The following is a 57,671-nucleotide window of genomic DNA, read 5'->3' as shown; positions in this document are numbered from 1 at the left end:
TTGTTCAGCTAGGATGAGACGGATTTGTTCTGCTGCACGAATGCCACCGCCAGAACCATAACTAACAATTGCTGCAGCCTTATTAAACCATTCAGGACGAGCACTATCTAAGGCGTTTTTTAAAGAAGCGGACAAACCGTGGTTATATTCTTGAGCAACAAAGATATAGCCGTCTAATTCATCGATTTTTTTATTCCAATTTTCGTTAGGTGTTCCAGTTCCCATGAAAGGTAAGTTAAACTCTTTCACATCGACAATTTCAAATTCATGGCCTTCTCTTTTATCAGCCATTTCTTTAATATAAGCTCCAACTTGTGGGCTTACTCGGCCTTCTCTAGTGCTTCCTAAAATAATTCCAAATTTCATGTGATTTCCTCCAGTATTTAATGATGATATTAATAAACAAAGTCTTTTGCTTTAAGTTTATAATTGTATTTTACCTCCTTACTTTAAGTAAGTAAAATGATATGCTCAAAAAATAAATTATTTTGAGTGTGCTTAGCTGCAAAACGTGTTAAACTTGGAAAGCTGAAAATATACGTAAATAGAAATAGAAGGATGTTATAAAGTGAGTATGAATAAATTTTTATATTTTGGTTTAGACGATTCAATCATTCGATCATTAGATGTATTAAATTATCTTGAACCAACAGAAGTTCAAAAAGTAGTCGTTCCCTCATTATTAGAAGGAAAAGATCTAATTGTTAAATCACAAACTGGAAGTGGAAAAACGGCTTCTTTCGGGATTCCCCTTTGTGAGCGAGTAGAGTGGGAAGAAAGAGCACCACAAGCTTTAGTTTTAACTCCAACACGTGAGTTAGCGTTACAAATTAAAGAAGAAATTTTTAATATTGGTCGCTATAAAAGAATTAAAGTGGAATGTTTGTTTGGTAAAAGTTCATATCAGTCACAGGTTAAAAATTTAAAACAACGGACACATATTGTCGTGGCAACACCGGGGCGTTTGTTGGACCATATTTCTAGAGGGACAATAGATTTGAGTAAAATAAAAACGGTAATTATTGATGAAGCAGATGAAATGTTTGCGATGGGCTTTGTTGAACAAATTGAACAAGTTTTAAAAGCTTTACCAAAACATCGGACGATGGCGCTTTTCTCAGCAACAATGCCGGAAGCGATTAAAAAATTAAGTAAACGCTTTTTAAAAAATCCGGAATTAATTGAAATAAAATCGGCAAATACAACCGAGAAACGTATTTTACAACAATATATTAGGATAGAAAGAGAACAGTCGAAAGAAAAAATCTTGAAAAAAGTGATGATTGCAGAAAATCCAGATAGTAGTTTGATTTTTTGTAATACAAAAATTATGGTTGAAACAGTGACGAAAGAGCTAAAACATTTAGGTATGGCGATTGAGATGCTTCATGGTGGTCTGGAACAAAAAGACCGGACACAGATTATTCAAGATTTTAAACGAGGGTATTTTAATTACCTAGTGGCTACTGATGTGGCTGCCAGAGGGATTGATGTGGCTGATATTAGTTTAGTTGTGAATTATGATGTTCCTGATAATCCAGAAACATACGTTCATCGAATTGGAAGAACAGCTCGATTTGAAAATAGCGGGAAAGCGATTTCGTTAGTTAACTACCATGATAAACGTTCTTTTGATGCTATTCTAACAGCACAAAATCATTTGATTGAAGAAGTGTCTGTTCCAACAGAGGCTAAGATAGAAAAAAATAAGCTTTCCTTTGGTAAAAAGCAAACTCAAAAGCCTAAATTAAGAAAAGAAAAAGGGTTTGATTTTAATCAAGAAATAATGAAAATTCATATCAATGCTGGTAAAAAAACTAAAATGAGACCAGGAGATGTTGTCGGAGCCCTATGTCAAATTGATGGAATGACAGCTGAAGATATAGGTGTCATTGATTTAATGGATATTTCAACTTTTGTCGAAATTTTAAATGGTAAAGGGCCAATGGTTTTGAAAACATTACAGACAATGCCAATCAAAGGGCGAATGCGAAGAGTGAGTCGTTCTAATGAGACAAATTATGAACGCGATTTAAAAGAAAATTAAAAAACAACAGCTACAAATTGAGAAAAGTTGTGAGTTATTACTTAAGCTTGATTATTTTTAAGAAAGACGAATGAAATCTAGGACGATTACTAGATTTCATTCGTCTTTCTTTGTTATATTATTTGAAACAATAGAAAAAAAACAAAAAATCAAAACTAAAAAGATACTAGATGATAATAATCTCAACTAAATAATAAAAAAACAAGATGGAAAAGAAGGACTAAGGAGCAGGAAAAAAGATGTGTGAAATTATTTAAGGTTCGATTAAAATAAACAAGTTAATAAACGTTGATCCCATGCTTTTTTATTAAACGTACCTCAAAAAAGATTTTAAACCTCACGAACTTTAAAAAGTGTTTTTTTAATGATATTAATTATAAATAAGTAGTTAATATTGAAAAAAGAGTACAATTATGCTATCTTTTAATTAAGTCAAAGTTTTATTTAAATGGAGTAATACTGTCTAACATCTATATTAAAATAGTTGTAGATGTTTTTTTATGATGTTTATGCTTATAAAAATAAATAAATATAACTAGTGTTTGTTAATGTGATGTCTAAAAAATTAACACTCATTAAGTTTGAATGGAGAGATTGTTTTTATGTCAATAAGCCTTAAGTTAAAAAAGGAAAATAATTTTTATTTAGTGAAATCTTGCTTTTCACAGATTTTGATAGCGTTCTCAATGTTGCTTCTCATCGGTAGTTGGTCGACGGATAAAGCTTTAGCGGCACCTGACCACACGCCAAGTCCAATTAATCCCGTTGAAGCAGAATGGGAACGTTTAGATCCAAAGAATCAAGCAGATAATAGTTATGAAGTTACTTTAGAAGATTTTAAAAAATTATATCCAAATGAAGAATGGAAAAAACGTTATGTTGAGGTTGATTCTTGGGATACTGTAGGTGACAAAGTTGGTTTTATAGATGCTTTAAAGAATATCAAATATGAATATATAAAAGTCATTGAGGATATTGATTCTACGGGATCACCTACGGCAACGGAAGGAAAATGGGCCTATGGTGTTCAGATGACAGGGACACCAGATGAAAAGCGTTATAAAATAATTGATGGAAAAATAAATTCAACACGAAATGCTAAAATAAACTTTAGAGGACTTAATACTTATCCTTATGTAAAAAACTCTCCACATCGAATGGTTTTTCAAAATTTTCATCAATATTCTGTGAGTAACTACGGTCCAGTATCTCAATGGAACGTAGATTTTCCTAATATTACTTATGCCTATCACAATATCGAACATACTGGCGATCAAATGCTACACTCTTTGAAAACAGATGTTTATGTTTCAGGTTATTTGAAAGCAAATGGCGTACATAAATTTAAATTTGAAACAGAAAAGGGTGTCACCGAGTTTACTTCGAATAATAAAGATGAAAACATGTTAGTGTCTAATTTAACTATTGCTCCTGGATCTGAGGTTAACTTGTATAGCGAATCGGATGGTAATATTGCTGTCGGGGGCGATGGAGAGCTTAGAGTTGGAGAAGGTGCGGTTATTAATCTAAGTACACGTATAATGGTAAGTCCGGAACTAAAAATTCATCAGGTTCTTTATCTCAGCCTAACAATATCATTATTAAAGCAGGTTCATCAAAAGGTGGATCTGTCCGTCTAGAAAAAAAAGCAAAAGTTAATATTCTATCAGGAACAACAAAAGATCATCCTTATGAAAACACAACGTATCAGTGGCGATCCTATTCAGCAATATTTTTTGAGGGCGATAATTCAAAAATAGAGTTAGGAGATGATGCTGAATTAAATATAGATGTTCTTAATAGCCGAATGCAGTATAATGATTTAAAACCTTATGATTCGACGCCAATCGTTTTAGCTGGAAGTGGTTCACAGCTTAAAGTTGGTAAAAACGCTATTTTAAATGTAAATGTTAAGCAGGATCGTACAACTTACGTTTATAATGGTAGAGAATATTCATTTGAAGTCAAGGATGCACCGATTATTAGGACGGCCGCCGGAACGGAATTCATTGTTGAACCGAAAGGCAATTTTATAGTTAATGTTGATATTCCTGGTAAAAGAGACATTCTTCAAATGGAGAAAGGGGCACTTTTCCGTTTTAATGATGCTAACAAAATCGATTTACGTTTTACAAAAAATAATGTTGATCTAAACTCGAATTTAATTAATATGGCTGATGGTCATTTTGATGTGGATGTTCAAGGAGTTAAAATATGGAAGCATAGTCAACTGAATGAGGACGAACCGACGTACTCTTGGTCACCCATGTTTGGGATGAACATTCCTTATAAAAATGAGAAGGTAGTTGCAAGTAGTAAAAATCCTTTCATCGCGGCATCGGTAAGTGATGAGATGGTCAAGAATTTTAAAGATAACTTTCAGACTAATCAAGGAACGCAACGGTTGCTCTTTGAACATATTCCAGATACGTATGCGGCTTTAGAAGATAAAAACGGAAAAATTGTCGGCTTGGATGAAAATAATGCCACCCCAACGCCACTAAGTATTGTTACCAATAAAAAACCTACAGGAGAAACAGTAATCAAAGGATTAACAGTTCCTGGCTCTTATGTTCGTTTGACCGCAAAGCATCCTGCTGAAGAGATTGTTCCAAGTTATGTAAATGAGTTAGCTTCAATAAAACACGAAGTGAAGTCACCTGTTACTTCTGAAGGGGAATCTGATTTATTAACTGAAATGAAAGGTAATTATACGTTCAGTCCGGAACAAACAGAAGCTTCTGGTGGTAAGTTTGAAGTGGTACTACCCAAAGAAATCGTTTTTAACCCAGCAACAATTATACACGCTTATGCTTTTAAAGCGGGTAAAACAGCCATTGCTGAAAAACAAGTTCAGGATGTCTTACCACCTGAGGCTCAAAAAAAGGCGATTTATCTGATTAAGGGCAGTTCAACAGAATTAAAAGCTCAAGATTTTGTTGAAAAAGTAAAGGATTCAAACCCAATTAACCTTGGATTTGATTATCGTTTTAAAGATGAAAGTCAATTGAAAAAGAATGAATTAGGGGTTCATCCCGTTGATATTATGATAAAAGATCAACCGCAGAATTTATTTATAAAAGATAAAAAAGTATTTTACCCAGAACAAAATGAAGCGACGATCCCGTCAGAATTACGTGTTTATGATACTGCGAATGTCATCGAAGCTCAAGATGTTGAGTGGAAAGTGAACGATATCCTTTCTTTAAGTGCTTCCGAAAGGAAAAATAAATTAAAAATAGATAGTCAGTTAAAAGGCTTTACGATTAATTCAGCAACGAATGGTGTCACTGATAAAACGAATAGTATCACATATGAAATGCCAACGATACCTAACAAAGGTGGGACATTTGAAGTAGAATTTAAATTAAACGAAACAAAGAAAAAAATCATACTAAAAGTGGTTCCGAGTGATGTGACGATGACTAAAAAGTATGTTTATAAAGATCAACCGGAATTAAGTATTTACACTGATTTAATGAATGAAGACAGTAACTCTATTGAAAAGACAGTAAAAACAGAAAAAGTAAATATTGGTAGTGATTTAAACATAAATGAGCCCTTTTATACAGGTTATACGTTGGTCGAAACATCAGTAGCAATAGGAACGGAAGTCGGATCAACTGTTCCAACAAAAGTTCCAGATAAAGATTTTACGATTACTTACTTATTTGATGGTAAAATTGGCATTACAGAACCTACTGATATTGATTTTAATCAAATCGCGGTTAATAAAACAGGGGTTACTGAGCATCAGCCCAAAGACAGTCCAGTTGTTAAGGTTGAAAATACGTTACGACCTAAAGAGCCGACCAAAAATTATTATTTAACGGTGAAGTTACGAGATAAGATTAAAAATAAAAAAACGAATACTGCTTATTTAGGTAATTTAGTTTATCGTTCAGATTTATTAACAGGGGTAAAAAACATTTCTGAAACTGAAGCGTCATCCATTACGAACGTGAATCAGTTAATTCAAGAAGTACCGTTAAAATCAAGTCAACCGGATGAAGGGTTAGTTTTACAACAATTTAGTGGTAATTTAGCGGGTGAATATGTTGGAACGTTAGAATGGGATTTTTCAAATACGCTTTAAAAGAGTTGACAAATAAAAAAAGGTTAACTATACTTATAACAAATAAAAATTTAGATTGTGAGGGATTGCTATGATTAAGAGCAATTTACAAAAAACAACACAACTGAATAGTTTCTTCTTTAGCTTCTTTAGATAGTGTTTGTGTACATGAACAAATCATGGATACAGACCGTAACGTTTGTATCTATGGGGCTAAAGGATTTCGATATGCAAAGCTTGCCACATAGATTATTGTAAAATTAATCTAAGTGGCTTTTTATTATTCTATTGATAGGTATCTACTATTAATGAAAGCATTGACTTAGATGATTACTTCTAAGTCAATGCTTTTTTTGTTGAATTTTTCCTTTAGTTATTTAAAGAAGTTGAAAGAAGGGCGATGAATTCATGAAAAAGGAGGTCACTTACTAGCTTTTTAATAAAAAATTAAAAAATATAAATTATTAGGAGGAAAAAAAGATGAAAAAAATGAAGATAAAAAAAGCAATGGTAATTAGTTTAATTAGTAGTTTAGGACTACTTGGATTGGTGGGATGTACCTCAAAAGCGGAAACTGGAGCAGACAATCAAGCAACTGTTAAAGTGGGGATTCTACAATATATGGAGCATAAATCTTTAGATGCAGCAAGAGAAGGCTTCCTTGAAGAACTTGCAGATGCGGGTTATGAGGAAGGGAAAAACTTAAAAATAGATTCATTAAATGCCCAAGGAGACCAAGCCAATCTTAAAAGTATTAGTGAACGTTTGGTAAAAGATAAAAATGATTTGATTTTGACCATTGCCACACCAGCCACCATTTCAGTTGCTAATGAGACAAGTGAGATTCCAATTTTATTTACAGCAGTTACAGATGCTGTTGCAGCTGGGATAGTTAAGAATAATGAAAAACCAGATAAAAACATTACTGGAACAAGTGATATGGTTCCAGTAGAAAAACAAACGGATCTATTATTATCAATTGTTCCCGATGCTGAAAAAATAGGTGTGATTTATAATTCAAGTGAAGAAAATTCAGTGATTCAAGCAAAAGCTGCTAAAAAAGCATTGGAACGTGATGGGGTAGAGGTAAAAGAAGCGACTGTTACGTCAACAAATGATGTTCAACAAGTTATGGCCTCATTAGCAAAAGAAGTCGATGGTATTTATATTCCTACCGATAACACATTAGCAAATACAATGGAAACTGTTGGTGAGATTGCAAAGGATAAAAAAATTCCAGTAGTAGCAGGTGCAACGGAACAAGTCAAAGTAGGAGGACTTGCTACTTATGGTATTGATTATAATAAATTAGGCCATCAGACAGGGAAATTAGCAGTAAAAATTTTAAAAGGGGAAGCAACGCCAGCAGACTTAGCCATTGAACCATCGACTGACTTAGAATTAGTAGTTAATGACGACATGGCGAAAGCTCTAGGCATTGATCCTAAAAGTATCAAGATGGATAGATAAGTAACGTATAGGAAGGAAGAAAACATTATGGGAATAATCATATCAAGTATTTCACAAGGATTGTTGTGGTCAATCATGGCGATTGGAGTGTATTTAACTTTTCGGATTTTAGACATTCCAGATTTAACTGCAGAAGCTAGTTTTCCACTGGGAGCTGCTATTTGCTCTAGTCAAATAGTAGCAGGAACGGCACCACTTTTAGCGACTTTTTTAGGCTTGATTGGTGGTTTATTTGCAGGGCTAATCTCAGGATTACTACACACAAAATTAAAAATTCCCGCTTTATTGACGGGGATTCTAACAATGACCGGGCTTTATTCAATTAATTTAAGAATCATGGGGCAAGCCAATGTTTCTTTATTGGGCAAAGCAACAATTATGAGCTTTTTTAATTCGTTGGGGTTGACAAATCAAATGGCTGTATTGGTGGTCGGCCTTCTATTTGTGAGTAGTGTCATTTTATTTCTCTATTTTTTCTTTCGAACGACGCTTGGTTTGGCGATTCATGCCACAGGTGATAATCATGAGATGAGTCAAGCGAATGGGATTAATACAGATGCGATGAAGATGATAGGATATATGATTTCTAATGGTTTAATTGCGTTATCAGGAGCTTTAATGGCTCAAAGTAATGGGTATGCGGATATTAGTATGGGCATCGGGACGATTGTCATTGGTCTAGCCTCCGTTATTATTAGTGAGGTTATTTTTAGAAATGTTAGTTTTGTAAAACGATTACTCTTAATTGTATGTGGAGCGATTATCTACCGATTAATCATTGCTGCTGTTTTAGAGTTAGGGGTAGCACCTACGGATTTGAAGTTGTTTTCAGCTTTAATCTTAACGCTATGTTTAGCCTCACCATTATTAAGCAGTAGGTTTTTTAGAGGGAAAAGAAAACAGAGGTTGATAGAAATAGAGAAAGAAGGTTAAATAAAATGACAACAGTTTTAGAGTTAGAAAATATCCATAAAAGTTTTGAAGTCGGAACAGTGAATGAACATCATGTTTTAAAAGGAATTAATTTAAAACTTGAAGAAGGTGAATTTGTAACCATCATTGGGGGAAACGGCGCCGGTAAATCAACACTACTAAACAGCATTGCAGGTAGTTTTCGAATCGATGAGGGTCATATTTTTTTAGAGGGTGAAAAGATAACCAATTTAAGTACAGCTAAAAGAGCGAAAGGTATCGGGCGAGTCTTTCAAGATCCACGAATGGGAACCGCGACTAAATTATCAATTGAAGAAAATTTGTCGATTGCCTATAAACGTGGAGAAAGTCGAGGATTGGACAGAGGAGTAAAGAAAAATCAACGTGTTTTTTTTAAAGAACAACTCGAACAGTTAAACTTGGATTTGCAAAATCGTTTGAAGTTGGAGGTAGGATTACTTTCTGGTGGGCAACGTCAAGCCCTAACGCTATTGATGGCTACGTTAGTTACTCCCAAATTATTATTACTTGATGAACATACAGCGGCATTAGATCCTAAAACAAGTCAGTTAGTTTTAGAGATGACTGAAAAAATTGTTCGAGAAAAAAAAATAACAACTCTGATGATTACTCATAATATGAAAGATGCCCTGCGTTATGGGAATCGTTTGATTATGTTAAATAACGGGAAAATTGTGGTTGATTTAAAAGAAAAACAAAATTTATCCGTTTCTGATTTATTAGCTCTTTTCCAAAAAAATAGTGGTCAAGCCATCACAGACGATTCACTTATTTTAGTCTAATTTGAGGGAGTGCTCTACTTTAAACTTTTTAATGAATGAAGTCGCTTATTATAAAAATGAGCGTCTTTTTTTTATGTTTTGTGTTTATTTTATGAAGTTAAACCCGATGTAATCCGCTTTACTAAGCTTTTTATCTCTTTAATTGACGTATTTGTGCCTATTTATTGGTAAAATAACTAACTTTCATGCTACAATAGAATTAAAATACGATATAGTTTACAAATACTTCACAAAAAGTCTTTAAAAACGTTTTTTATTAGTATTTAATTAGTGTAGGGGGAATATCAGAATGAAAGAAGAAAAAATGAGGAAAACTTCTAATCGTAAAAAAGTTAAGAAGAAGAGTCATTCTTCTAAAAGAAATAATCAATCATCACTAAAAGGATCCCAACTAGACTCAAAAAAAAGAGTGAAAAAAGGGAACACTAAAAGAAGATCGAGTTCTCGAAAAAGTGGACGACCACAAAAGGTTGCATTAAAAAATCTACCCATGACGAAAGATAAAAAAATATTAAATGCTGTTGGTAACCTCCTCTTTTACGCTGTTTTAATCTTAATTTTGGTGAGTGCGGTCTTAATGAACGTTAGCGATAAGGATACAACAATTTTTGGCTACAAAGTCATGACTGTTTTGACGGATTCAATGAATAGTAAGGATAAAGAAAAATTTAAAGATGGTTTTAGTAGTGGTTCATTGGTAGTTCTCAAAAACGTGGATCCTTATACCTTACAAAAAGGTGACATTATCACATTTAATCCTGTAAGAAATAATAATAAAGTTTATTTAACACATAGGGTTAAAGAAATTGATCAAAAGAAAAAAGAAGAACGACTAGAGTTTATTACCACTCAAGGTGATGCCAATGATGGCTCGGATGTTCCAATTGCAGCGAGCCAAGTTAACGGAAAAGTTGTAAGGTCTTTCAATAACGCTGGTTTCTTCTTGTCGTTTATCAAGAAACATATCGTCGTTGTCGCGATTTTAGTTTCTACACTCGTTTAACTTAGGAATTAATAGTAAAGTTTATCTAAATGGTCGTGGCGGAGGAAAGTATCAAACTATGAAATTACAAGAATTCGGCACGCAAATCAATATGGATAAAAGCTCAGAGCTTTATATTGATGGTAATAGTGAACGTGGTGTAGTAGAAAGTATTTATGAATATGCTAGCTTTAACTTGTATAATTCTAAAAACTTATCGATTGCGAACCACATGCCAAATCAAGGCTTATTCCGTGGAGATCGTACCTTTATTAGAGGAACTGGTTTGAGAAATGTCTTTACGTGGGATCAAATAGGTGGCGATTACCCAATCGAAGAAAGTACAAATAAATTCCCTGTCACTGAAACATTTAGTACGTATGTGGGCTTAGGTGGAAATTCGAAAGACAATAATACGACAGCAGAAGTTTTTGGTCGTGACAATTTTACGCGTGATAATTTCCAAATTAATCAGTATGGTAAAATTCAATTTACCTCAGAAAAAAAACCAATAGAAAACCAAAACTAATAATATTCTTTATTTAAAGCAATCTCATTGAGGTTGCTTTAAATTTTAAGTTAGTAAAGGAGCTAACATGAAAAAAATAATAACACATTGTTTTTTATTATTGAGTTTATTTGTTTTATCAAGTTGTGGGACTGATGGTAAGTCATCAACTGAAAAAAAATTTCTAAAAATGGTTATTCTTATTCTCCACAAAAAAAACAATTTAAAGGACCTGGTTTTGAAGTTACTTTTTTAAAATCAGAAGGACATGAAGATATTTATGAACGTGAAGGATTATTTGTTCATTCTGAAATTAAAAATACGAGCAAAAAAGCAATAACCCCTGAAAGTATTTATAATCAGCATATTCTTTTTATGGCTTTAACTAATGACTTAGAAGAACCACTCTATCCAACAGTATTAACTAAAAAAGATTTAAATGATTCAACCTTTAAAAAAGAAATTGACCGGATGAGTAAAGAAGTAAAACCAAATGAAACTGTGAAAGTTGGGCAATTTTTTACTGTACCTAATGATAAAATAAAAATTCAATTGTTAGATGATCATTTTGAAAAATTATATGAAGGAAAATGGGAAGTGAAATAAATGATTGAAAAATATAAAGATGCTAAAATTTTTGCTTTCTTAGAGAAGAGTCCTAAATTTCTTTTTTTTGTTGGGTTAATTTTAATAATTGGGCTCATAAACTGGAAATTGACTAATATTATCGCAGCAAAACGTTTCGTTCTCTTTTTACTATATCAACTCACCACGACTTACGTTGTCAGTTTTTTTAAAATAAAAATTAATTATTTTATTCCTGTTTGTTTTATTATCACATTACTCATTAACTTTATTTTGTTTTCAATTTTCTACACTCATTTAAATCTTTACTATCTTCTGGCTATTTCAATCATGACTCTTTTTCAAAATATCATCATGTTAGGTTTTATTATGATTTTTAAAGCTAATCAGTTAGTTAAGTTATCGTCAAGTAACCAAAAAACAAAGCGCAGAATAAAAACAAGAGTAAAATCACGAAAATAAGAAGCACGGCACCCATAAACTCGTTAATGATAAAAAACGAACGAGTTTATGGGGTATTTTATTCTAAGGGGATTAAAATGAGTAATTAAAGCTTAGAAAATCAATTTTTTAAAAAAATTTAAAGTAGTCAGGTAATCCACACCTATTAATAGGAAGAAAGTTAATATATAAGCATTCTAAAACGTACGTTAGTTGGAAAAGCAAGGAGAGACATTTACGATTTTCTGTTTTTTCACCATGAATCTGTGGTAGAATTAAAGATAGAACGCTTATTTTTTAATAAGTGAACTTAGTGATTTGACAAAGAGGTGACGAATAATTGGAAGTATTTTTGAAGATAAGAGATGCTGAAGAAGCGGTAGCGCAAGAAAAAATACAATTGACGCAAGAACTTGAGGATTTGAAAAAAAACTTAAATTCAAAGTTAAGTGAGATGGAAACCTCTTTTGCGGAAGAAATATCTTCGTATCAACAACAAACAACGATTGATGACGAGGAAAAGTTAGCCGTTCAGGTAGCAAAGAATCAAAAAGAAATAAAGAACTATAAAGAACGTTTAAGTCAACATTATGTTCTGGAAAAAGAACAATTGAAGACAGAAATAAAAGCGGAGGTGGGACGTATTTATGGCTGTTTCTGAGATGACGAAAGTGACAGTTATTGCACACCGAACCCAAAAAGATGAATTATTAAGAGAAATTCAAGTTTTACAAAACTTAGAGATTATGGATGGACTTGAAAACTTAAGAGAGAATGAACAAGAAATATTAAATCAACTTTCTCATGATTTTGAGGGAGCTGATGATCTAGTTAATGTGACGGAAGAAGAAAAACAGCTAACAGAAACTAGAAAATTATTATTGTTTTTAGAGGATCACAATGTTAAACCGATTAAACCGGTCTATCATGAAAAACAAACACTAGACGAGTTTGAAAAAATGTTATCTAAAGTTCAAGTAACAACAATGAAGGCCAAAGTCGCTCAGTTAAGAAATGAAGAGTTAGTTTTGAAGGATGAGCGTGAACGTTTACTGACAGACGAAACATTTTTAACTCACTGGCAAGGACTTAAACATCATCCAAGAGAACTTAGTAGGATGCGTTACACTCGCTTTTTGATGGGGAGTTTTTCAACGAGTGTAAAAGGTCCGATGCTCAAAGCTTTAGAAACATTGGATAAGGTGGTCTATGAAATTGCCTTTGAAACTGAAAAGACAGTTTATCTCTCTTTTATTTTTTCAAAAGAAGTGACAGAAGCGCTTGAAGCACAACTTTCTTATTATAGTTTTCAAAAGAAAGAGTATCCTTATGCTGAGCTTCCAGTAAAAGAATTAAAAATGGTGAAGCAACAACTTTCAAAAAACCAAAAATTATCGGATCAACTTTTAAAAAGGATCCAAGATTTAAGAGAAGAAAGCCTTCATTTAAAATATTATGAAGAATATTTATTAGCTAAGATTGAACGTGAACGTGTTGTTTTCAAGGTTAAAAAATACCGTCAATTTTTAGTTTTTAGAGGGTGGATTGAAAAAGATCGTCAAGCCTATTTTGAGCAAAAAATCGCACAGTTATCAGTAGATGATCAACCGATATCCATTGCTTTTTCAGAACCAGAACAGGCAGATGATGTGCCAACGAAATTAAAAAATAATAAACTCATCGCTCCCTTTGAATCGTTAACGGAAATGTATAGTCTACCTAAATACGGTGAGCTTGATCCAACTCCTTACTTGATGCCTTTCTATATGGTGTTTTTCGGAATGATGGTAGCGGATTTAGGGTATGGTTTATTGATGTTGATTGGAACAATAGTAGCAGGGAAAGTGTTAATGTTACGTAAATCAACGAAAAAGTTTTTGGATTTCTTTAAAATTCTATCCATTCCTGTAATGATTTGGGGCTTGATTTACGGCTCATTCTTCGGAATAGCATTGCCTTTTCATTTGTTATCGACATCAGAAGATATGAATACGATATTGCTTTTATCTGTTGTCTTTGGGTTTATTCAAATGTTGGTTGGTTTACTAATCAACGGTGTTCAATTAGTCAAGAAAAAACAAGTATTAAAAAGTATTAGTAACGGTTTTGCTTGGCAAGGAGTTTTGATTGCAGGAGCTTTAATGGCCGTTAGCAAATTGGTTTGGCAAAACGAACTTTTATTTAAGATTGCGATAGGTCTTCTTATTCTAAGTGCGGTAATGATTGTGATTGTACCAATGATTGAATCCCAATCTAAGGGGAAAGGTTTAGCTTCTGGACTTTATGATTTTTACGGAATTACAGGATATGTAGGTGACTTAGTTAGTTATACTCGTCTGATGGCGTTGGGAATTTCAGGTGGGAGTATCGCGGCAGCGTTTAATATGTTAGTCGGTTTTATGCCACCACTCGCACGCTACAGTATCGGGATTGTTTTGATTATTGCATTACAAGCACTCAATATCTTTTTGAGTTTACTAAGTGCTTATGTTCATAGTGCAAGGCTACAATACGTCGAGTATTTTGGTAAGTTTTTTGAAGGTGGCGGTCGTGCTTTTACACCGTTGAAACCGAAAGAAAAATATATTGATTTTGAAATAAGAGATAAAGAATAGAAGTTAATTTTAGGAGGAAATAAAGATGTTTAATTATTTAGTTGAGAATAACGGTGGCGTGTTTTTTGCTGTTTTAGGAATGGCGATTGCGACGATTTTTTCAGGAATTGGTTCAGCCAAAGGAGTAGGGATGACTGGGGAAGCTGCGGCAGCGTTAACGACAGAACAACCTGAAAAATTTGGTCGTGCCTTAATTCTACAATTATTACCAGGTACACAAGGGTTATATGGTTTCGTTATTGCCTTTTTAATTTTAGGTAAAATGTCAGGAGATGTCACAATTGTTCAAGGTTTAGGTTTACTTGGCGCGTCATTACCAATTGCATTTACAGGACTTTCTTCAGGAATTGCTCAAGGTCGTGTGGCATCAGCAGGGATTCAAATTTTAGCTAAGAAACCAGAACACGCAACAAAAGGGATTATTTATGCGGCAATGGTTGAAACGTATGCAATTTTAGGCTTTGTTATTTCATTGATGTTAGTTTTACAAAATTAATTATGACAAAGGGAGTGGCATCTAAATGACCAACGATAAAAATCTTGCCGCTGAACAAATTGTCAAAAGCATCTTAGCGCAAGGGAAAATAGACAATCAAAAAATGTTTGAAGAAGAAAAGAATAAAATTGAAGCAGCTTATGAACAAGAAAAAGCTTTCTTAATGAAAGAAAAACAAGATAAATTAAAACAGGTCATCTTTCAGTTTAAAAATAACTTTGAAAAAGAAATTCAAAGAGAACATGTTAACCGAACGCGTCAAGTTGTCGCCGAGGAACAACGTTATTTGACTAAGTTATTTAAAGAAGTAACAGAAGAGTTAGATGACTTAACGATAGAAGAACAGCTTGCATTATTTATACCTGTTTTTAAAAAGAATACTCTGGAAGGTCAGATTGAAGTTATTGTCGGAGAGGCTTCTAAAAAAGCATTGACTCAGGAAAAATTAACAGAATTCAATGCATTTAATCCTAAAGTGACGTATCAACTTTCAAAGAAAGAGCTCCCTTCTGAAAATGGCTTTATCTTATCTCAAGATGGGATTGAGTACAATTATACGCTATCTAGTATTTTAGCTGATGTGAAGGAACAAGCAGGTGTCCGTTATCTAGAAAAAATCAGACCAGAGGAGGGATAAATTTCATGTCAGATTTAATTTACAATCAGGTGAATCCACTTGTACGTATTGAAGAAAGCAATTTATTACCGATGGCTTTTTTTGAGGACATGTTAAATCAACCTAACTTTGAAAAAGGGAAAGAATGTTTACGCCAAACGGTTTATGGTGACTTTATTGATCGCGAAGACTTTTCTTTACGCTTTGAAACGTATCTAAGAAATGAAGAAGAACGATTATTCAAAAAAATGTATGGGATTGCTCCAGAAAAAGAAGTGATTGATATCTTTAGTTTAAGATATAGTTATCATAATTTGAAATTACTTACGAAAGCTTATCATACCAATCAAAACCTAGATGAGTATTTTTTATATGATGGTTATTTGACAAAAGAATCAATCAAAAATGCAATTGCCACTCAAACATCTAATAGTTTAACTGGGTATTTTTTAGAGAGCATTCAAGATGTTCATCGAGAGATTATGAATTATAAAGAATTACGAGTGATTGATATTGTTTATGATCGTTACTTTTTCATGCACTTAAAGCAATCGGCAGAGACTGTTCGTTATCCTGAAGTATTAGCTGTAGTTAATACTTTTATTGATTTAACAAATATTTCGACTGTTATTCGTGGAATACGTGAAAAACAGACAGCTAATTTTCTTGAAACTGTACTATCGGATCAAGGAACATTGGAACAAAAAAAATTAGCTTCTTTTGCGTCGGAAAAATTAGCTGTTTTTACTGAGTATTTATTAACAACAGACTATAAAGAAATGATTCGCCAGTTGCTTAATAAAGAAACGGGTGAAATTGATATTAGTTACTTACATCGTGAACGAGATAATCAAATGACGGCTAAATACCAAACAGCAAAACTACAAGCCTTTGGTCCTTTACCTATCCTTGCACTTTTAAATGCGAAAGATACAGAAGTCAAAAATATTAGTTTAATTTTAGTTGGTTTGAAGAATAATTTTCCAAAAGAAGTTATTAAAGAAAGGATTCGAAAAACATATGCAGACTAAAATAGGTGTGGTTGGTTTTAAAGAATCAATCATGGTTTTTAAATTGATGGGTTTCGATGTCCGGTACGTGGAAGATGAAAAAAAAGCACGAATTGAAATTGATCAAATGGCGAAAGAAAAATATGGTGTCATTTATGTCAATGATGTTCTGCTAGAGAAAATGAACGATGTGGTGGAACATTATGAAGGGCAGTTAATACCAGCCTTAATTAGTATTCCGACACATGAAGGTAGTACAGGTTATCCTAATCAAAAATTACAAGAATACGTTGAAAAAGCGATTGGGCAAAATATTTTATAATAACATTTTAAAGCGAAAGGGTGAACAGGTTGCAGTATGGTGAAATTGTAAAAGTTTCAGGTCCGTTAGTCTTAGCAAAAAACATGGAAAATGCCAATATACAAGACATTTGTCATGTTGGAGACCTTGAACTAATAGGAGAAATTATAGAAATGCGTGGCGATGTTGCATCCATTCAAGTATATGAAGAAACATCTGGAGTTGGGCCTGGTGAAAAGGTGAAGATGACAGGGAACCCGTTGGTGGTTGAATTAGCACCAGGGATCATGTCTCAAATGTTTGACGGAATCCAACGTCCACTTGATACTTTCCAAAAAGTGACACAAAGTAATTATTTAAAAAGGGGCGTGCATATTCCATCATTAGATCGCGAAAAAAAATGGCTCTTTCAACCGACTGTTGTTGTAGGTGAGGTTTTAGAAGCGGGTGATGTGATAGGGATAGTTGAGGAAACAACGTCTGTTTTACATAAAGTCATGGTTCCTTATCAAGTTTCAGGAACGGTCATTTCGATTGAAACAGGTGAGTTTAATATCGAAGAAACGATTTGTACCTTAGAAACGGAAAGTGGTGCCTTGAAAAAATTATCCATGTTACAAAAATGGCCCGTTCGTCGTGCTCGTCCATTTGCACGGAAAGAAAAGCCAACACATCCTCTAATTACGGGACAACGTGTCATTGATACATTCTTTCCAGTTGCGAAAGGTGGGGCTGCTGCTGTGCCAGGTCCATTTGGCGCTGGAAAAACAGTGGTTCAACATCAAATTGCTAAATGGAGTGATGTTGACATCGTTGTTTATGTAGGCTGTGGTGAACGTGGTAACGAAATGACCGATGTAATGAATGAGTTTCCAGAATTGATTGATCCAACAACAGGAGAATCAATTATGGCACGAACGATATTGATAGCGAATACGTCTAATATGCCCGTAGCTGCCCGTGAAGCTTCAATTTATACTGGGATAACGATTGCGGAATATTTCCGTGATATGGGCTATTCAGTGGCTATTATGGCTGATTCAACGTCACGTTGGGCAGAAGCTTTGCGTGAAATGAGTGGTCGTTTAGAAGAAATGCCTGGAGATGAAGGCTATCCAGCTTATCTAGGCAGTCGTTTGGCTGAGTATTATGAAAGAGCTGGTAAAGTAGTAGCTTTAGGTCAAGAAGGACGTGAAGGTAGTATTACAGCGATTGGAGCAGTATCGCCTCCAGGAGGAGATACATCTGAGCCAGTCACACAAAATACCCTTCGAATTGTTAAAGTTTTCTGGGGATTAGATGCTCTCTTGGCTCAAAAACGTCATTTTCCTTCAATCAATTGGCTATCTTCATATTCACTTTATTTAAATGATATGAGCAAGCAACTTGATCAAGAGATGAATGCGCCATGGTCAAAAATGGTGACAGAAGCAATGACTATCCTTCAAGAAGAGTCAAAATTAGAAGAAATTGTTCGATTGGTTGGGATTGACACTTTATCTGATACGGATCGTTTGACTTTAGATGTGGCTCGTTCAATTCGCGAAGATTACCTTCAACAAAATGCTTTTGATGAAGTTGATACATTTACGTCACGAGATAAACAATACAAAATGTTACATTTGATTTTGAGTTTCAATGCTGAAGGTCGTCGAGCCTTAAGTTTAGGTGCTTATTATCAGGAATTAATTGATGGAACGGTAATAGTTAGAGATCGGATTGCCCGAATGAAATATATCCCTGAAGATAAGATTGCTCAAATAGATAAATATGAAATACTATTAAAAGAAACAATTCAAAAAATACTAGAAGATGGGGGAGCAAGTATTAATGCGTAAAGAATATCGTACAATTAAAGAAGCGGTTGGCCCATTGATGCTAGTTGAAAAAGTTACAGATGTTAAGTTTGACGAGCTCGTTCATATTCAATTACAAGATGGTCAGATTAGGCAAGGACAGGTTTTAGAAATCGAAGAAGATAAAGCACTCGTTCAATTATTTGAAGGAACTAGTGGGATTAACTTGCGTGACTCAAAAGCGAAGTTTTTAGGACACCCATTAACGTTGGGTGTTTCAGAAGATATGATTGGTCGGGTTTTTGACGGGTTGGGCCGTCCGAAAGATCAAAATGGCCCAATTTTAGCAGATAAACAGCTAGATATTAATGGTGAGCCGATTAATCCAATGGCCCGTGATTATCCAGATGAATTTATTCAAACTGGAATTTCTAGTATTGATCACTTAAATACTTTAGTTCGAGGACAAAAATTACCCATCTTTTCAGCTTCAGGATTACCACATAAAGAGTTAGCTTCACAGATTGCTCGTCAGGCAACAGTGCTAAATGACGATGAAAAATTTGCGGTTGTATTTGCGGCAATTGGGATTACTTTTGAAGAAGCAGAGTATTTTATGGATGATTTTAAAGAAACGGGAGCAATCAATCGTTCTGTAATGTTTGTCAACTTAGCCAACGATCCTGCGATTGAACGGATTGCGACGCCAAAAATGGCGCTGACAACCGCTGAATATTTGGCCTATGAAAAAGGAATGCACGTTCTTGTGATTATGACTGATTTGACAAATTATTGTGAGGCTTTACGAGAAGTATCGGCAGCACGTCGTGAAGTTCCAGGCCGTCGTGGCTATCCAGGCTATCTGTATACAAACCTTGCGACTCTATATGAGCGTGCAGGGCGTATTCGTGGCTTACCGGGTTCAGTGACTCAGTTACCGATCCTAACGATGCCAGAAGAAGATAAAACCCACCCAATCCCAGATTTAACGGGCTACATCACAGAAGGACAAATTATTTTGTCGCGTGAATTATATAATAGTGGGATTCAACCACCGATTGATGTTTTACCATCTCTTTCTCGTTTGAAAGATAAAGGAACGGGTGAAGGAAAAACAAGGAAAGACCATGCAGCAACAATGAATCAGCTATTTTCTGCCTATGCTCAAGGAAAACAAGCAAAAGAATTAGCTGTTGTTTTAGGTGATTCTGCCTTAAGTGAAGTCGATCGTATTTATGCTAAGTTTTCAGATGCTTTTGAAAAAGAGTATGTTAATCAAGGTTTTGATACAAATCGCTCGATTGAAGAAACTTTGGATCTTGGCTGGAAACTATTGAAGATTTTACCAAGAACTGAATTAAAACGAATCAAAGATGAAATGTTAGATGAATATTTAGTAGAAAGGGGTTAATTAAAGATGGTACGTCTCAATGTCAACCCCACTCGAATGGAGCTTACCAAATTAAACAATCGTTTAGGAGTAGCGACACGAGGACATAAGCTATTAAAAAGTAAACAAGATGAGTTAATTCGCCAATTTGTATTACTTACTCGTGAAACAAAAGGGCTTAGAGAAAAAGTAGATGAAAAACTGACGACTTCAATGCGTAATTTTGCGTTAGCCATCAGTACGATAAATGAGGCCTTTATCGAAGAGCTATTTGCTATTCCTGCTGATACAGTAACATTGAATTTAGTTAAAAAAAATATTATGAGTGTTGATGTTCCCAAATTCAATTTTTCATACGATGAATCATTGGCAGGCTCACCATTAGATTATGGCTATCTTAATTCAAATGCTGAGTTGGATGTAGCCGTTTCTAAAATGTTAGAAATTTTCCCAGAATTATTAAAGCTCACCGAGTTGGAAAAGACCTGTCAATTATTATCTAGTGAGATTGAAAAAACACGTCGTCGTGTGAATGCTTTGGAACATTTAACAATCCCTCAATTAGAAGAAACGATTTATTTTATCAAGATGAAATTAGAAGAAAACGAAAGATCGAATGTAATTCGCATCATTAAAGTTAAGAGCATGACAAAAGAGAAGTAAAAGAGAAAATGAATGAAGAAGTTATCGTTACTTCAGTAAATCGTAGGACTAAAAAGATAAACTTAAATCAAAAGTAGAGTGTAAAAACTCTGCTTTTTTTTATGCTAAAAGTCAGGTTTATCTTTCATTCATATTTTCGAGTTGTAACTATTTTCATCAAAAAGTCAAGATTTTATCTTTTAATTCTAATCATATTTTAGTATTATTGAGATAGAACAGTTAGTTTATGGACGGTTTTTGGGGTATACTGTCATTAGTGAGATAAATAATTGTTTATGAATTCATCATAATATCAATATGTATAGTAAAAGGGGAGAAATGACGATGAAACGACATGTGAATAATTTTTTAATTCGACTTATTTTAATTGTATTATTTTTTACTGTGGGAAGCTTGTCTGTTAATGCAGAAAAAAAAGACATATTGCAAGAGGTAGATCCAATGGTGAAACTTTTAGGTGATAGCTTGAGTAATCGAGCGAATGTTGCGCCTGATCCGGATGAAGGCCGCCTAGATTTTAATCAGACGATTGATAATCCAGAGACACAGGAAACGCCAACAACCGTCACGGTTAAGCCAGCGGATCAAATTACGAATTTAGCAACTTATAAAAAAGAGGCAAAAGCAAATGGTACGTATGTTGCAGTTGATAAATGGGAAGAACTTAAGTCAGTCTATAGCGACAATACAAAAACCTATATTGAAGTGACGAGTGATATTACCGCAGCAATAAATGTGGCGACACGCGATTTAGGGTGGCGAGAAACGAGTATTATTATTGACGGCGGAGGTCATACGATTAACATGGCAGGTGCCGCTTTTAATGTTGGGACAAATTCAACGGTAAGGGGAGCTGTTTTTACTCTAACTAATGTAGACTTAATTCACTGGGAATCTGGAACAAGCTCTGGGAATAGTACTCAGGCTGATGGTGTCATTGATAGTCGAAATCTACAAGGAGGGTATGGATATTGGCACTATAATCTTGATAACATCACATTAGAAGGACGTGATGGGAAAACTGGAACAGTTGCTAACTCACATCCTCGTCGTCTTCTAGATGCTGAAGATAGTCAAGTTAGATTGTCTGGGAATATCGTCGTTGCAGCGAAGCAAGAGTTGATGCAAATCGGCCAAGTGGATATTGTAAACAAAGCCCATGTTGAGTTACAGCGAACAGTCGGTACAACGGGATATTCAATGTTTTATTACATGGGAATTAGCGCGAATAATAGTGCGGATACTGGGTATGCTCACTCCTTTACTGTTGGAGATGGTGCAACGATAGATGCAAAAGAGTTGAGCACTTATCACTCAAATGGTTATCCGCTCGTTTATTATGGGTATAATTCGATAACCGTTGGAGATAACGTCACTTGGTCTCAAGATGGCTTTCAAATGTTACTCGATTTGTCTCGATATGTGGGTACGAATGCGAACAATCGTTTAGTCACTTTTGGACAAAATTTGAGTATGAAAGCAACACGAACCGTTGGAAAGCAAGCTTTGTATGCGTCAAGAAGTGCAGTTGTCACCTTTAATGCAGGGACGGTGTTAGATTTACAACAATGGAATAATGATCCTGTCGTTCGGACGGATGCGGGTTCAACGATGACGTTTATCTCACCGAAATCATTAAATATTTCTAGAAACAATGCATCAGGTGAGGCTGCTACAGGGGCATTATTTACTGGTCCAGGAACTTTTTCGATGAATAATTCTCAAATCAGTACATGGCAAGGTAGTGACAGTAAAGAAAGTACACCAGAAGGCAATCGTAACCTAAAGTTTGCTAAAATGACGGTGTCTGGAAGTAAAGCCACGGTCACAGATACGGCGGGAAATACCTCTTCTTCAGATATCGTCGATGATAGAACGCGCGAGTTAAGCACGAATTCGATTGAACCTGGAACAGTTAAATTAAACTACTTAGATCAATATGGCAACAAGTTAACTACTGTTAATTATCCCGTTAGTTCAGATGAGAATTATATTGGACAATATCTTTCAATAAAAACCAAAGAGTATGCAACGACACAGATGCCTCCTCATTATATGTGGGCTCTAGCAGGTCAAGTGCCAAAATCAGCGGTATCTGATGCGCAAAGTGGTGGGGACACAACGACAAATGCAGATGATGGCGACAAGTATGGACAAGCAAACGTAGCAATAGTGCCAATGGAAGGAAGCGAGTATGTTTACAATATTTACGTTTATGGGGTGCCAAATAGCCAAACGCAATATGCCTATAAAGACCTCAAATCTGGAAAGGTTCTAACCAGTGAATTTTTAAATACAGAAAAAGAAAAGGCTGGAACGAGTCTCACACCAGCTAACTATAAAAATAAAATTAATTGGGCAGACCCTTATTATACAGTGACAAATCTACCTTTAGGATTTCACTATGCTACTTCAAAAGAGCTGGAGAGTCATGTTCAGCCTCAAGAATCGATTGTTGGTTTAGCACCAGAACTAACCACTTTATTTGCTTATCCTGATAAGCAGACTGTAATTGTTACTTTTGAAAATTTGGATGGTAGTCCATTAGAGAATCAAATTTCTCCGATTTCAATTGACGGTTATTCTGGAAAAGAAGTGAGTTATAATGATTTAGTTTCTGGAAAAATTACGCAGGAAGGGTCAGAAGCTGAAGAAGGAACTTTTATTTTTGATTATACGGATAATAAAGGGAGTGAAGTTGATAAAACGCCTCAACAATTAACGATTAAATTAAAATACAATCGATCAAATATGACACTTAAACAAGTCTATCAAGGGACGGATGATCCTATTTATAGTGATTTGATACAAAAAACACCTGTTGATAATAGTCCTACTTATGAAGAAACAAGTAAGAATAATTTAGAGGCAGCAATCAAACAACTCATCACGGACAAAAAATTTACATTGAACTATGACGGTTATGACACCGTTTCATTATCCGCCTATAAAGTCTATAAAGATGGTGTAGAAATTACGCCTACACCAGTAACGATTCCAGTGGGTGATTTTACGGTTGTCTATGAATACGTTGGACAACTTAGATTTAAAGAAGTGGCAAAGAATTTAGATTTTGGTTCCATTAGGGTTTCTAAAGATAGTTCAACCACACCATTGACAGAGGCAAGTGATAAGTCTTTATCAATCATTAATACTGTTCAGAATAGCACTTGGAAATTAAAAGCGGCTATCCCAGCGGGAATTACCAAAATAGGTAGCAAAAAACAAGCCTTCTTGGGTGACATTATCTATAAAAATGCTACAGGGGTTCCACAAATAATTGGTCAGTCTGTAACTGAAATTGAAACCCAAACGGATCATGAGCTACTTAGTCAGTTAGAATTAAAGCAAGCGGATCGTGGCTTGTTGTTGAAACAATATTCAGGAAATTTACAGGGGAACTATGATGGAACACTTGTCTGGACATTAGAGGATAGTCCAGAGATCAATCATGAATAACAGACTATAAAATGAAATGGCTAAAGGTTAGGTCCAATTTCTTCTTTAATCAACTAGCTATAAGTGATATTTTTTCTATTCAAAATAAAAATAGGACCAATGAAAATTTAAAATTTTCATTGGTCCTATTTATTATGGTGTTAAAAAATTAGGTTTTTTATATGTTTTTATTATCTATTGTTATGATTTATTCTAACGATATTTAACGAAATGAGCGTGATAATTAGCTGGATTAAACGTAATACTAACATAATCAAGAGGTTTTCCAGTATCTAGGTATGTTATTAAATTTATTTTAACCAGCGGACTACCTTCACGAACATCTAAATAATCAACTTCTTTTTTTGAAGCAAGAATAGCGTCAACATTTTGATGACTATAATCGATTACCTCTTTTTTTATATTTTCAATATAGTTAAACTTAGACAAATTTAGATGTTCAATTGAAAAATCTGGGTAGGGTTTTAAAGGCAGATAGCCTGTTTCAAATGAACAGGGAAACGAATCACCAAGCAGGATACGCTCGTAATAAAAAACGAGTTCTTCTTCTTCAATTTGCAAGAGAGAAGCTATTCTTTTGTCAGCTTCTCTAAGTTCAAATTTTTTGACTTTGGAAGAAGGGATTTTGCCAAGTTCAATCATATCATCATGAAAAGATTTAATTTTTAGTGATTTATTTATTGTTTCAGTTTTTTCTGAATATATGATACGAGTTCCACTTCCTTGTTTTTTTTCAACAATTCTTTTTTCAACAAGAATAGCTAAGGCTTGTCTAATAGTGACTCTAGAAACATTGAAATTTTTACATAATTTTTCTTCTGTGGGTAATTTATCATTGGCTTTAAATGTACCTTCAATTATTTGTTTAGTGAGTGTATTTGCAATAGTTTGATATAAAGGTAAATTTTGTTTCATTATTAAAACCTCCATAATAAAATTATAACAAATATAATTAGTATTTAATACTTTTATTTAAAAATACTATTAAACCAATAGATATGTATTAATATGTTTTAAATTGTATTAATACAATTTTTTTTGTTATGCTAAAATACGTTTTTTTATTGAAAGCGGTTTAATAGTAAGTATAATAAAAATTATAAAAGGGAAAGAAAGGAGCTATAAAAATGAAAGGTTTTATTTTTGCAGGACATGGTAATTTACCAGAGGCATTGGTAACATCCGTTGAAATGATGATTGGAAAAACGAGTAATCTTCATACCATTTGTTTATATCCAGAAGAAGGAGTAGCTGATTTATTAGTTAAATTGGATGAACTGAAAGAAACAATAGAAAAATATGAAGAAATTTTAGTGTTTTCTGATTTGTTAGGTGGAACACCAGCTAATACATTATTAAAAGAATATCAAGAGGATAGTCGTTATTCATTTATATCAGGTATGAATTTTCCAATGGTTTTAACAGCTATTTTAACACCAACGTTAGGAAATCAAGAAGTGATTGAGGTTGGAAGAGATGGAATAAAAAATTTATTAGAAAAAGAAGAAGCTGATGATCACATGACGATTAAAAAAAATGTTATGAAAGAAAAGAATGAAATTTCAAAACCAATGAATCTGAAGCATGTTCGAGTGGATGCACGAGGGATACATGGTCAAGTTGCAACAGCATGGATACCTCATTTGAACATCACTCGAATTATTGTAATAGATGATATTGCTGTAGAAGATATAACGCAAAAAATTGCATTAAAAATGGCACGTCCTAATAATACGAAACTATCAATTTTATCTACAAAAACAGCTATCGATCGTTTAAATAATCAAGATAGTTATTTTGGAGAAACTGTATTAGTTATTATTCAACGTCTAGAAACCTTAGAAATTTTAGCGAATGGGGGATTTTACTTTGATGAAATTAATTTAGGAAATGTACCTGCGCGTGCTGAAACTACTAAATATCGAAGAACCATTCATTTAACAAACGATGAAGAATTAATAATAAAAAAACTTTTTAGTGGCGGTACTCATATAACTGCACAAATGGTTCCAAACGATCCAATAGTAGATTTTAAAGAATTAATGAAATAAGGAGGAGAAAAAATGGCGATTTGGCAAGCAATATTAATTGGTTTTTTTGCTTATCTAGGACGTAATCAGGTTCCGTGGTTATTTGGTACAACTGGTGGATGGTATGGAATTGGCAGGCCACTTGTTGCAGGTTTGATATGTGGAGTTATTTTAGGGGATATAAAAACTGGAGTTTTATGCGGAGTTGCAGTTCAAGCAATTTTTATCGGACAGATAACACCTGGTGGAGCAGTTCCGTCAGATTTAAATTTAGCTGCATTTATTGGTATTCCTTTAGCTATTGTTTCGGGAGGAAATGCAGAGACAGCAGTTGCGTTAGCCGTTCCATTAGGCGCGTTAGGAGTTGCACTTCACAATTTTACAATGACAGTTCAATCAGGTTTTTCTCACCGAGCAGATCGTTGTGCTGAAAATGCAGATGCCAGAGGAGTTAGATTAGCTAATATCAGTGGTACTTCAGTTTCTTTTGTCGAACGTTTCTTTATTGTTACATTAACTTGTTATTTTGGTGCTCCATTTGCAGAAAAATTGTTAAACTCTTTACCAGAATTGGTGCTTCATTTTTTACAAATAGGAGGAAAAATGTTGCCAGCACTAGGATTTGCTATTTTATTAAAACAAATTGTTCCTGAAAAATGGATGCTTTCTTTATTTATTTTAGGATGGGTTATTAATTCATCTTTTGAATTAACAACAACCTCTTTGGTTTTCATTGCAATTGCGATTTCACTAGTTTATGTTATGGCTCGTTTTACTAAAAATAATAATGAAGGTTCAGTAGAATCAAATCAAGTGTTCATGAATTCAGATGATATTGAAGGAGTTGGCGATTATGAAGAAAGATGAAATAAAATTAAGTAAAGGTGATGTGGCAAAAGCATCATGGCGTTGGCTATTTTTTCATCAAAGTGCTCATAATTACGAGCGAATGATGGGAACTGGATTTGCACATAGTATGTCCGGTGCTTTAGAAAAGCTTTATAAAAATGATAAAAAAGGACTATCTAAAGCGTTGCAACGTAACTTATCATTTTTTAATACAGAACCACAATTAGGTGCTATAATTCCGGGAATTACATTGGCATTAGAAGAAACATATGCTAATAATAAGGAAGAATTTGATACTGAAATTATTTCAAGTACTAAGAATGCATTAATGGGTCCATTAGCAGGTATTGGAGATTCTATATTAGTTGGAACAATTAACCCGATTTTACTTAGTATTGGAATTGGTTTGTCAGCTGGAGGTTCTGCTTTAGGACCATTAACATTTTTAACAATGTGGTTAGCTTTAATGGTACCTATGAAATATTTTTTATTTGTCAAAGGTTATTCATTAGGTTTAGATGCAGTGAAGATACTAATGAATGAAGAAATTAAAACAAAGGTAACAACAAGTTTAACGATTATAGGGTTAATTGTTATTGGAGGTGTTGCTTCTAGTACAATTCAAGCACCAATAGCACTAAGCTTTACCTCTGGAGAAATGAAAATTAGCCTTCAAGAAATACTAGATAAAATTATGCCAAACTTATTTCCATTAGTTATAGCCCTAGTTAGTTATTTTTTAGTAGATAAGAAAAAATGGAGTACTAATAAATTACTGTTCGGTATTCTTATTTTTGCAGCTATTATGGTTACCTTAAGAATTATGTAAGAATGAGGAGGAAGAGAAAGTGAAATATAAAAATTATATAACAGATTTGCATTTAAATTTACATCCCTATCAGATTAATGATTTAGAAAAATGGTATGAACATTGTAAAAAAGTAACAGATTTTTTTACTATCGCTTATTATCCATATCAAATGATTGAATTAGAAAATAAATATAAAACTGAAGAAGAAATAGACAAAAAAAAGATGTTAGAACAATGGAATATAATAACTGAATTTTTAAAAACAAAAAATAAAAAAGATGATTTTATTAGTTTTATAGGTTATGAGTGGCAAGGATCAGGTGTGGATGGAGATCATAATATTTACTTTAAAGAAGATTATGGTGAAATATCTTTGGCACCTCGTTACCAAGACTTAGTTAAGTTTTATAAAAATCAAGAAGTAATTGGTATTCCACATCATCTAGCATATTCTGTTGGGAATAGAGGGAAAAATTGGGAAACTCATGATGAAGACTTTTCACCATTTGTTGAAACTTATTCGCATCACGGTAGCTCAGAACGTGATCAAACAAATATAAAGATGGAACGTCATATTCATATGGGACCAAGAGTAGATGGTAGTACTGTTGTAGATGGGTTAAAAAAAGGTTATCATTTTGGGTTAATCGCATCAGGTGATAATCATGAAGTACCAGCATTAGTAAAAAATGGTCGTGCAGGTGTGTGGGCCCAAAGTTATACTAAAGAATCAATATGGGAAGCATTAAGAGCACGTCGTACGTTTGGTTTTACTGATTCTAAAATATCGGTTTGGTCTGAGCTAGAAGGGCAACCAATGGGCTCGATAGTACCGACAATTGGTAAGAACCGTGAAATAAAAACTGAAATTATCGCAAACAGTAAAATTGAAAGAATAGAACTATTTAAGAATACAGAGTTAGAAGAAATAAAAGTGATTAAAACTAAGATTGGTTCAGAATTAAATAAAGAATTTGTTAGATTTAAATTTAAACTTGAGTGTGGTTGGGGACCTAATGTAAGATACTTTCCAAACATATTTGAAAAGAATTGGCAAGGGATTTTAAAAACAGAAGGAAAAATTATTTCTGTTGAATCTGTTTTTAATTCATTTGATAATGACTATTGTATTTCCGATGAAAAAAAGGATGTTAAATTTAAATGCCTATCACAGAAAGCAACAGATGATGATCATTGGATGAGAGATAATTCAATGAAGAATGAGGGATTTATATTCGAAATAGAAGCACCCGTTGAGAGTGAGCTAAGACTGAGGTTAGAGAATGAAGAGTATGTGTACTCAGTTAAAGAAATTTTAGAAAAAAGTCATTTAATTGTTTTTGAAAAAGAAGCTAAAAAGCTAGTAGAGGAGCTCTCTGGCCTTACGAATTTTGAAAGAAGTGATGGTTGGTATCATAATGCCTATAAGATAAAAATATATCAAGGTTTTACAAATGAAGATTATGAAGTAATTACGAAATTTACGGTAAAAGAACCTATCATTGGAGAAGAAGATTCCTATTTTATTAAAGTTATTCAAAGTGATGGACAAGTAGCTTGGGGTTCTCCTATTTGGCTAAACAATAAGAATTAAAAATAGACAAGGAATCTAGTTGATTCCTTGTTTTTCATTGCCTAAAGGAAGGAGTTTTTTTATGAAAATCGGTTTGTTATATTCACTAATTATCATTATCGCAAATTCAGTGGGAGCAATTTCAGGTATGGGTGGGGGAGTTATTATTAAACCAATGATGGATTTCGCTTCATATCATACAATTTCAGAAATATCTTTTTTTTCTACAGTAGCTGTTTTTACAATGTCAATTGTCTCAACCCAACGTCAAATAAAAAAAAGAGTAACAATTGATTGGCTTTTTGGTTTACAGTTATCTTTAGGAGCAATTTTAGGGGGTGTTTTAGGTAACGTAGCATTGAAACAACTTTTAATATTTTTTAGCGATGAAAGACATGTTAAAAGTATTCAAATAATTATTACAATTTTAACTTTATTTTTTTCATATTTGTATAGTTTAAAAAATAGATGGAAATTTGAGTTTAAACATCCACTATTTCATGTTTCAGTTGGTTTTTTTCTTGGCTTTTTAGCAAGTTTATTAGGTATTGGAGGAGGTCCAATTAATGTAGCAGTTTTAATACTCTTTTTTGGTTTAGAGATAAAAAAAGCGACAGTTTATTCAATCATTATTATCTTTTTTTCTCAAGGTGCAAAAATAATTAACATTCTATTAACAACTAATTTGATTGAGTATGATCTGTTAATTTTATTATTTATCATACCAGCAGCTATTTGTGGAGGTTATTTGGGAGCAATTCTAAGTAGAAAAATGTCAAATGAAAATGTGATAAATGTTTATCGTATCGTTATTATCTTGGTTCTTTTAATTAATATATATAATTTATATCAAATTTTAGTATCATACTATTAACTTGAAATTTTTTTAATCGTACTTTTATTAGATGAATTAATGAAAACGCATTTTTGTTTTTGCTTTTAATTCTTAGATTATAGTAGAATGAAAGATGTAAAAAAATTATAAGGAGATGAAACATCATGGAATTAGAATGGATTAAACTAATTGGCATTGTCATCATTGTTGTAGGATTTGTTCTTAAGCTTGATACAATTGCAGTTGTCATCATTGCAGGACTTGCAACGGCATTAGTTTCGGATATTTCAATGGGGAAATTTTTAGAAGAATTAGGGAAAGCCTTTGTTGATCAACGAATTGTAACTATTTTCTTTTTAACGTTACCTTTGATTGGATTAGCTGAATCACACGGATTAAAAGAGCAAGCCGTCAACTTAATTAAGAAGGTAAAAGGCTTAACCACTGGTTCGTTTTTATCAATTTATTTGATTATACGTGAACTAGCAGGGGCACTTTCGATTCGTTTGGGAGGACATCCACAATTTGTTCGTCCTTTAGTGCAACCAATGGCTGAAGCCTCAGCTGAAGCAAAATATGGAGAAATAGACGACGAAGATAAAGAAAAAATTAAAGCTAAAGCAGCTGCAATGGAAAATTATGGTAATTTTTATGGTCAAAATACATTTATGGCAGCGGGTGGTGTTTTACTTATCGTAGGAACGTTAGATAATCTAGGGTATCAAATCACTGGTTTAGATGTAGCCAAAGCTTCAATGCCAGTAGCGTTGATTATGATTGTTTTAGGTGTTGTTTTGAACTTTATTTTTGATCAACGTTTAAATCGAAAATATAAAAAATAAGGAGGGGGATTTTTATGAAAAGTTTCGAAAATATATCTCGAGGATTAGCGATGTTAAACGGAGAAGCATCACAACGTTTTTTTGATCATTTATTAGAATTTTTCTTCATTTTAATCGGTATTCAACTTTGTTATACGGCTTTTAAAGTCTTTACCAATAAAGAAAATAGCAAGAGAATAGGTTCAGGTCTCTTTTGGTTAGATTTAGGTCTTTTATTTGCATTTGGTAAGATGTTACCCAATCAAGTGAATGGAATTTTAGTAGTCTTATTAGGGGTTATTACTTTATTCAAACAATTTGAAATTTCTAAATTTCTTCCGTTTGATCAAGAAACTTTAGAAGCAAATGCAAAACGTTTTGGGAATAAAATATTTATCCCTGTTTTATCATTAGCATTATTCTCAGTACTTTTTGCAACAATGATTAAGCCATCGAGTAAAGCAGCGATTGGAATTGCTGCCATTATTGGTATTCTTTTAGCCTTGGGTGTTTTTAAAGCACCAGCTAAACAAGTTATGTCTGAAAGTGATCGGATGTTACAGGCAATGGGGACATCGGGTGTTCTACCTCAATTATTAGCCGCTTTAGGAATTATATTTTCACTTGCTGGTGTGGGGGATGTCATTGCTCAGATGATTGGTGGTTTGGTTCCAGAAGGGCACCGATTGGCAGGAACAATCGCCTACGTTCTAGGAATGGTAATTTTTACAATGATTATGGGAAATGGCTTTGCCGCATTTACAGTAATTACAGCTGGTGTGGGAATTCCTTTTGTTATTATGCAAGGAGCAGATCCTGCCATCGCGGGAGCTTTAGCTTTAACCGCTGGTTATTGTGGAACGTTACTTACACCTATGGCTGCAAACTTTAATATTTTACCCGCAAGTCTATTGGAAATGAAAAATGAATATGGTGTCATGAAGGAACAGGTTTTTGTAGCAAGTTTTATGATAATTGTGCATATTGTGTTAATGTATGTATGGGCATTTTAAATTAGAAATGAAGGAGTGACAGAATGAAAATATTAGTCACAGGTTTTGATCCATTTGGTAATGATAAAATGAATCCTGCTATTGAGGCAGTGAAACGTTTATCAGATACAATCAATGGAGCAGAAATTATTAAATTAGAAATACCAACTGTTTTTGGAAAGAGTGCCGAAGTAGTTAAAGAAGCACTATTAAAAGAAGAAAATGTTGATTATATTTTAAATATCGGACAAGCAGGGGGCCGTTTTGATTTAACCCCTGAACGAGTGGCGATTAATTTAGATGATGCTCGTATTCCAGATAATGAAAAAAATCAGCCAATTGATGTTCCAATACAGAAAGAAGGAGCACCTGCATACTTCTCACAACATCCTGTCAAAGCAATGGTAACAGCCATGAAAGAATCTGGAGTTCCAGCCTCTGTTTCAAATACAGCCGGAACTTTTGTCTGTAACCATATTATGTATCAATGTTTATATTTGGCGCATACTGAATTTCCAAATGTCAAAGCTGGGTTCATGCATGTTCCATTTTTACCTGAACAAGTTTTAGAGCGTCCAAATACAGCATCAATGTCACTAGACAATATTGTTAAGGGAATTGAGGCTGCGATTGCTGCGATTGTTGAATTTGATGGTCAAGAAGATTTAAAAGTAATTGGTGGTCAGACACACTAATTTAGAATAAAAAACTAGAGAAGAAATCCTTATTTAGGATTTCTTCTCTAGTTTTTTTTCGACTAAATTTCCATCAGTAATGACAAAAAGACGATCACACTCATTAATTAGACGAGTATCATGAGTCACCATTAAAGTGGCTTTGTTTTTTTCTTTGGTTTCTTTAGCTAAAAGTCTAACGACATCACGCGCTCGCTCTGTGTCCAAACTTGCGGTAGGTTCGTCTGCCAAGATAATCGCAGGATCATTGTAAAGGGCTCGTGCAATTGCCACTCGTTGCCGTTCTCCTCCTGAAAGAGCTTCGGGATATTTAGTGGCTAAGTGCCCAACACCAAATTGGTCTAATAAATCTTTGATCTGAGAGCTTCTTTTTTCTTTGTTAACTTTATCAACCAGTTCAAATTGCTTTTCAACAGTTAAAAAGGGAACCAAATTTGAAGCTTGTAAGATAAAACCAATTTGTTTGAAACGTAATTGCGCTCTTTTTACTTCCGATTCATCACTAAAGGAAGTGTCATTGATAATGATTTGTCCTCTGGAAGGGGTTTGTAAACCACCAGCTAGGGTTAGAAAAGTACTCTTACCAGAGCCAGAGGGGCCAATAATACCAATGAATTCTCCTCGTTTGACAGTTAAAGTGGTCGGTTTTAAGGCAATAATAACATCATCGCCATCTTTAAATTCTTTTGTTACCTCAATAAATTCAATCGCATTCATATTTAATTCCTCCTTACCCAATCATTTTTAATGGGTCAATTTTAATAATGGTTTTTACGGAAAAGAAGGCGCCGATGACAGCAGTTAATATCATAAGTAGACAAATCCCGCTGAAAAAGAGCAAGTTAATTTGAAAGGGCACAGCTTTAGGAAGGAGTGAACCAGTTAATAGACTCGCTAAAAGCCCAACCATAACACCAGTAAATGCAAGTAAAAAGGTCTGATTGATGATTGAAGTTGAGATATACCGATTCGAAATACCTTGTGCTTTTAATACACCAAAAACTTCTATTTTTTGCATCGTTAAGACATAAATAAAAATACCAATGATAATCGCAGCAATCGCAATTAAGAAACCGATCATCAATCCAAAGGTTAAAATTTGAGCATTATAGCCAGGTATTTTTTTGATAAAATTGGCAATTGTCGTCTTTTTTAAAGTTTTTGGAATTTTTGAGGTGTTGCCACGTGTGACAATCGCATTAATTTGATTATTTTGACGCTCAGAACCAAAACGGATATCTTGAAAATCATTAATAGAGAGATAAAGAATAGGAGCTGTATTATATTTAGCATGATCTGTAAAACCTACAATCGTAAGTTCATCAGTCTGTCCCGTTAAAAGGACTTTATCGCCGAGTTTAAAGCCATATTGATTCTTTAAACTTTCGTCAACAACGGTCTCATGATGCGCAGAAAACAAACGTCCTTCCTTGATATTAGGAGTAATAAACTGTTGTGAATCAATCCCGAATAAGCTGATATTCACTTTTGTTTGACTCTTTTCGTTTGTTATGACACCGGGAGATTGAGAGAGTAAGGCTTTATCCTTAGCCTTGACTTCTTTGATAAGGGTATCTGGAAAAAGCGAAAGATTTAAATTATCATTGGCTTCTTTAGTAATGAGTAGATAATCAGCTTCCCACTTGTCAACACCCGAGCGGTTGTCTTGCGCTAAACCATATGCAAGCCCAGTTAGGAAGAAAACCAAGTAAGCGATTAAAAAGATGACGCTGGTAACTAATAAATACTTTAGTTTAGAGTAACGGATTTCATTAAATGCTAAAAACATAGTCATTCCTCCTTTATTAATTAATTCATTTTACAACAAATGTACTTAAAAGGGAAATTAAACAGCATATTCTTTGTTTTTAGCGTATAAGATACACATAAAAAGATTAAGTTGTTTAAGTTTGCTTTTTTAGAGTAAAAAGAGTTAAATAACATTAATCATTAAATAGAGAAAGGAGCGGAGTAAAACTCTTTGAAAAAATCATCTCTTTTTCAAAAGTATCAGAAAAATAGTGAAAAGAACAAGAAAGATTGTGAATAAAATAACTAATAATAGGAATAAAGTGATGTATTAGATAAATTTTTCACAAGGTTAGTTGTTAAATTCGTTAGAATATGATGAGTGTATCGTTGCAAGTAAATGAGCGTTATGAAAACGCTATTTTGAAACGTTGATATATCAACGAAATATCGAGGTATAAATTAATTTAATAGATAGATTAATTTAAACAATTTGTTTCCGCTTACATCTAAGGTTACAGTAAGTATGTAAGCAGGACTAATAAATGAGGTGAAATAAATGATAACCATTTCTGTAGCGGGAGGATCGCAACCAGAAATATTAGCATTAGTAAAAAAAGCTAAAGCTCAGTTTTCTCAACCAGTAAAGTTTGTTGTTTTTGACTCAAATGAAAATATTGGAAATGATGAATTATGGGAATACAAACAGTGTCATGATGAACAAGATGTAGTGCAACAAGCTGTCTCTTATGTGGCTGAAGGCAAGGCACAAATTCTTTTAAAAGGAATTATTCAAACACACACTTTATTAAAAGAGTTATTGAAGAAAGAACATGGATTGAAAACACAATCCGTTCTATCACATGTTGCCATGGTTGATTTACCAAATGATCAAGGTTCATTTTTATTAACGGACTGCGCCATGAATATTGCACCAACTAAGGAAAGCATGATTGAGATTGTTAAGAATGTTAGAACAGTCGCTCATAAAATCGGCATAACTCATCCAAAAATTGCTTTGCTAAGTGCAGCAGAAAACTTTAATCCGAAGATGCCATCATCAGTATTGGCAACAGAAGTGACTGAAGAATTAGCAAACTTAGAAGAGAGTACTATCTTTGGGCCAATTTCATTGGACTTAGCATTATCTAAAGAATCGGTTGAGCATAAACGTTATGAAGGACCTATTCAAGGAGATGCAGATGTGATTGTGGTTCCAGCCATTGATGCTGGAAATAGTCTTTATAAATCACTGACATTATTTGGAGGAGCAAAGGTAGGCGGTACAATTGTTGGAACAAAAGTTCCAGTTGTCCTAACGTCAAGAAGTGACTCTACCGATAGTAAACTTCATTCTTTAGAATTTGCAATGAAACAAGTATAACCGATTAGTGGAGGGAGTCATAAAAGATGAAACCGATTTTAGTCATTAACCCAGGTTCAACATCAACGAAACTAGCTATTTTTGATAATCATCAAATCGTAGCCGAAGAAACAATTCGTCACACTGCTGAAGAAATCAGTTCTTTTGAAAACGTCATCAGTCAAACTGATTTTAGAGCAGAACTGATTGAAGCTTTTGTTAATCAACACGAGATGATGGATAAGTTAGCAGCAGTTGTTGGCCGTGGCGGTTTATTAAAACCAATACCGGGTGGAACGTATGAAGTAGACGAAGCAATGTTAGAGGATTTGTTGACTGAGAAATACAACACACATGCTTCCAACTTAGGTGGTATTCTAGCGAATACATTTTCTAAACGTTTAAACATTCCAGCTTATATTGTTGATCCTGTCGTAGTCGATGAGATGAATGCTTTAGCAAAAATTTCAGGACTTAAAGGAATTAATCGTCGAAGTGTCAGTCACGTACTCAACCAAAAAGCAGTAGCACGTGAAATAATTGAAACCGAAAGTCAAAAAACATATGAAACAAGTTCAGTGATCGTAGCTCACTTAGGTGGGGGTATTAGTATCGGTGCTCACGAAAACGGTAAAATTGTTGATGTGATTAATGGCTTAGATGGTGAAGGTCCTTACTCACCAGAGCGTAGTGGAACACTACCTTTAATTGATTTTGCCAATTTAATTTTAACAGAAAAATTAAATTTAACAGATATAAAGAAATTAATCGCTGGTAACAGTGGTTTGAAATCATACCTTAACGAGACAGATTTACGTGAAGTAGAGAAACGAATGAACGATGGCGACGACGAAGCAAAATACTATTTAGATGGTATGTGCTATCAAGTGGCGAAAAGCATCGGCGAAATGGCGACTGTATTAAAAGGAAAAGTAGACTTCATCGTTTTAACTGGTGGTGCGATTTATTCAGACTACAACTTTAGCAAAATTGCTGAATACGTAGAGTGGATTGCTCCAGTTAAAGCTTATCCAGGTGAAATGGAAATGGAAGCTCTTTATAATGGAGCGTTACGCGTTTTAACTGGTGAAGAAGCAGCTTTAAGTTATGGCACAATAAACTTAACAGAAGTAGGAGTGAAATAAAGATGGCAGAACAAACAGATTTATTGATCCTAGGTGGAGGTACGGGCGGCTATGTAGCAGCTATACGTGCTGCACAAAAAGGTTTGGATGTTACGATTGTTGAAAAACATAAACTAGGTGGAACTTGTCTTCACAAAGGATGTATTCCAACAAAAGCATTATTAAGAAGTGCAGAAGTTTTTGACACAATCAAAGATGCAGCAACTTTTGGAATTGATGACGTGACAAACATGACAGTGAATTTTGGTAAAATTCAAGAACGTAAACAGTCAATCATCGATCAATTACATACCGGTGTTCAAGGGTTATGTAAGAAAAACAAAATCCGCGTTTTAGAAGGAGAAGGTGCTATTCTTGGACCATCTATCTTCTCACCAGTTTCTGGAGCGGTTGCTGTTACATTTACAGATAAGAGTAAAGAAGAAGAAATCATTGTTCCTAAGAACGTGATTATCGCAACGGGATCAACACCTCGTAGTTTACCTAACTTACCATTAGATGAGAAAAACATTTTATCTTCAGATGGCATGTTAGAACTTGAAGAACTACCAAAATCAATTGCAATTGTTGGTGGTGGTGTCATTGGTGTTGAGTGGGCTTCATTATTAAATAGCCTGGGTGTTGAAGTAACCATTATTGAATTCCTAGACCGCTTACTAATCAATGAAAGTGCAACAATTTCAAGAGAATTGAAAAAAAGTCTTGAAAAACGTGGTATTAAAGTTCTTGTGAAAAGTAAAGTCGAAAAAGCAACGATTAACAAAAAAGACATTACGGTTGAAATCGAAGGACAAGATGCTTTAAATGTTGAAAAAGTAATGGTAGCGATTGGTCGTACACCAAATGTTGATGGTTTTGGCTTACAAAATACATCAGTAAAATATGACCAAAAAGGAATTGAAGTTAACGAATTCTATCAAACAACAGAAAGCCATATTTATGCCATTGGTGACTGTATTGATACATTACAATTAGCACACGTTGCGATGAAAGAAGGCGAATTAGCAGTTAGCCATATTTTAGAGGAAACTGTTGAGCCGCTTAATTATGTAAACGTTCCACGTGGTGTTTATACTAACCCAGAAGTTGCAAGTGTCGGTTATGTTAAAGAAAATGTCCCAGCTGATAAAAAAGTCAAAGTTGGAACCTTTAATTTTGCGGGTAACGGAAAAGCTTTAGTATATGGTGGAGACGGTGGTGTTGTTGAAGTTATCAGAGATGTAGATACAGACGACTTATTAGGAGTGTCAATCATTGGACCACATGCCACTGATTTAATCTCAGAAGCAAGTACAGCTATCTATCTAGATGCTTCACCAATTGAAATTGGCGAAGCCATCCATCCACATCCAACATTGTCAGAAGCAATTCAAGAAGCCGCTTTAGATACATATGGCAAAGCCATTCATAAATAAAAGGAAGGTTGATGAATAATGAAAGCTCTTAAAAAATCAGGTTTAACTAAGAAAGAAATCGTCCAAGCTTATCGTGAGGTAGTGAGAGGTCGTCGTTTAGATGAACGTTTATGGCAATTAACAAGAATTGGTAAAACATCATTTAATATTTCAGGTCAAGGTGCTGAGGTTGCTCAAGTAGCAATGGCAATGGCTTTTGACCACGAGAAAGATTATTTCTTACCCTATTACCGTGATATGACAGCATGTTTAGTTTGGGGTATGTCAACTAAAGATATTTTACTAGGATCATTTGGTAAAGATGCTGACCCATCATCACATGGTCGTCAAATGCCAAACCACTATGGTTCTAAAGAACATAACATCGTTTCATTTGCATCAACAGTAAGTACACAAATGCCTTTAGCAACAGGTGTTGCTTATGCCGCTCAATTAGAAGGTTCAGACGATGTTACTTTAACAACAACAGGTGAAGGATCAGCTAACCAAGGTGAAGTTCAAGAAGCAATGAACTTTGCAGGTGTTAAAAAATTACCAGTTATCTTTGTTGTTGAAAATAATGCGTATGCTATTTCAACGCCAATCGATGAGCAATATGCAAACGAAAAAATGTCAGACCGCGCACATGGTTACGGATTTGAAGGAATCAGAGTAGATGGTAATGACTTTACAGAAGTTTACTTAGCTTTCAAAAAAGCTGTAAAAGATGCACGCGACAAAAAAGGACCAAAATTAATTGAATTAATGGTTTCTCGTTTAACCTCTCACTCAGCGGATGATGATCAAACAATCTACCGTTCTAAAGAAGAAATTGAAGACATGAAGAACAGAGATCCATTGAACTTCATGGAAAAACAATTACTTGATGAAGGTTACTTAACTCAAGCTGAAATGGATAAAATTGACGAAGAAATTCGTGCAGAAGTGGATGCAGCAACAGATGAAGCAGAAGCAATGCCAGATCCAGCACCAGAATCATTATTAGAAGAAGTTTACGCTAAATAAATAAAAGAGAATGAGAGGATTGAGACATTATGGCTGAAATGACATATTTAGAAGCAATAAATTTAGGGATTTCTGAAGAAATGGCAAGAGACGAAAAAGTTGTGATCTTTGGTGAAGACGTTGGTGGAGACAAAGGTGGCGTTTTCGGAGTAACAAAAGGTTTAGCAGCAAAATACGGTGATGACCGTTGTTTCAATACACCATTAACAGAAGGTTTAATTGGTGGTTTAGCAATTGGTTTAGGCTTAAGAGGTTACCGTGCAATTGGTGAATTCCAATTTGCGGACTACATTTTACCAGCAACTAACCAAATTTTATCAGAAGCTCGTACAATGCGTTACCGTACGAAAGGTGACTGGACTGCTCCAATCGTTTACCGTACGCCTTATGGTGGTGGAGTTCGTGGTGGACTATATCACTCACAATCAACAGAAAAACTTTTCATTGGACAACCTGGTTTACGTGTTGTTACACCATCAAATCCATATGATGCTAAAGGGATGATTAAAGCGGCAATTCGTTCAGACGATCCTGTTATCTTCTACGAACACAAACGTTTGTATCGTTTACTAAAAGCAGATGTGCCAACTGATGATTATATTGTACCAATTGATAAAGCTAATGTTGTTCGTGAAGGTAGCGACATCACAGTTATTGCTTATGGAATGATGTTACAATATGCGATTGCTGCAGCTGAAAAATTAGCTGAAGAAGGAATCGATGCAGAAGTAGTGGATGTACGTTCATTATATCCATTAGACCGTGAAACATTAGTTAATGCTGCTAAGAAAACTGGTAAAGTTTTATTAGTAACAGAAGATAATAAAGAAAGTACAGTAATGAGTGAAATCGCAGCAATGATTTCAGAAGATGCATTATTTGATTTAGATGCTCCTATTCAACGTCTAGCTGGACCGGATGCTCCAAGTATGGGGTATGCATTAACACTTGAGCGTGAATTCTTAGTAAATCAAGAACAAGTGACAGAAGCAATGAGAGAATTAGCAGAATTCTAAAGTTAAGTAATAATAGGAGGAATAAATAATCATGGCAATAAAAGAAATTAAAATGCCTAACTTAGGCGAGAGTGTAACAGAAGCTTCAGTTGTTCAATGGTTAGTTCAACCAGGAGACACTGTTAAACGTTATGACCCATTAGTAGAAGTGGTTTCTGATAAAGTAACAACAGAAGTACCATCAGATTTTAATGGTGTCGTTAAAGAGTTATTAATTGAATTAGATACTGATGTTCCAATTGGTACGACATTCATGACATTAGAAGTTGAAGGGGCAGAAGAAACAGTTACAGCAACACCAGAACCAGTTGTTGAAGCACCAGCAGCGCCAGTCGCAGCAACTCCAGCTCCAGCAGCACCTGTTGCTGCACCAACTCAAAACGCTAATCCTGCAGGTGCTCGTTTTTCTCCAGCAGTGATGCGTATTGCACAAGAAAAAAATATTGATTTAGCACAAGTTGTTGGAACTGGTAAAGGTGGACGTATTACTCGTAAAGACGTTCTTAACTTTACTCCAGGTACAGTCGCACCAACACCGGTTGAAGAAGTGAATGTTGTCGCAGCAGCGCCAGTCGCAGCAACACCAACAGCCGCTCCAAAAGCAGCACCACAACCAACAGTTGTAAGTTCAGATAGAACAACGGTAGTACCAGCTGACGGTGTAAGAAAAGCAATTGCTAAGAAAATGACACAAAGTGTGAATGAAATTCCACACGCTTGGATTATGATTGAAGTTGATGTAACAAACATCGTTAAACTACGTAATGCAGCTAAAAATGACTTTAAGAAACAAGAAGGTATGTCTCTAAGTTTCTTCCCATTCTTTGCAAAAGCAGTAGTTCAAGCATTGAAGAAAAATCCAAAGATGAACACATCATGGGATAATGGCAACATTGTTTATCATAAAGATGTTAACTTATCAATCGCAGTAACAACAGATGAAAACCTTTTTGTCCCAGTTATTCATCAAGCAGATAACTATTCATTAACAGGATTAGTTAAAGAAATCAACCGTCTTGCTGGAGATGTTCGTAAGGGCGCTCTACAAAGTAAAGACATGCAAGGTGGTACGTTTACATTGAATAACACTGGTTCATTAGGATCAGTTCAATCAATGGGAATTATCAACCACCCACAAGCAGCTATTTTACAAGTGGAATCAATCAACAAACGTATTGTTCCAACAAGTGATGGCGGGTTCAAGACTGCAGACATGGTTAACTTATGTCTATCAATTGACCACCGTATTTTAGATGGTCAACAAGCAAGTCAATTCTTGAAAGATGTTAAAGCGAATTTAGCTAACTTCTCAAGTGAAGCAGATATTTATTAATTAAAAATTATGAAAGACAATTAGAAAAAGAAAGGAATTCTCGCTAAATGCGAGAATTCCTCTCCTCTAATTGTTTTATGCAATAATAACAAGTGCAATTATTCTCAAACTAAAATCTTTTGATGAAAAAAAACGAATAATAGGGGTATTTAAAATGACAACAGAAAATCCAAAGTTAACACCAAAGATTTTTTTAAACAAAGTTTTAGCTGGAACGGCTCAAGGAACAATTATTGCTTTAATTCCTAATGCTGTTTTAGGAGCTATTTTAAAATATTTTGCTGAATATAAATTGATTGCGATGATTATTGATGCTGCTTTAATCTTCCAACTAGCAACACCGTTGATTATTGGGGGACTTATTGCTCACCAATTTGGTTTAACGCCAGCTAAGATGATGATGGCTGGAGGAGCTGCTTTTGCAGGTTCCGGAGTCGTTAAGTTCAATGCTGAAGCAGGTGCTTTTCTAGGTAAAGGGACCGGAGATATTATCAATATTATGATTACTGCCTCTCTTGCTGTTTTGATGTTAATTTGGTTAGAAGGTAAATTTGGTTCCGTTGAAATTATTGCATTGCCAATCGTTATTGGGGTCGGTGCTGGATTAATTGGTATGTTAACTTATCCGTATGTGACACAAATTACCGTAGCTATTGGTAAATTAATCAATAACTTTACTGATTTCCAACCGATTGTGATGACGATTTTAATTGCATGTTCTTTTGCAGCTTTAATTATTTCACCGATTACGACAGTGGCTATTGGTTTAGCGATTCAATTGAATGGTATCTCGGCTGGGGCTGCAGCAATGGGAATTGCAGCAACAACAGTAGTATTAGTTATCAACTCTTGGAAAGTGAATGAGTCAGGCGTAACATTAGCAATCGCACTTGGTGGTATGAAAATGATGATGCCTAACTTATTCAAATATCCAATTATCTTAGTTCCATGTTTATTTACAGCAGCTATTTCTGCTATTCCAGTTTCAATCTTTACAATCTCAGGAGTACCACAATCAGCTGGATTTGGTTTAGTTGGTTTAGTTGGACCATTAGCGTCACTAGATGCAGGACTAAACATTGGTTTACTAATCCTTTCATGGTTTGTTATCCCAATTATTGCTGGTTTATTCTCTAAATTCTTATTTGAAAAAGTATTAAAATTATATGATAGTAAAGTAGTCTTTGCTTACCAAGGATAATCTTAAGTTTAGTTTTTCTTGATGATATCAATGAAATCTTCAGTTAATTTAAAATCTTTTCTTAGTGCGATCCCAATGGGGAAGTAGTCATACTTATCTCTCAGTGGGATCCATTTTGAGTTTTCGCTCTTGCCAACTTGACTATATTCTATTGGTAAAAGAGTAATGGAATCATTTTTATGTAGACTGTGTAACAAGACTTGAAGGTCATCATTTTGTAAAACGATATTAGGTTCGTAACCAAAAAAGCGACCTCTATCAATTAACGCTCTACCAATCATAAAGTTGGTAGAAAGTGAAGAGAAACGTTGTCCTTTCAAATCTTTAAATGTTAATTCCTCTGCTTGTGAAAGTGGATTGCTATTGGGAACAACGACATGAACATGATAGCCTTTAGTTGAGGTTTCTAAGACTTCCATATTGATGGTTTCTGGAAAAAGATTAGGATATGAAATTAATCCAATATCAATTTCTTTATTATTTAACATTGTTTGTAAGTAAGGTGAACCATCTTGTTTGATAATTAATTCGACATGAGGATGTGTTGAAAGAAATTGAGAAATTTCTTTCATAAACTGAACAGAAAATAAAGTGGTAATCCCAAGCTTAATTTTCTTTTTACCCGATTTTTCGTTCATGTTATAAATGTTATCGATTAATTGATCAAATTGTTGAACGACTTCTTGACCATGTTCATACAAATAGGCACCCGTATCGGTTAATTGATAGGGTGTATCACTGTGATTAAAAAGAACAGTCCCTAACTCACTCTCCATTTTTTTCAAGGCAAGTGATAGGGTTGGTTGGGTAACAAAAAGATTACGAGCCGCAGCTGATAGATTTTCAGTGTCGGCTATTTCGATAAAATATTTTAGTTGTTGAATATTCATGAAATCACCTTTTCAATAATTTTTTTTAAAAAGTTGTAAGCAGTTTTAATAAAAAAATAAAGAAATGTAAACATAAAATATGTCAATTTAAAAAGACATTTAGTAAAAGTATCTTACACTATATTTTAACATAATATCGTTAGAAATGTTTTAAAATAAACGTTTGTTTCAATAATTTTATCATGTAAAAATAAACAAAAATGTTTTAGGAGATGGAAAAATGAAGATAATTATTGCAGGTGCAGGAGCCATGGGAAGTCGTTTTGGTTTGATGTTAAATCAAGCTAAAAATGACGTGATTTTGATTGATGGATGGCAAGAACATGTTGATGAAATAAATAAAAATGGATTACGTGCTGATTTTAATGGAGAAGAAGTCATTGCCAAGATACCTGCTTATCAACAAGATAAACTTTCAGAGGTTGATTTTACAGCAGATTTAGTGATCTTATTTACAAAAGCAATGCAATTAGATGCGATGTTAAAATCATTACAACCTATGCTTAGTGAGAATACAAAAGTTCTATGCTTATTAAATGGGATTGGGCATGAGGATACGATTAAAAAATATGTTCCATTTGAAAATATTTTACTAGGTAATACCATGTGGACAGCTGGTATGGAAGGCCCAGGACGAGTGAAGTTATTTGGAACTGGTTCACTAGACTTACAAAATTTAGGTGAGGGTCAAGAAGAAATCGCTAAAGAAGTTGTCGCTGTATTGTCAAAAGCTGACTTACACGCCAACTTCTCGACAGATATTATTTCATCGATTTACAAAAAAGCGTGTGTGAATGGTACAATGAACGGTTTATGTACGTTGTTGAATTCTAATATGGCTGATTTAGGAGCGACATCCTTTGCAGATGAAATGGTCAAAGAAATTGTTTTAGAATTTGAAGCGATTGCTAATTATGAAAAAGTACCATTTGATCGTGAAGCCATTTTAACGCAAATTAAAGGCTGTTATAATCCAGAAACAATTGGTTTACACCATCCTTCAATGTATCAAGACTTACGTATTAATCATCGCTTAACTGAAATTGATTATATCAATGGTGCGATTGTTCGTAAAGGGAAAGAATATGGAATTGCAACTCCTTATTGTTCATTCTTAACGCAATTAATTCATACTAAAGAAGAGCTATTAGGCGTAAAATAAAATTAAAGATAACTCGAAAGAAACAGAAACACTTTATCAAAAAGTGTTTTCGTTTCTTTTTTTTGTTACAACAAAAGTACGTTTAAAAATATTTAGTTATAATAACGCTACTTTTTAAACATTATGATGTTGAAATGATTATTAAAAGATGGTATATTTAATATGATATGCTAAAAACGACTTATAAAGTCTGTTAATCAAAGGTTTGTATACTTTTATCGGTAATGTGGACGATTGATTTGCATGAGTGACTGTTGTTAAAGGAGCGAATTAAATAATGAGTAAAAAAAAACTTGTTTATCTTATGATTTGTTTTTTATTTTTAATGGGTGCTTACTCCGATTCGTCTTTTGCTGAAAGTGATGAAAATCAAACGATTACTCAGGCGAACGTGAAAAGAGAAGGCTATTGGGAAAAGCTTCCAATTGAATTAAATAGTATCGGAACCTTGACGATTTATGCAAATCAAGAACATTTAGAATTACCCGAGATAAAGACAGCTACTTTTTTTGAAAATGGAAAAGAAAAAGAACTTGTCCTAGATAAAATTAATGGAATAAAGGCAATCGACGTTAAAAAAATAAAATTTGTTGGTGAAAAAGGTCAACTTTATTTACCAGAAGATGCGAGGTATCTTTTTGCAAGTGAGCGTCCCAAAGGAATAACGGCTTTTAAAAATGTGTCTGAAATTGAAGGGTTAGAGGTTTTAAATTTATCGAAAACAAAAAAGATCGCTCATTTATTTGATAATTTACAGGCGTTAGAACACTTAGTTTTTCCTGCTGACTTCTCAGTTGCCGATACGACGGATGGGATTGAACTATTGAATGGCTTAACACATTTAAAAACGTTGATTTTACCAGATCGATTTCCAGTCGATGATTTTAACCTTCTATCGGAGCAGTTTAAAGGGATGAAAGATTTGGAAATGCTAAAATTACCAAAAACGATAAAATCTAAATATAGTCTTAAAGAAATTCAGAGTTGGTTGGTTGATAATTCGAAATTAAAAAGTTTACTAATTGGTGAAGAAATCCAACCACTCGTGATGTCAGAAAGTAAAAAGAAGCCAGTTTCGTTTAAAGCGGAACATCAAAAAGATAATGGAACGTATTGGGGCAGTGTTCCTGTTCAGATGGCAAATGGCGTGTTGGTTATCCAGTCTCCGCGTAATGAAGAAATCGAAAATTATTTAGGCCATCCTAATTCAGATGGAACATTGGATAATAAGCATTCGATTAAAGCTTCAGATGTTACGATGATGTTTTTTTCAAATGCGATTGATAAGGTAAAGTTACCCGAAGATTCCTCTTATCTTTTCGCTACGACATATGGCGGTAAACCTTGGTTTGAAAAATTATCAATGCTTGTTGACTTGGATCGGTTAGATACCTCTGGAGTAACAGATATGACAGGTTTATTTTCGGGTCAAAAACAATTAACATCACTCAATCTATCTAGGATGAAAACAGGTGATACCATTTATATGGCTGAAATGTTTAAAGATATGACAGGTTTAAATGATATCACTCTTCCCGAAACATTTGAGACAAGGCAAGCGGTGAATATCAATGGCATGTTTAGTGGAATGACTAATTTGCAGTCATTGGTATTACCAGATAGTTTTAAGATAACAGGAACTCATCAAATGGTTAATTTATTTAAAGGAAATACAGGGTTGAAAACTCTTCATTTCGGCAATGATTTTTATTTTAATGCTGGAATAGCCTCTGCTTTACCAGCATTACCTATGAACGAAACGTTTACTGGAGGCTGGAAAAGTAGTAAGCATCGCTTTAAATCGAGTGCTGAGATGATGAAAAAAGTGATTCAACCTGGCTTTGGTGGGACCTATTATCGTGAGGAGGTTGAACAAGGGTTGAAAATCCCTGATAAATTGATATTTAAAAATGGGGTAAGTGGTGTCTACAAACCTCAATTGCTAGGTCGAAAAGATACGGATTGGAAAATTACGGTTTTTGACAATTCACCTGGTACGAAAGAATGGCATGTCAGTGCACGTTTAAAAGAGCCTTTTACGGCTAACACAATTAAGAATCGATCGGCGGAAGATATCTTGGTTTATAAGAAAACAAAAGAGAGTATTCCTTTGGTCTTGACGGAAGAAATGCTACCAATTGCAGATGTCAGCCAGGCCACGCCATTAGAAAATGAAATTGAATATGATATCAACTGGCAAGATAATACAGGGCTAATCTTAGATATTTCTCGTTTAGAATCGCTAGGTTTAGCCAATGATAGTTATAAAGGTATGCTCGAATTTACTTTAATGGATGCTGATTAAAAAATGGTCGTTCCTTTCTTAAAGTCTAGGTATTAGAAACTAATAGGCTGAAGAAGTAGACATAAAACAAAAGAACAAGGAGAGAATATAATGAAGAAAATAACGTTATTAGCAACAAGTATTTTAGGAATAGTAACTTTAGGTAGCACAATAGCTCAAGCAGCTGACGTAAATGTAGACACAGAAGGAGTTGTCAACTTCTCTAATGTGACGGAAGCAAAACCAGTTAAACCAGATGATGATTCAGGAACAGTAATTGAGCCAGGTGATAAGCCTGGTGGGGGTTCAGATACTTCGGATATGAATTTAAAATTATTATATGTTCCTAATTTTGTTTTTGCAGATAATGGAAACACAAGTATTAAATATGATTTTATGAAAGGGAATAAACTAGAAGCCATCGTTCAAACAACGAAAGAAGCTGGCGAATTTCCAAACTTTGCTCAAGTCTATCATTCTAAAGAAGTGGCGAATTGGCTTTTAGCCGCAAAAGCGTCAGATTTTAAACTAGTAGGTGGCACTAAAATCCTAGATGGTGCAAAAATTGTACTGGATGATGCTGATGCGGTTAAAAATGTTGGTTCAAGTACAGTAGCAACCGCTACAATTGAAAATAGTTTAATTACACTTGAAAGTAATGAAAAAGTTAATATCGGTAAATATGTTGGAACAACGAATGAATCAGCGATTAATTCATTTAACTTTAATAAAGTTAAATTAGATATTACAAGTGGTTTAGCTATCGGAGAAAATGAAACCTATAAATCAAATATTACTTGGACGCTCAGTGGCGATGCGACAGCGGTTGTAACAGACACTGAAGAAGAATAATAGTAGCAAGTGAATGATCTAGATGATGGTTGTGAGTACGTATCACAGCCATCATTTTACGTCTAATAAGGAGAAAATAAAAATGAGCAAACAAGTAAAACGGGGACTAGTATTTTGTTTAATCTTTCTACTTTCCTTGATACCTTTTGTAAAGGGTGAAGCAGTTGAAAATTTAGCGACATTCTCTGTACAACCCATTTTACCAAGCAATAATCTGGGGAAAGAACCAACTTTATTTAATTTAAGAGTGAAAAAAGGAACGGAACAAAAAGTAGAAATTGAAATAAGTAATACTTCTAATGATACCGTTGAACTAGCGATCCATGCTTACAGCGGAAGCACGAATTCAAACGGAGTGATTGACTATATTGCTAAAACGAAAGAAAAACCTTATGATTCAACATTAAAAACACCTTTAGATACAATAACAACCGTTCAAAATAAAGTGACAGTACCTAAAAAAAGTAAGAAAAAATTGCCAGTAACGATAAAAGTTCCAGAGGAGTCTTTTCAAGGTATTATTTCAGGAGCGTTGGAGCTAGAGCAAACGAATTTAAAAGAAGATAAAAATAGTTCTCAATCTAAATTAAGTATGAAAAATAAAATTCGCTATCTTGTTCCTATTTTATTAACAGAACAAGATACTAAAGTGAAACCAGAACTGAAACTAAATGAGGTAAAGGCAACACAGATTAAAGGTCAGAATACGATTACAGCGAATTTACAAAATATTAAGCCAGCGTTCGTTAAAGACTTATCAATTCAAGCAAAAGTAGTGAGAAAAGGAACAGATGATTTACTCTGCTTTTTAAATGCTAAGGGAATGCAGATGGCGCCGAATTCAAATTTTAATTTACCAATTTCTTTAAAAAATAAACGATTTAGAGCAGGGACTCATACTTTATATTTAGTAGCTACAAATGAGGGAAAACAAAAATGGTCTTTTGAACGTGATTTTAATATTACGCGGGAAGAAGCCAAAAGAATGAATGATGAATCGCTTATCGAATTAGAAAAAGCCAAAATTACATGGTGGATGATTATGATTGCTCTATTACTTTTAATTTTACTTTTATTGATACTTTATTTAATTTATCGTCATCAAAAAGAAAAACAAAAAGAACGTGAAAAGCATAAAAAAAATAAAAATAAAACAAAAAGTAAGAAGAAGCGTAAAAAGAAATGATTAAAAAGATAGGTGTCTTTCTTTTGGTTTTTTTAGGATTATTTTTTTTAGCCTTACAAGAAGTTGTCTTAGCTGAAAGTTCTTCTTTTTCAGTTGTTGCCAACCTCCCTGAAAATCAAATCGACCAAGAAAAGACTTTTTTTGATTTAAAAGTTAAGGCAGGTGACAAACAAACGTTAAGTTTGAATTTAATGAATGATTCAACGACAGAACAAACCTATTTAGTTGAAGCTAATTCAGCCTATACGAATGGTCATGGAATGATCAGTTACGATCAGAAAGAAAGACCGAAGACCGTTGCTGCACCTATTTTCTTTTCCGATATTGCTAAGGTGAGAGAACCAGAGATAACGCTGAAGCCAAATCAAACAAAGGAAATCTTGATTGATTTAATTATTCCTAAAGAAGGGTTTAAAGGCTTGATTTTAGGGGGCCTTTACATCTATCAGCCCCAATCACAAGAAGAAAATGAAAAGGAAGCCGGAATCAGAACGACACAATCTGTCGTTAAAGGAGTTCGCTTGACGAATAAAATTGAAAAAATCAAACCAAGTCTATCTTTGTATTCTTTGAAAGCTAATTTAGCTTCTCATTCTAATGTTAGCGTGTGGCTTGAAAATGAAGAGCCTATGATTATGGATAAGGTTAAACTATCAGCACAAATTTTACAACGTGGAAAGCAAGCCCTTATTATTTCTGAGTTAAAATTGGAAGCTATAAAATTAGCACCTTATGCACGATTTCCTATTAAAATTCCCCTATCATCGAACGTAGCACCAGGTGAATATTTGGTTAAAATTATTGTCAATTCACATGATGAGCAGTGGTCGTTTGATGAAGTTTTATTTATAAAAGGAGAAAAAAATCAGATCAAACAAACAACTTTACAACCTAAAGTAAGGAAAGATCGATCCTTATGCTTATTCCTTTTATTTATTTTACTAGTTTTATTGATTTTAATTTATTTGATTTTTAGATATAAAAAAAAGTCAAAAAGAAAACGAAAAAACAAACATAAAAACAACGAATGAGGGGTGATTCGTTGTTTTTTAATGACACTAAATCCGATACTGAATTGTCTGATTAATAAAATAAGGTTATAATGAAAATTAAAGCTATAATTGTATATAACAGAAGGAGTTGGTTTGATGAGAAAAACACCGCATGTCATATTATTATTATGCTCTTTATTTTTATTAAGCTCTTGTGGTTTTACAAGAAAAAAAGAAGTCGCTCAAAAAGAATTAGAAATAGAGAGTTTAACGAAAGAATTAAAAAGTAAAGAGGACGACGATCATCAGTTTAACGACAAGTTAAAAAAAGCTGAAACACAAAGGGACAACTATAAGGAGAAAATGAAACAATTAGAAAAAGAAAACCGTGACTTAAAAAGTAGTGGTTTACTTTCTACAAATACTGAGCTTCACGTAATTGAAAGTTCAGGGCAGTATGGAAAAGAAATTTATCAAGCGATTACTGGTAAAAATGATAAAGATATTACAAATTCAAAAAAAGCTAAATTGAGTGAATATCAAGGGAAAAAAATCGAAGGCACTGTAGGTTGGCATACAACTATTGGTCCAGCTGAAGAAACTGAAACACATTATATTGTGTATGAAGCAGGTGATGTCAAAATAGCGATGGTTTATATTTTAGACCAACAACAAATCATTAATCAAGGGATGGTTGTTGAAATCGATAACGAAGGACAGGCAAAGTTACTAAGTGAAACAAATTTAAATTAAATCAAAGCACCGTAAAATGAAATTCCATTTTACGGTGCTTTTTTAAATTAATCGTATAGGTTAAATAACTAATATGTTATAATTTTAATTGTAATCATTGGTAAAATTAAGACAATAAAAAAAGCGCCGAGACAGCGCCACATAAAGTTGATAACGGACTAGCCTTATTTTAACTTCGCTATGTTGTTTTGAATGCTACCAACACATTCATTATATCAAAATAACAAAATAAAACAAGTAAATATTCAAAAAAGCTTGGAAATTGGAGGATGAAGAATGAAAAACTATACGATTGGATTAGATATCGGGACGAATTCTGTTGGGTGGGCGGTTACTCAAGATAACTATGAGTTAGTTAGAAAAAATATGAAAGTTCTAGGTAATACTGAACGAAAAAAAATTAAAAAAAACTTTTGGGGCGTTCGTTTATTTGATGAAGGCATGACGGCAGAGGCTCGTCGGTTGAATCGAACCACTCGTCGTCGTTATATCAGACGTCGTCAGCGATTAGAGTATTTGCAAGCTATCTTCTGTGAAGAAGTTAAGAGAATCGATCCTAATTTTTTCATGCGACTAAAAGAAAGCTTTTATGTACCTGAGGACAAATCAGCAGAGCGTTATCCGATATTTGGTACGATAGAAGAAGAAATCAGCTATCATAAGGACTATCCAACTATCTATCATTCGCGAAAAAAACTAGTGGATAGTAATGAAAAGGCAGATATTCGTATTATTTATTTGGCTTTGGCTCATATGATTAAATATCGTGGTCACTTCTTGATAGAAGGAAAATTAAACGCAGAAAATACCTCTGTTCAAGAAACTTTTTCATTATTTTTAAAAGAATATAATGAAGTATTTACTAAGCAAGCAGATGGAACATCTGTTAATTTAGTGGATGAAAGTATTGCAGTCGAAGCTGTTTTAAAGGCAAAAGGGTCAAAAAGTAGACGTGCAGAAAATGTTTTAACTTTATTTTCTAATGAAAAATCGAATGGAACATTATTTCAATTTATAAAAATGATTGTGGGCAATCAAGGTAATTTTAAAAAAACTTTTTCATTGGAAGAAGATGCGAAACTACAGTTTTCAAAAGAAGAGTATGAAGAAGAAGTCGAAGCCTTGCTTGCGATTGTAGGTGATGAATATGCTGACGTTTTTGTCGCAGCTAAAAATGCCTATGATGCACTGCAACTTTCTGAAATTTTAACAACAACGGATCAAAAAACACGAGCTAAATTATCTTCAAGTATGGTAGATCGCTATGAAGAACATAAAGAAGATTTAGCCAAATTAAAGAAATTCGTTAAGAATGAGATACCTGAGAAGTTTGTAGAAATGTTTAAAGCTGATACCGTGGATGGTTATGCTGGTTACATTGAAGGAAAAACAACAGAAGAAAAGTTTTATAAATATTTAAAAAAACAGTTAAGTGGTTATGAAGAAGCGAGCGTATTCTTAAATAAAATAGAGCAAGAAAACTTTTTGAGAAAACAACGAACGTTTGATAATGGAGTTATCCCTCATCAAATTCATTTAGATGAGTTACAAAAAATACTGAAGCAACAATCTGAATATTATCCGTTTTTAAAGGAAAATGGAGATAAAATAGAGAAGATTTTAACCTTTAGAATTCCATATTATGTAGGACCACTGGCGCAAAAAGATAAAGAAGGCGAGTTTGCTTGGCTAACAAGAAAATCAGATGAAAAGATAACGCCTTGGAATTTTGATGAGGTAGTAGATCCTGTGTTATCATCGATTGATTTTATTGAGCGTATGACAAATAAAGATACTTATTTACCAGAGGAAAATGTTTTACCCAAGAACAGTTTTCTTTATCAAAAATATACTATTTTTAATGAACTAACTAAAGTATCATATTTGAATGAACAAGGGATTGAACAAAATTTTTCGAGTCAAGAAAAACAAGAAATTTTCGAGGATTTATTTAAAGTTGACCGTAAAGTAAGTAAGAAAAAATTAATCAATTATTTGGAAAATCAATATCAACTAAATGGTGTAACAATCAAAAGAGGTTTTGATGAGGGGCAAACTAATTTTAATGCTAGCTTTGGTGTGTATCATGATTTTATTAAAATGGGGATTGAGCGAGAGTTTTTAAATGACGCTGAAAATCAAGAAGTGTTAGAGGAAATCGTTAAGTTTCTAACTATTTTTGAAGACCGAAAAATGTTGAAAATACAACTAGAGAAGTATAACGATTTATTTTCAGGTGAAACGATGAAAAAATTAATTCGTCGTCATTACACAGGATGGGGGAGATTGTCTCAAAAATTATTAGATGGTATTAGAGATGAAAAATCTGGAAAAACTATTATGGATTATTTAATTAAGGATGATGGTCCTAAGAAAAATATAAATCGAAATTTAATGCAGTTAATTAATGATCCGGCTCTTTCTTTTAAAGAAAAGATAGCGAAGGCTCAATTGGTTGAAGAGACAGACAGTTTAGAAGAAAGCGTCAGTAAATTAACAGGCAGTCCAGCGATTAAAAAAGGAATTCTTCAAAGTTTGAAAATTGTCGATGAAATTGTAGAAATTATGGGGTATGCTCCAAAATCAATCGTCGTTGAGATGGCGAGAGAGAATCGAGAAGGTAAGAGAACAGAATCAAGATTGAAGGCAATAGAAAAAGCTTTGGAAGAATTGAATAGTGAACTTTTAACTGTCTATCCAACATCTAATGAAGCGTTAAGAAATAATCGTCTATTTTTATATTACTTACAAAATGGGAAAGATTTATATACAGGAAATGATTTGGATATTAATCAATTATTCAACTATGATGTTGATCATATTATTCCCCAAAGTTTTATTAAAGATGACTCTCTCGATAATTTAGCATTAGTTAGTTCTAAGGAAAATAGAGGGAAGTCTGACGAGGCATTAGGAATAGAAATTGTTAATCGTCAAGAAAAGAATTGGGAAAGACTAAAAGCTTGTAAACTCATGAGTCAACGTAAATTTGATCATTTAACAAAAATAAGACGAGGCGGAATAACAGATAAAGATAAAGAAGGCTTCATCAAAAGACAATTAGTTGAAACGAGACAGATCACTAAAAATGTTGCCCAAATTTTAGATAATCATTTTAATTTTGAAAAAGATGACACAGGGAAAATCGTTAGAAAAGTTAATGTTTTGACTTTAAAATCAGCTCTAGTTAGTCAGTTTAGAAAAGAATTTAAATTGTATAAAGTCAGAGAGATAAATGATTACCATCATGCACAAGATGCTTATCTGAATGCAATTGTTGGTAATACCTTGTTGAAAGTTTATCCTCAGTTAAGACCTGAATTTGTTTATGGTGAATTTCAGCATATGAGTGCAATTAATCGCTTCAAAGGAACTCAAAAGAAATTATTTAATTTAAATATTATGAAATTTTTCAAATTAGATGAAGTTATTAATCAAGAAACTGGGGAGCTTCTATGGTCTCAAAAAGATTTAATCACAGTAAATAAGGTGATGAATTCTCATCAAATGAACATTGTGAAAAAAGTAGAGCGACAAAAAGGAAGGTTTACTGAGGAAACAGTAGTTAAGAAAAGTAATTCTGATAAATTAATTGCAAGAAAACGAGGATTAGATCCCAAAAAATATGGTGGCTTAAAAAGTCCAACTATTGTTTATTCAGTTATTTTTTCATACGAAAAGGGTAAAAAGAAACAAATTACTTTTGAAATTATCGGTATTCCTTTAATGTTCCAAAAAGAGTATGAGATGAATAAGATAGACTATCTTGAAAAACGGGGTTATATGAATCCAACGATTAAATTTGAATTGGCAAAATATTCTCTTTTTGAAGGAGAGAATGGGCGAAGAAGGCTACTTTCAAGTGCAGGGGAACTTCAAAAAGGAAATCAATTGATCTTACCGAAAAAACTAGTCACGTTACTTTATCATTCTAATAAAGTTCAAAATAATAATAAAGAAAGTTTAGAGTATTTGAATCACCATGTTTCTGAATATGAAGAGCTTCTAAAGTATATTACTAGTTTCGCAGAGAATTTTACTGTAGCTCCGAAAAACTTAGAAAAAATAAATGAACTATTTAGACAACATAAAGAGGTATCTATTAAGGAAACAGCGACAGCTTTTGTGAATCTTATGCGTTTTACTCAAATGGGGGCTCCTGCTGAATTTAATTTTTTTGGAACAACAATTTCAAGGAGACGTTACACAACTAAAAAAGATTTTATAGATGTTTTTGAAGGAACGTTGATTAATCAATCCATTACAGGTCTTTATGAAAGTCGTTGGAAAGTAGGCGGAGAATAATGGGGTGGCGTACAGTGGTTGTCAATCTGCATTCTAAGTTATCTTATAAAAATAATCATTTGATTTTTAAATCTGTTCATCAACAAGAAATGATTCACTTATCCGAGATCGATGTTTTATTGTTAGAAACGACAGATATTACGTTATCCACAATGCTGATCAAGCGTTTGGTTGATGAGAACATTTTAGTTCTCTTTTGTGATGACAAACGTTTACCGGTTGCTAAATTACTCCCTTTTTACGGACGACACGATAGCAGTTTACAGCTATCAAAGCAAATTGCTTGGCGAGAAGAACGAAAAGGTTTTGTATGGACGTCAATTATTTCTCAGAAAATATTAAATCAAAGTAGTTATTTAAAAACAAATGCTTTTTCAGATAAATCAGAAGCTATCTTAAAGTTACATGATCAATTAGATGTATTTGATCCTAGTAATCGAGAAGGACATGCGGCGAGAATTTATTTTAATACGTTATTTGGTACTAATTTTTCTAGAGAAGCAGATAACGATATCAATGCGGGCTTAAATTATGGCTATACTTTATTAATGAGTTTATTTGCTCGAGAAGTGGTGAGAAATGGTTGCTTAACTCAACTAGCGCTAAAACATTACAATCAATTTAACGATTTTAACTTAGCAAGTGACTTAATGGAACCTTTTCGTCCACTGGTGGATGAAATTATTTATACACATCATCATGAACCTTTTAAAGTAATGAAAAACTACCTATTCGAATTGTTTTCAAAAACTTATGCATACAATAATAAAGAAATGTTTTTAACTAATATTGTAAGTGATTATACAAAAAAGATTGTTAAAGTTTTAAATAATGAAATAGAAGGCGTTCCTGTGTTCAGGATATGAGTTATCGATATATGAGAATGTTAGTAATGTTTGATATGCCAACAGAAACAGCAGATGAAAGAAAGGCTTATCGTGTGTTTAGAAAGTTTTTATTGAGTGAAGGCTTTATTATGCATCAATATTCGGTTTATAGTAAGATTTTATTGAATAATTCGGCGAGTAAATTTATGATTTCTCGTCTGAAAAAGAACAATCCTAAACATGGCTTAATAACGATTTTAACTGTAACCGAGAAACAATTTTCACGAATGATGTATCTGAATGGTGAGCAAGATAACTGTGTAGGTAACACGGATTCTAGGATAGTATTTTTAGGAGAAAACTATGACGAAATTTAATTTTCCTTTATTAGATGAACCAGTTGATTTAAAAGAGATAAATTGTTTAGTAATTGAAGAAATCGAACTATTTTCAAAGATAGTAAAAGAACTTTATCAATACGAAGAAAAAAGTGAATTGAAAATTTTTAATGAAGCTTATAAACCTTTAAAAGCATTAGAACTATTATTAGTTACTGATATTATGGGGTTTGAAGTGAATTCAGCTCCCATTTTAAAGTTAATTTATGAAGATTTGAAAGAAGAGTTAAATGAAAAACCAGAAACAAAAACTAAAATTGAACAATTGGCTTTAAAAATAAGTCAATTGATAGAACAAGAAATACTAGAACATGAGCTTGATTTAGAGCTAGATGAAATTACGATACTTGAACTTTTTAAAGCGCTAGGTATCAAAATTGAAACTCAAAGTGATACATTATATGAGAAGATGTTTGAGATTATTCAAATTTTCAAATATTTATCTAAGAAAAAAGTTTTAGTTTTTGTTAATGTTTGTTCTTATTTTCCGATGGATGAATTAAAGGAGATCATGAATTATATTTCTTTAATGAATATTGAAGTTCTGTTCTTAGAACCAAGAAAAATCAATGGAGTAAGTCAAGCGATTATTGATAAAGACTATTATTTAACAGTCAAAAATATGTTATAATATAATTAAGTTATTGTTGTCCTTTGACAATTTATAAAATCAAATTGAAGTATTCAAAACTGAAGTCTTGCTATGGACGAATGGCGCGATTACGGGACCTCAAATTTCCTACGAGGTTTTAGAGCTATGCTGTTTTGAATGCTTCCAAAACTTCTTTATCGTTTTGAGGGTCTAAGTAGGTGTTTTAGAGCTATGCTGTTTTGAATGCTTCCAAAACTTAGGTATGCTTGTTCTTCAAGACCACGTTGTTTTAGAGCTATGCTGTTTTGAATGCTTCCAAAACCGATCAAAAGAATCCCCAATATACCTAGGAGTTTTAGAGCTATGCTGTTTTGAATGCTTCCAAAACGGCAGAAGCATTAGCAAAC

Annotated in this window: 49 protein-coding genes and 2 pseudogenes (1 of these 51 running past the window's edge); 46 read left to right on the top strand and 5 right to left on the bottom strand. The window is 33.7% G+C overall.

Annotated elements, in window-relative coordinates; all coding sequences use genetic code 11:
* Positions 1–366, bottom strand: partial view of an NADPH-dependent FMN reductase gene (locus ACTJFD_RS00255; protein ID WP_442259034.1) — the 5' portion only. Its footprint begins 156 nt before the window's first position; 366 of the gene's 522 nt are visible here — the first part of the coding sequence; its start codon is at positions 364–366; the stop codon falls past the left edge of the window.
* A 208-nt stretch (positions 367–574) separates the two neighbouring features.
* On the opposite strand from ACTJFD_RS00255, the gene ACTJFD_RS00250 reads away from it, so the two are divergent.
* The 20 genes from ACTJFD_RS00250 (at position 575) to ACTJFD_RS00155 (ending at position 24,190) form a co-directional block, all read left to right on the top strand.
* Positions 575–2,047, top strand: a complete 1,473-nt coding sequence (locus tag ACTJFD_RS00250) for a DEAD/DEAH box helicase (protein WP_442259363.1) — start codon at positions 575–577, stop codon at positions 2,045–2,047.
* Between the two features lie 602 nt (positions 2,048–2,649).
* A complete protein-coding gene (locus ACTJFD_RS00245) occupies positions 2,650–3,687 on the top strand; it encodes a pectate lyase-like adhesive domain-containing protein (RefSeq protein ID WP_442259033.1) in 1,038 nt (345 codons plus the stop codon).
* A gap of 167 nt (positions 3,688–3,854) precedes the next feature.
* Positions 3,855–6,143 carry a hypothetical protein gene (locus ACTJFD_RS00240; RefSeq protein ID WP_442259032.1) on the top strand — a complete coding sequence of 763 codons (2,289 nt, stop codon included), beginning with the start codon at positions 3,855–3,857 and terminating at the stop codon, positions 6,141–6,143.
* A gap of 468 nt (positions 6,144–6,611) precedes the next feature.
* Positions 6,612–7,592, top strand: a complete 981-nt coding sequence (locus ACTJFD_RS00235; protein ID WP_442259362.1) for an ABC transporter substrate-binding protein — start codon at positions 6,612–6,614, stop codon at positions 7,590–7,592.
* 27 nt (positions 7,593–7,619) lie between these two features.
* Positions 7,620–8,525 (top strand): ABC transporter permease, encoded by a 906-nt coding sequence (locus ACTJFD_RS00230; RefSeq protein WP_442259031.1) that lies wholly within the window; start codon positions 7,620–7,622, stop codon positions 8,523–8,525.
* A 5-nt stretch (positions 8,526–8,530) separates the two neighbouring features.
* Positions 8,531–9,328 carry an ABC transporter ATP-binding protein gene (locus tag ACTJFD_RS00225; protein ID WP_442259030.1) on the top strand — a complete coding sequence of 266 codons (798 nt, stop codon included), beginning with the start codon at positions 8,531–8,533 and terminating at the stop codon, positions 9,326–9,328.
* Between the two features lie 289 nt (positions 9,329–9,617).
* Positions 9,618–10,331: a signal peptidase I gene (locus tag ACTJFD_RS00220; protein ID WP_442259029.1), complete on the top strand. Its 714-nt coding sequence runs from the start codon at positions 9,618–9,620 to the stop codon at positions 10,329–10,331.
* Positions 10,332–10,389: 58 nt separating this feature from the next.
* Entirely contained in the window at positions 10,390–10,839 is a 450-nt protein-coding gene (locus ACTJFD_RS00215) for a hypothetical protein (protein ID WP_442259028.1), read from the top strand.
* Positions 10,840–10,998: 159 nt separating this feature from the next.
* Entirely contained in the window at positions 10,999–11,424 is a 426-nt protein-coding gene (locus tag ACTJFD_RS00210) for a DUF5067 domain-containing protein (RefSeq protein WP_442259361.1), read from the top strand.
* Positions 11,425–11,865, top strand: a complete 441-nt coding sequence (locus ACTJFD_RS00205) for a hypothetical protein (RefSeq protein WP_442259027.1) — start codon at positions 11,425–11,427, stop codon at positions 11,863–11,865. It begins immediately after the preceding gene.
* A 319-nt stretch (positions 11,866–12,184) separates the two neighbouring features.
* Positions 12,185–12,505 (top strand): hypothetical protein, encoded by a 321-nt coding sequence (locus tag ACTJFD_RS00200; RefSeq protein ID WP_442259026.1) that lies wholly within the window; start codon positions 12,185–12,187, stop codon positions 12,503–12,505.
* The gene (locus ACTJFD_RS00195) at positions 12,492–14,459 is read left to right on the top strand and encodes a V-type ATP synthase subunit I (protein WP_442259025.1); all 1,968 of its coding nucleotides are present in this window, start codon (positions 12,492–12,494) and stop codon (positions 14,457–14,459) included. The genes ACTJFD_RS00200 and ACTJFD_RS00195 overlap by 14 nt, the downstream gene beginning before the upstream one ends.
* A gap of 25 nt (positions 14,460–14,484) precedes the next feature.
* Entirely contained in the window at positions 14,485–14,955 is a 471-nt protein-coding gene (locus tag ACTJFD_RS00190; protein ID WP_442259024.1) for a V-type ATP synthase subunit K, read from the top strand.
* Between the two features lie 25 nt (positions 14,956–14,980).
* Positions 14,981–15,592: a hypothetical protein gene (locus tag ACTJFD_RS00185; RefSeq protein ID WP_442259023.1), complete on the top strand. Its 612-nt coding sequence runs from the start codon at positions 14,981–14,983 to the stop codon at positions 15,590–15,592.
* 5 nt (positions 15,593–15,597) lie between these two features.
* Entirely contained in the window at positions 15,598–16,602 is a 1,005-nt protein-coding gene (locus ACTJFD_RS00180) for a V-type ATPase subunit (RefSeq protein WP_442259022.1), read from the top strand.
* Positions 16,592–16,903, top strand: a complete 312-nt coding sequence (locus ACTJFD_RS00175) for a V-type ATP synthase subunit F (protein WP_442259021.1) — start codon at positions 16,592–16,594, stop codon at positions 16,901–16,903. Before ACTJFD_RS00180 ends, ACTJFD_RS00175 begins: the two co-directional genes overlap by 11 nt.
* 29 nt (positions 16,904–16,932) lie before the next feature.
* The gene (locus ACTJFD_RS00170) at positions 16,933–18,720 is read left to right on the top strand and encodes a V-type ATP synthase subunit A (protein WP_442259020.1); all 1,788 of its coding nucleotides are present in this window, start codon (positions 16,933–16,935) and stop codon (positions 18,718–18,720) included.
* Complete coding sequence (locus tag ACTJFD_RS00165) at positions 18,713–20,089, top strand: V-type ATP synthase subunit B (protein WP_442259019.1); 1,377 nt, start codon at positions 18,713–18,715, stop codon at positions 20,087–20,089. The genes ACTJFD_RS00170 and ACTJFD_RS00165 overlap by 8 nt, the downstream gene beginning before the upstream one ends.
* A 6-nt stretch (positions 20,090–20,095) precedes the next feature.
* Positions 20,096–20,731 carry a V-type ATP synthase subunit D gene (locus ACTJFD_RS00160; RefSeq protein WP_442259018.1) on the top strand — a complete coding sequence of 212 codons (636 nt, stop codon included), beginning with the start codon at positions 20,096–20,098 and terminating at the stop codon, positions 20,729–20,731.
* A gap of 324 nt (positions 20,732–21,055) precedes the next feature.
* Positions 21,056–24,190 (top strand): pectate lyase-like adhesive domain-containing protein, encoded by a 3,135-nt coding sequence (locus ACTJFD_RS00155; protein ID WP_442259017.1) that lies wholly within the window; start codon positions 21,056–21,058, stop codon positions 24,188–24,190.
* 192 nt (positions 24,191–24,382) lie between these two features.
* On the opposite strand, the gene ACTJFD_RS00150 is transcribed toward ACTJFD_RS00155, so the two are convergent.
* Complete coding sequence (locus ACTJFD_RS00150) at positions 24,383–25,105, bottom strand: GntR family transcriptional regulator (protein WP_442259016.1); 723 nt, start codon at positions 25,103–25,105, stop codon at positions 24,383–24,385.
* 212 nt (positions 25,106–25,317) lie between these two features.
* Here ACTJFD_RS00150 and ACTJFD_RS00145 point away from each other — a divergent pair, with 212 nt between their 5' ends.
* The 8 genes from ACTJFD_RS00145 to pcp all read left to right on the top strand — a co-directional run bounded on the left by ACTJFD_RS00145 (position 25,318) and on the right by pcp (position 32,796).
* Complete coding sequence (locus ACTJFD_RS00145) at positions 25,318–26,241, top strand: PTS mannose/fructose/sorbose transporter subunit IIAB (RefSeq protein WP_442259015.1); 924 nt, start codon at positions 25,318–25,320, stop codon at positions 26,239–26,241.
* A 12-nt stretch (positions 26,242–26,253) separates the two neighbouring features.
* Entirely contained in the window at positions 26,254–27,087 is an 834-nt protein-coding gene (locus ACTJFD_RS00140; protein WP_442259014.1) for a PTS mannose/fructose/sorbose/N-acetylgalactosamine transporter subunit IIC, read from the top strand.
* On the top strand, positions 27,050–27,898 hold the full coding sequence (locus ACTJFD_RS00135; RefSeq protein WP_442259013.1) for a PTS system mannose/fructose/sorbose family transporter subunit IID: 849 nt from the start codon (positions 27,050–27,052) through the stop codon (positions 27,896–27,898). The genes ACTJFD_RS00140 and ACTJFD_RS00135 overlap by 38 nt, the downstream gene beginning before the upstream one ends.
* A 19-nt stretch (positions 27,899–27,917) precedes the next feature.
* The gene (locus ACTJFD_RS00130) at positions 27,918–29,474 is read left to right on the top strand and encodes a hypothetical protein (RefSeq protein ID WP_442259012.1); all 1,557 of its coding nucleotides are present in this window, start codon (positions 27,918–27,920) and stop codon (positions 29,472–29,474) included.
* Positions 29,475–29,535: 61 nt separating this feature from the next.
* Positions 29,536–30,327 carry a sulfite exporter TauE/SafE family protein gene (locus ACTJFD_RS00125; RefSeq protein ID WP_442259011.1) on the top strand — a complete coding sequence of 264 codons (792 nt, stop codon included), beginning with the start codon at positions 29,536–29,538 and terminating at the stop codon, positions 30,325–30,327.
* 125 nt (positions 30,328–30,452) lie between these two features.
* Positions 30,453–31,130 carry a DUF969 domain-containing protein gene (locus ACTJFD_RS00120; RefSeq protein WP_442259010.1) on the top strand — a complete coding sequence of 226 codons (678 nt, stop codon included), beginning with the start codon at positions 30,453–30,455 and terminating at the stop codon, positions 31,128–31,130.
* Positions 31,131–31,180: 50 nt separating this feature from the next.
* A complete protein-coding gene (locus tag ACTJFD_RS00115) occupies positions 31,181–32,122 on the top strand; it encodes a DUF979 domain-containing protein (protein ID WP_442259360.1) in 942 nt (313 codons plus the stop codon).
* A 23-nt stretch (positions 32,123–32,145) separates the two neighbouring features.
* Complete coding sequence (gene pcp / locus ACTJFD_RS00110) at positions 32,146–32,796, top strand: pyroglutamyl-peptidase I (protein WP_442259009.1); 651 nt, start codon at positions 32,146–32,148, stop codon at positions 32,794–32,796.
* Positions 32,797–32,829: 33 nt separating this feature from the next.
* Here the strand turns inward: pcp and ACTJFD_RS00105 are convergent, their stop codons facing one another.
* On the bottom strand, positions 32,830–33,513 hold the full coding sequence (locus ACTJFD_RS00105; protein ID WP_442259008.1) for an ABC transporter ATP-binding protein: 684 nt from the start codon (positions 33,511–33,513) through the stop codon (positions 32,830–32,832).
* Positions 33,514–33,526: 13 nt separating this feature from the next.
* The gene (locus tag ACTJFD_RS00100; RefSeq protein WP_442259007.1) at positions 33,527–34,585 is read right to left on the bottom strand and encodes an ABC transporter permease; all 1,059 of its coding nucleotides are present in this window, start codon (positions 34,583–34,585) and stop codon (positions 33,527–33,529) included.
* 519 nt (positions 34,586–35,104) lie between these two features.
* Between ACTJFD_RS00100 and ACTJFD_RS00095 the strand changes: the two genes are divergently transcribed.
* From ACTJFD_RS00095 to ACTJFD_RS00060, 8 genes and pseudogenes are all read left to right on the top strand, one after another.
* On the top strand, positions 35,105–35,929 hold the full coding sequence (locus tag ACTJFD_RS00095; RefSeq protein WP_442259006.1) for a phosphate acyltransferase: 825 nt from the start codon (positions 35,105–35,107) through the stop codon (positions 35,927–35,929).
* A gap of 26 nt (positions 35,930–35,955) precedes the next feature.
* The gene (buk, locus tag ACTJFD_RS00090) at positions 35,956–37,053 is read left to right on the top strand and encodes a butyrate kinase (protein ID WP_442259005.1); all 1,098 of its coding nucleotides are present in this window, start codon (positions 35,956–35,958) and stop codon (positions 37,051–37,053) included.
* Between the two features lie 2 nt (positions 37,054–37,055).
* Entirely contained in the window at positions 37,056–38,468 is a 1,413-nt protein-coding gene (lpdA, locus tag ACTJFD_RS00085) for a dihydrolipoyl dehydrogenase (protein WP_442259004.1), read from the top strand.
* Between the two features lie 18 nt (positions 38,469–38,486).
* A complete protein-coding gene (locus ACTJFD_RS00080) occupies positions 38,487–39,473 on the top strand; it encodes a thiamine pyrophosphate-dependent dehydrogenase E1 component subunit alpha (RefSeq protein ID WP_442259003.1) in 987 nt (328 codons plus the stop codon).
* A 29-nt stretch (positions 39,474–39,502) separates the two neighbouring features.
* Entirely contained in the window at positions 39,503–40,489 is a 987-nt protein-coding gene (locus ACTJFD_RS00075) for an alpha-ketoacid dehydrogenase subunit beta (protein WP_442259002.1), read from the top strand.
* A 31-nt stretch (positions 40,490–40,520) separates the two neighbouring features.
* A pseudogene (locus ACTJFD_RS00070) lies at positions 40,521–40,688 on the top strand (biotin/lipoyl-containing protein); the annotation flags it as partial.
* A 201-nt stretch (positions 40,689–40,889) separates the two neighbouring features.
* Positions 40,890–41,822 (top strand): annotated as a pseudogene (locus ACTJFD_RS00065) (dihydrolipoamide acetyltransferase family protein); the annotation flags it as partial.
* Positions 41,823–41,976: 154 nt separating this feature from the next.
* On the top strand, positions 41,977–43,023 hold the full coding sequence (locus ACTJFD_RS00060; RefSeq protein WP_442259001.1) for a PTS sugar transporter subunit IIC: 1,047 nt from the start codon (positions 41,977–41,979) through the stop codon (positions 43,021–43,023).
* 8 nt (positions 43,024–43,031) lie between these two features.
* Here ACTJFD_RS00060 and ACTJFD_RS00055 read toward each other — a convergent pair whose 3' ends face one another.
* Entirely contained in the window at positions 43,032–43,913 is an 882-nt protein-coding gene (locus ACTJFD_RS00055) for a LysR family transcriptional regulator (protein WP_442259000.1), read from the bottom strand.
* A 220-nt stretch (positions 43,914–44,133) separates the two neighbouring features.
* Between ACTJFD_RS00055 and ACTJFD_RS00050 the strand changes: the two genes are divergently transcribed.
* The 10 genes from ACTJFD_RS00050 (at position 44,134) to csn2 (ending at position 57,303) form a co-directional block, all read left to right on the top strand.
* Positions 44,134–45,075 (top strand): 2-dehydropantoate 2-reductase, encoded by a 942-nt coding sequence (locus ACTJFD_RS00050; protein ID WP_442258999.1) that lies wholly within the window; start codon positions 44,134–44,136, stop codon positions 45,073–45,075.
* A 277-nt stretch (positions 45,076–45,352) separates the two neighbouring features.
* Positions 45,353–47,380: a BspA family leucine-rich repeat surface protein gene (locus ACTJFD_RS00045; RefSeq protein WP_442258998.1), complete on the top strand. Its 2,028-nt coding sequence runs from the start codon at positions 45,353–45,355 to the stop codon at positions 47,378–47,380.
* 90 nt (positions 47,381–47,470) lie between these two features.
* Positions 47,471–48,211: a WxL domain-containing protein gene (locus tag ACTJFD_RS00040; protein ID WP_442258997.1), complete on the top strand. Its 741-nt coding sequence runs from the start codon at positions 47,471–47,473 to the stop codon at positions 48,209–48,211.
* Positions 48,212–48,293: 82 nt separating this feature from the next.
* Complete coding sequence (locus ACTJFD_RS00035) at positions 48,294–49,397, top strand: DUF916 and DUF3324 domain-containing protein (protein WP_442258996.1); 1,104 nt, start codon at positions 48,294–48,296, stop codon at positions 49,395–49,397.
* Complete coding sequence (locus tag ACTJFD_RS00030; RefSeq protein ID WP_442258995.1) at positions 49,394–50,428, top strand: WxL protein peptidoglycan domain-containing protein; 1,035 nt, start codon at positions 49,394–49,396, stop codon at positions 50,426–50,428. The genes ACTJFD_RS00035 and ACTJFD_RS00030 overlap by 4 nt, the downstream gene beginning before the upstream one ends.
* A 117-nt stretch (positions 50,429–50,545) precedes the next feature.
* On the top strand, positions 50,546–51,142 hold the full coding sequence (locus ACTJFD_RS00025) for a hypothetical protein (RefSeq protein WP_442258994.1): 597 nt from the start codon (positions 50,546–50,548) through the stop codon (positions 51,140–51,142).
* A gap of 276 nt (positions 51,143–51,418) precedes the next feature.
* Positions 51,419–55,447 (top strand): type II CRISPR RNA-guided endonuclease Cas9, encoded by a 4,029-nt coding sequence (cas9, locus tag ACTJFD_RS00020; RefSeq protein WP_442258993.1) that lies wholly within the window; start codon positions 51,419–51,421, stop codon positions 55,445–55,447.
* Positions 55,447–56,313: a type II CRISPR-associated endonuclease Cas1 gene (gene cas1 / locus ACTJFD_RS00015; protein ID WP_442258992.1), complete on the top strand. Its 867-nt coding sequence runs from the start codon at positions 55,447–55,449 to the stop codon at positions 56,311–56,313. The genes cas9 and cas1 overlap by 1 nt, the downstream gene beginning before the upstream one ends.
* Positions 56,310–56,651 carry a CRISPR-associated endonuclease Cas2 gene (gene cas2 / locus ACTJFD_RS00010; RefSeq protein ID WP_442258991.1) on the top strand — a complete coding sequence of 114 codons (342 nt, stop codon included), beginning with the start codon at positions 56,310–56,312 and terminating at the stop codon, positions 56,649–56,651. The genes cas1 and cas2 overlap by 4 nt, the downstream gene beginning before the upstream one ends.
* The gene (gene csn2, locus ACTJFD_RS00005; RefSeq protein WP_442258990.1) at positions 56,638–57,303 is read left to right on the top strand and encodes a type II-A CRISPR-associated protein Csn2; all 666 of its coding nucleotides are present in this window, start codon (positions 56,638–56,640) and stop codon (positions 57,301–57,303) included. The genes cas2 and csn2 overlap by 14 nt, the downstream gene beginning before the upstream one ends.
* The last annotated feature ends 368 nt before the right edge of the window (positions 57,304–57,671 follow it).

It is taken from the genome of Vagococcus sp. (genome assembly GCF_052102835.1).
Taxonomy (GTDB): Bacteria; Bacillota; Bacilli; order Lactobacillales; family Vagococcaceae; genus Vagococcus.
The sequence above is the reverse complement of the archived record's forward strand: the minus strand, read 5'-3'. Positions and strand labels throughout refer to the sequence as shown.

What these genes read in the sequence shown, in the direction of transcription:
- ACTJFD_RS00250 (WP_442259363.1), top strand. Translation starts at nt 575, where the DNA reads ATGAATAAATTTTTATATTTTGGTTTAGACGATTCAATCATTCGATCA.
- ACTJFD_RS00245 (WP_442259033.1), top strand. Translation starts at nt 2,650, where the DNA reads ATGTCAATAAGCCTTAAGTTAAAAAAGGAAAATAATTTTTATTTAGTG.
- ACTJFD_RS00240 (WP_442259032.1), top strand. Translation starts at nt 3,855, where the DNA reads ATGCAGTATAATGATTTAAAACCTTATGATTCGACGCCAATCGTTTTA.
- ACTJFD_RS00235 (WP_442259362.1), top strand. Translation starts at nt 6,612, where the DNA reads ATGAAGATAAAAAAAGCAATGGTAATTAGTTTAATTAGTAGTTTAGGA.
- ACTJFD_RS00230 (WP_442259031.1), top strand. Translation starts at nt 7,620, where the DNA reads ATGGGAATAATCATATCAAGTATTTCACAAGGATTGTTGTGGTCAATC.
- ACTJFD_RS00225 (WP_442259030.1), top strand. Translation starts at nt 8,531, where the DNA reads ATGACAACAGTTTTAGAGTTAGAAAATATCCATAAAAGTTTTGAAGTC.
- ACTJFD_RS00220 (WP_442259029.1), top strand. Translation starts at nt 9,618, where the DNA reads ATGAAAGAAGAAAAAATGAGGAAAACTTCTAATCGTAAAAAAGTTAAG.
- ACTJFD_RS00215 (WP_442259028.1), top strand. Translation starts at nt 10,390, where the DNA reads ATGAAATTACAAGAATTCGGCACGCAAATCAATATGGATAAAAGCTCA.
- ACTJFD_RS00205 (WP_442259027.1), top strand. Translation starts at nt 11,425, where the DNA reads ATGATTGAAAAATATAAAGATGCTAAAATTTTTGCTTTCTTAGAGAAG.
- ACTJFD_RS00195 (WP_442259025.1), top strand. Translation starts at nt 12,492, where the DNA reads ATGGCTGTTTCTGAGATGACGAAAGTGACAGTTATTGCACACCGAACC.
- ACTJFD_RS00190 (WP_442259024.1), top strand. Translation starts at nt 14,485, where the DNA reads ATGTTTAATTATTTAGTTGAGAATAACGGTGGCGTGTTTTTTGCTGTT.
- ACTJFD_RS00185 (WP_442259023.1), top strand. Translation starts at nt 14,981, where the DNA reads ATGACCAACGATAAAAATCTTGCCGCTGAACAAATTGTCAAAAGCATC.
- ACTJFD_RS00180 (WP_442259022.1), top strand. Translation starts at nt 15,598, where the DNA reads ATGTCAGATTTAATTTACAATCAGGTGAATCCACTTGTACGTATTGAA.
- ACTJFD_RS00175 (WP_442259021.1), top strand. Translation starts at nt 16,592, where the DNA reads ATGCAGACTAAAATAGGTGTGGTTGGTTTTAAAGAATCAATCATGGTT.
- ACTJFD_RS00165 (WP_442259019.1), top strand. Translation starts at nt 18,713, where the DNA reads ATGCGTAAAGAATATCGTACAATTAAAGAAGCGGTTGGCCCATTGATG.
- ACTJFD_RS00160 (WP_442259018.1), top strand. Translation starts at nt 20,096, where the DNA reads ATGGTACGTCTCAATGTCAACCCCACTCGAATGGAGCTTACCAAATTA.
- ACTJFD_RS00155 (WP_442259017.1), top strand. Translation starts at nt 21,056, where the DNA reads ATGAAACGACATGTGAATAATTTTTTAATTCGACTTATTTTAATTGTA.
- ACTJFD_RS00150 (WP_442259016.1), bottom strand. Translation starts at nt 25,105, where the DNA reads ATGAAACAAAATTTACCTTTATATCAAACTATTGCAAATACACTCACT.
- ACTJFD_RS00145 (WP_442259015.1), top strand. Translation starts at nt 25,318, where the DNA reads ATGAAAGGTTTTATTTTTGCAGGACATGGTAATTTACCAGAGGCATTG.
- ACTJFD_RS00140 (WP_442259014.1), top strand. Translation starts at nt 26,254, where the DNA reads ATGGCGATTTGGCAAGCAATATTAATTGGTTTTTTTGCTTATCTAGGA.
- ACTJFD_RS00135 (WP_442259013.1), top strand. Translation starts at nt 27,050, where the DNA reads ATGATATTGAAGGAGTTGGCGATTATGAAGAAAGATGAAATAAAATTA.
- ACTJFD_RS00125 (WP_442259011.1), top strand. Translation starts at nt 29,536, where the DNA reads ATGAAAATCGGTTTGTTATATTCACTAATTATCATTATCGCAAATTCA.
- ACTJFD_RS00120 (WP_442259010.1), top strand. Translation starts at nt 30,453, where the DNA reads ATGGAATTAGAATGGATTAAACTAATTGGCATTGTCATCATTGTTGTA.
- ACTJFD_RS00115 (WP_442259360.1), top strand. Translation starts at nt 31,181, where the DNA reads ATGTTAAACGGAGAAGCATCACAACGTTTTTTTGATCATTTATTAGAA.
- pcp (WP_442259009.1), top strand. Translation starts at nt 32,146, where the DNA reads ATGAAAATATTAGTCACAGGTTTTGATCCATTTGGTAATGATAAAATG.
- ACTJFD_RS00105 (WP_442259008.1), bottom strand. Translation starts at nt 33,513, where the DNA reads ATGAATGCGATTGAATTTATTGAGGTAACAAAAGAATTTAAAGATGGC.
- ACTJFD_RS00100 (WP_442259007.1), bottom strand. Translation starts at nt 34,585, where the DNA reads ATGTTTTTAGCATTTAATGAAATCCGTTACTCTAAACTAAAGTATTTA.
- ACTJFD_RS00095 (WP_442259006.1), top strand. Translation starts at nt 35,105, where the DNA reads ATGATAACCATTTCTGTAGCGGGAGGATCGCAACCAGAAATATTAGCA.
- buk (WP_442259005.1), top strand. Translation starts at nt 35,956, where the DNA reads ATGAAACCGATTTTAGTCATTAACCCAGGTTCAACATCAACGAAACTA.
- lpdA (WP_442259004.1), top strand. Translation starts at nt 37,056, where the DNA reads ATGGCAGAACAAACAGATTTATTGATCCTAGGTGGAGGTACGGGCGGC.
- ACTJFD_RS00080 (WP_442259003.1), top strand. Translation starts at nt 38,487, where the DNA reads ATGAAAGCTCTTAAAAAATCAGGTTTAACTAAGAAAGAAATCGTCCAA.
- ACTJFD_RS00075 (WP_442259002.1), top strand. Translation starts at nt 39,503, where the DNA reads ATGGCTGAAATGACATATTTAGAAGCAATAAATTTAGGGATTTCTGAA.
- ACTJFD_RS00060 (WP_442259001.1), top strand. Translation starts at nt 41,977, where the DNA reads ATGACAACAGAAAATCCAAAGTTAACACCAAAGATTTTTTTAAACAAA.
- ACTJFD_RS00055 (WP_442259000.1), bottom strand. Translation starts at nt 43,913, where the DNA reads ATGAATATTCAACAACTAAAATATTTTATCGAAATAGCCGACACTGAA.
- ACTJFD_RS00050 (WP_442258999.1), top strand. Translation starts at nt 44,134, where the DNA reads ATGAAGATAATTATTGCAGGTGCAGGAGCCATGGGAAGTCGTTTTGGT.
- ACTJFD_RS00045 (WP_442258998.1), top strand. Translation starts at nt 45,353, where the DNA reads ATGAGTAAAAAAAAACTTGTTTATCTTATGATTTGTTTTTTATTTTTA.
- ACTJFD_RS00040 (WP_442258997.1), top strand. Translation starts at nt 47,471, where the DNA reads ATGAAGAAAATAACGTTATTAGCAACAAGTATTTTAGGAATAGTAACT.
- ACTJFD_RS00035 (WP_442258996.1), top strand. Translation starts at nt 48,294, where the DNA reads ATGAGCAAACAAGTAAAACGGGGACTAGTATTTTGTTTAATCTTTCTA.
- ACTJFD_RS00030 (WP_442258995.1), top strand. Translation starts at nt 49,394, where the DNA reads ATGATTAAAAAGATAGGTGTCTTTCTTTTGGTTTTTTTAGGATTATTT.
- ACTJFD_RS00025 (WP_442258994.1), top strand. Translation starts at nt 50,546, where the DNA reads ATGAGAAAAACACCGCATGTCATATTATTATTATGCTCTTTATTTTTA.
- cas9 (WP_442258993.1), top strand. Translation starts at nt 51,419, where the DNA reads ATGAAAAACTATACGATTGGATTAGATATCGGGACGAATTCTGTTGGG.
- cas1 (WP_442258992.1), top strand. Translation starts at nt 55,447, where the DNA reads ATGGGGTGGCGTACAGTGGTTGTCAATCTGCATTCTAAGTTATCTTAT.
- cas2 (WP_442258991.1), top strand. Translation starts at nt 56,310, where the DNA reads ATGAGTTATCGATATATGAGAATGTTAGTAATGTTTGATATGCCAACA.
- csn2 (WP_442258990.1), top strand. Translation starts at nt 56,638, where the DNA reads ATGACGAAATTTAATTTTCCTTTATTAGATGAACCAGTTGATTTAAAA.